This is a genomic window from Marinovum sp. (assembly GCF_048263515.1).
Classification (GTDB): Bacteria; Pseudomonadota; Alphaproteobacteria; order Rhodobacterales; family Rhodobacteraceae; genus Marinovum.
Map to the genome: position 1 here is coordinate 1 of NZ_JBLXEC010000025.1, position 54,546 is coordinate 54,546.

Sequence of the window (54,546 nt, forward strand, 5' to 3'; positions counted from 1 at the left end):
ACAAGCGCAGATACAAGCGGCGCAACCGCATCGAGATCATGTTCGGCAGGCTCAAGGACTGGAGGCGCGTCGCGACCCGTTATGACCGCTGCCCCAAGGTGTTCCTCTCTGCCATCGCGCTCGCGGCTCTCGTCATCTATTGGTTATGAATCCTGACCCTAAGGAAGGTTTGACTCAATACTCGGTGCTGCAAAGCAGGTGCGGGGCGTATCTTTAATTGACTCTAGGCAGCCCCCAACACTCTCACCCAGCTCCGCATCCCCTTGTGGAAGCTGGTCAGCGAATACTTCTCGTTCGGCGAATGGATCTGGTCGTCGTCAAGGCCAAAGCCGATCAGCATGGCCGGCATGTCGAGGTAGTCGCTGAAATACCCCGCGATCGGGATCGAGCCGCCGCAGCCGGCAAACACCGCCGGGTTGGGCCACTCGTCCGACAGCGCGCCGCGGGCGGCCTCGAAGAGCGGCGAGGAGGTGTCCATCGCCGCGGCCGGAGAGGCGCCATGCGCCTTGAATTCGACGCTGCAATCGGGCGGCAGCTGCGCCTCGACATAGGCGCGAAAGGCCTCGCGGATGGCATGCGGGTCCTGGCGGCCCACCAGTCGGAAGCTCACCTTGGCATGGGCCTGGCTCGGCAGCACGGTCTTGAAGCCGGCGCCGGTGTAGCCGCCCCAGATGCCGTTGACGTCGCAGGTCGGGCGCGCCCAGATCATCTCGAGCCCGGTGCGCCCGGTCTCGCCCGCGGGCTGTGACAGGCCGACGGCACCGAGGAAATCGCGCGCCATCTCGCCCGGATCGCCAAGCGCCGCCCATTGCTCGCGGATCGCATCCGGCAGCTCGGGCACGGCGTCGTAGAAGCCGGGCAGGGTGACCCGGCCCTGATCGTCATGCAGGCCCGCCAGAACGCGGCTCAGCACCCGGATCGGGTTCATCGCGATGCCGCCGAACATGCCGGAATGCAGATCACGCGAGGGGCCGGTGATGGTGATCTCTTCGCCCATCAGCCCGCGCAGCATGGTGGTGATGCAGGGGGTCTCGGGGTCGAACATGCCGGTGTCGCAGATCAGCGCGATGTCGGATTTCAGCTCGGCGGCGTTCTCCTTCATGAAGGGAATGAGCGAGGGCGAGCCGCTTTCCTCTTCGCCCTCGAAGAAGAAGGTGATGCGGCAGGGCAGTTGCCCATGCACCGCGATCCAGGCCCGGCAAGCCTCGACAAAGGTCATCAGCTGGCCCTTGTCGTCGCTGGTGCCGCGGCCGCGGATCACTTTTCCTTGAGGCGTGTCCTCGATCTGCGGATCAAACGGGTCGCGGTCCCACAGTTCGAGCGGATCGACCGGCTGCACGTCGTAGTGGCCGTAGAACAGCAGATGCGGGCTGCCCTCGCCGATATGACCCACCACCATGGGATGGCCCGGGGTGGCGCGCTTGCTGGCCTCGGCGCCCAGTGATTGCAGGTCCGCGACCAGCCAGTCGGCGGCCTCCTGGCAGTTCTCGGCATAAGCCGGATCGGTGGAAATCGACGGGATTCGAAGAAGGTCTTTCAAGCGGTCACATGCCGCATTGAGGTCATCGTCGATTCGGGTCAGAACGGGGGTGATATCCATGGGACCGGGCTCCTTGTCTCGGGTCAGACCCTAGCGGCGGGACCGGCCCTGTCCAGAGGCCTTTGACATGGATCAAGGATGCGTCCAAGGGTCGCCGTTAGTAGAGGTTGCCAGACGGGGTTTCCCGCTGTAAGTATTCATGAACGTGAATTTGACCGTCCCCGGGCGGCAGGTTCAGACGCAGGGCCCGAGGCCCCACGCAAACGGAGGTGCCCCGGTGAGCCACAAGACGGATTATACCGCGAAACTCGACACAGCGCTCGGCCGCCTGCACGAAGAGGGGCGCTATCGCACCTTCATCGACATCGAACGCAAGATGGGTCATTTCCCGCATGCCACGTGGCGCAAGCCCGATGGCAGCGAACAGCCGATCACCGTCTGGTGCGGCAACGACTACCTCGGCATGGGTCAGCACCCGGTGGTGCTCGAAGCCATGCACGAGGCGATCGAGGCCACCGGCGCCGGGTCCGGCGGCACCCGCAACATCTCGGGCACCACGGTCTATCACAAGCGGCTCGAGGCCGAGCTGGCCGATCTGCACGGCAAGGAATCGGCGCTGCTGTTCACCAGCGCCTACATTGCCAATGACGCCACGCTGAGCACGCTGCCCAAGCTGTTTCCGGGCCTCATCATCTATTCGGATGCGCTCAACCACGCCTCGATGATCGAAGGGGTGCGCCGCAACGGCGGCGCCAAGCGCATCTTCCGTCACAACGACGTGGCGCATCTGCGCGAGTTGCTCGAGGCCGACGATCCGGCGGCGCCCAAGCTGATCGCCTTTGAATCGGTTTATTCGATGGACGGCGATTTCGGCCCGATCGAAGAGATCTGCGACCTGGCCGACGAATTCGGCGCGCTGACCTATATCGACGAGGTCCATGCGGTGGGCATGTACGGCCCCCGCGGCGCCGGCGTGGCCGAGCGGGACCGGCTGATGCACCGGCTCGACATCATCAACGGCACGCTGGCCAAGGCCTATGGCGTGATGGGCGGCTATATCGCCGCAAGCCACAAGATGTGTGACGCCATCAGGTCCTATGCGCCGGGCTTCATCTTCACCACCTCGCTGCCGCCGGCAATTGCCGCCGGCGCCGCAGCCTCGGTCAAGCATCTCAAGACGGATCAGGCGCTGCGCGAACGTCACCAGACCCAGGCCGGCATCCTCAAGCTGCGGCTCAAGGGCATGGGCCTGCCGATCATCGATCACGGCAGCCATATCGTGCCGGTGATGGTGGGCGACCCGGTGCACACCAAGAAGCTGTCCGACATGCTTCTGGAGACCTACGGCATCTACGTTCAGCCGATCAATTTTCCGACAGTGCCGCGTGGCACCGAGCGTCTGCGCTTCACGCCGTCGCCGGTACACGGCCCGCGCGAGATGGATGCGCTGGTCAAGGCAATGGACGATCTCTGGTCGCATTGTGCGCTGAATCGTGCCGAACTCTCTGCCTGAACGGTTTTGACCCTGCCTTTGTTTGCGCTACATGCTAATCTCAGTGCAACCAATGGGGCGACACGAATCGTCCTGGTCCGTCGGGGTATGGTCAGGGCATCGAAACACGGGGCAGATCGGCATGATAGGGCGCAAACTCAAGCGCGGCGCAGCGTCAAGCGAAGATACCGTCGGCCCAAAGGGGTTTGACGACTTCGCCTTGCGACTTGGCGACGTCATGCGGGGCGAGCGTGCCACCATGGGCAAGTCGCTTCTCGATGTCCAGCGCGAGTTGCGGATCAAGGCCTCCTACATCGCCGCGATCGAGAACTGCGATCCCGAAGCCTTTGATACCCCCGGGTTCATTGCCGGTTACGTGCGCTCCTATGCGCGCTACCTCAACATGGACCCCGACAGTACCTTTCAGAAATTCTGTGTCGAAAGCGGCTTTACCACCGCACATGGCATGTCGGCCGAGGCGTCGAGCCAGTCGCGCAAGCCCGGCCAGAAGCTGCCGCTGAAAACCTCGGCCGAGCGGGACCTGTTCAAGGACCCGCATATGCCCTTTGCCCCACGAGGCGAGAATATCCTCGCGCAGATCGAGCCCGGTGCCATCGGCTCGATGATCGTTTTGCTGACGCTGATTGCCGGTATCGGCTATGGCGGCTGGAGCGTGCTGCAGGAAATCCAGCGGGTGCAGCTGACGCCGGTCGACCAGACGCCGATCGCCCTCGCCGAGCTCGATCCGCTCGAAGGGGCAGGGCGCGCGCCCGAGGTCGACAGTGCCGACCCCGATGACATCCGCGCCGCCGGCGTCTTTAACCCGCCGGTGACAGAGCCGCTGGACCGGCTCTACCGTCCGCAGGCGCTGGACGTGCCGGTGATGATCGCCCGCGATGCGCCGATCTCGACGCTCGATCCTTCGCGCGTCGGCAGCTTTGCCAATGCCAGCCGCGAACGTGCGCCGGTGATCGCCTCGGCCAGCGCCGCCGCCTCCGGCGACGTGACGCTCGACCGGGTGATGCAGCAGGTGGCCGAACAGGTCGCCACCCCGCTGCCGCAGGTGCTCGAAGCGCCGAAGCCCGGCGTTCAGCTGGTCGCCGTGCGCCCGGCCTGGGTGCGGGTGCGTGCCGCCGATGGCTCCGTGCTCTACGAAGCGGTGATGAACGCCGGCGACACCTATGACGTGCCGCAGGGCGAAGAACCCGCCACCCTGCGCGTCGGCGCCTCGGGCGCGGTCTACTTCGCGGTCAACGGTCAGACCTATGGCCCCGCCGGCCCGCGTGGCGCCGTCACCTCCAACGTGCAGCTCGCCGCCGCCAGCCTGACCGAACGCTACCAGCCCGCCGATCCGGCCAGCGACGGCGATCTCGAGAAGATGGTCGCCCAGCTCAACCTGCGCGTTGCCACGCCGACGCCCGCCGGCCCGGCGATCGGCGAATAACCCGCGACACATCAGCTCTGACGCATTGCATTGCCGGCCAGTCTGACTAGGTTGCGGGCAAGTCGTTCAGTTTCGGGATACCTCCATGAGCCTCAATCACGTCCGTCCGTGGCGCAATATCTATCGCCGCAAGAGCCGTCAGATCATGGTGGGCAATGTCGCCGTCGGAGGCGACGCGCCGATCTCGGTGCAGACCATGACAAACACGATCACCACCGACGTCAGGGCCACGCTGGACCAGATCATCCGCTCGGCCGAGGCGGGCGCGGATATCGTCCGCGTTTCGGTGCCGGACGAGGCCTCGGCCCGCGCGATGAAGGAGATCTGCCGCGAGAGCCCGGTGCCGATCGTCGCCGACATCCATTTCCACTACAAGCGCGGGATCGAGGCTGCCGAGGCCGGCGCCGCCTGCCTGCGGATCAACCCCGGCAACATCGGGTCAGAGGACAGGGTCAAGGAAGTGATCCGCGCCGCGCGCGACAACAACTGCTCGATCCGCATCGGCGTCAACGCCGGATCTTTGGAGAAACACCTGCTCGAGAAATACGGCGAGCCGACCCCCGACGCCATGGTCGAAAGCGGCCTCGATCACATCAAGGTGCTGCAGGACAACGACTTTCACGAGTTCAAGATCTCCTGCAAGGCCTCCGATGTCTTCATGGCCGCCGCCGCCTACCAGGCGCTGGCCGAGGCCACGGATGCCCCCATTCACCTCGGCATCACCGAGGCCGGCGGGCTGACCTCCGGCACGATCAAGAGCGCCATCGGCCTCGGCAACCTGCTCTGGATGGGCATCGGCGACACCATCCGCGTCAGCCTCTCGGCCGATCCGGTCGAAGAGGTCAAGGTCGGCTTCGAGATCCTCAAGTCACTCGGCCTGCGCCACCGCGGCGTCAACATCATCTCCTGCCCGAGCTGTGCCCGCCAGGGCTTCGACGTGATCAAGACGGTCGAGATCCTCGAACAGCGGCTCGAGCACATCAAGACGCCGATGAGCCTGTCGATCATCGGCTGCGTGGTCAACGGCCCCGGCGAGGCGCTGATGACCGATGTCGGCTTTACCGGCGGCGGCGCCGGCAGCGGCATGGTCTACCTCGCCGGCAAGGCCAGCCACAAGATGTCGAACGACCAGATGGTCGAGCACATCGTCGAAGAGGTGGAAAGGAAAGCCGCCGAGATCGAGGCCCGCGAGGCCGCCGAAGCCCAAGCCGCCGAATAACCCTCACCGAAAAAGGGCCGGTGCAATCGCCACCGGCCCCCATTTCCTCTTGCCAAAAATACCCTCGGGGGTGTCGCCAAAGGCGACGGGGGCAGGGCCCCCCTCAGCGCCTCAGCCGTCAAGCCGCTCCTGCTCGACGATCTGGCGCATTCCGTCCAGCGGCAGGTAACCCCGCACCATGCTCTCCTCGAGCACGAAGGTCGGCGTGCCGTTGATCTGCAGCCGCTGTGCCAGGGCGCGGGTGTCGGCGATGATCTGGCGGGTGCGCTCGCTCTCCATCTCGGCCAGCACCGCCTCGGCGTCGACCTCCAGCGTCTCTGCCAGCTTGCGCAGCGCCGCCTCGGTGACCGTGCCGTTCATCTTGATCAAAGTGTTGTGCGCCGCCTCATAGGCCGCGTCACCGGCCACCTGCTTGACCGCGATGGCAAACTTCGAGCTTTCGAGGCTGTCCGGCCCGAGGATCGGGAACTCCTTGACGACAAAGCGGATATTGCCGTCACTTTCGACCAGTTCCTGCACCTCTTCATGCGCCTTGCGGCAATAGCCGCAGCGATAGTCGATGAATTCCACCAGGGTCACGTCACCCTCGGGATTGCCGCCGACATGGCTGACACCGTCGTCGAAGATATCTGCCGCATTGGCGGTGATCAGATCGACGTCGCGGTCACCCTGCGCCGCCTGCTGGCGCCGCTCGAGCTCGTTGACCGCCTCGATGATCACCTCGGGATTGGCCATCAGATAGGCCCGGACCTCGTCACCAAAGGCGGCGCGCTCGGCCTCGGTCATCTCGGTCATGTCAAAGGCCAGCGCCGGCCCGGCGACCGCGAGGCCGGCAGCGAGGGCGGTGGCGGAAAGAAAACGGTTCATTGGGGATCCCCTGTCTGTTCTGGCGCGCTAGCGCAGATTCTTGGTGGCAGAAAGCACATCCTGGGCCCGCCGCCAAGGGCCGGACCCCCGCGGCAGAAGCCCCTCGGCGCGGGTGGCATGCAGCTTGGCATCGGAGAGCCGGCCCAGCAGCGCGTAGCGTTCGGCGGTGACCAGCGAGGCCATGCCGTTGTCGCCGGTCTTGGCATGGGCCACCGCGAGGTCACGCAGGATGCGCGGGTCGCGGAAGTCGCGGCCGCGGGCCTGTTCCAGCACCTTGAGCGCGGCCCCCGGATCACCGGCGGCCAGCTGCGCGCGGCCCAACCCGCCCAGGATCAGCGGCTCGTTCGGGGCCATGGCGGCGGCCTGACGGTAGACCTGCACCGCGGCGCCGAACTGCCGGCTCTCCAGCAGGATCTGCCCCTTGAGCTCGACGTAGAGTGCATCCTTGGGCCGCAGCGCCAGCGCGCTGTCGATGGCGGCCAGCGATTTCTTCAGGTTCGAGGTGCGGTGATAGGCCACCGCCTCGCGCATCAGCGCGATGTCTTTGGTGACACTGGAATTCGCCCGCCGTAGCGTCCAGCCCGGCGCGCGCAGAAAGGCCGAGAGCTTGCCCTGCGCCCGGTGAAACCAGTAGGTCGCGGCGGTGTCCTTGCGGGCCTGACCGGAATTGCCGGCGACAAAGCCCTGGGCCGCGCGCATGCGGTCGCGGGTCAGCGGGTGCGAGCGCATGTAGGGGTCCTGCCGCCCGGCGCTCAGTGCCTCCTGGCCGCGAAAGATGTCATGCACCTCCAGCGCCGCCTTGGGGTCGATGCCGGCACGCACCAGGCTGCGCAGGGCGCTGACATCGGCCGAGCTCTCCTCGGCGCGGGTATGGGCCAGGAACTGCCGCAGGGCGGCGCTCTGGGTGCCGGCGGCCAGACCCGTGGCCACCGAGGGCGAGCCCGAGGCCATGGCGGCCGCCGCCAGCACGAAACCGAGGCCGGCAGCGGTGCGCGCGGCGCGGGCATTGCCGGCGCGGCGGGCGAGGTGACCGTTGGAGATATGTGCCGCCTCGTGGGCGATGACATATTGCAGCGCCTCGGCGCTGCCCAGCTTCATGATCAGGCCGGAGTTCAGAAAGATATGCTGGGTGTCGGCGACAAAGGCATTGAGCGCATCATCCTCGATCACCAGCACCCGCACACTCGATGGCAGCCCGGCGGCGCGCAGCACCGGTGCGGCGATCTGGCCAAGGGCGTATTCCACATCGGCATCGCGGATCAGCCCGCCGGCCCTGGCAGGCATGGCCACCGCCGCCCAGAGCATGAGCGTCGCCGCAAGGTATCTCAGTATCCGCATTGACCTCCCCGCCTCGATCCCGGAAAACCGCCTCCGGGCAGAGCTTGGGAGAATTGCATGCGAGACTCAAGGCGCGGTGAGGTCGATCCCTTCATTGTGATGGACGTGATGGAGGCCGCACGACAGGCCGAGGCCCGGGGCCGCCACATCATCCACATGGAGGTCGGACAGCCCGGAACCCCAGCGCCGCAAGGCGCGCGCGAGGCGGTGGCGCAGGCGATGCAAAGCGATCCGATGGGCTATACCGTGGCGCTGGGCCTGCCGGCGTTGCGCCAGCGGATTGCGCGGCTTTATGCCGATTGGTACGGCGTGACGCTCGATCCGTCGCGGGTGATCGTGACGCCGGGCTCTTCCGGCGCCTTCCTGCTGGCCTTTACCGCGCTCTTCGATGCCGGTGACCGGGTGGCGATCGGCGCGCCGGGCTATCCGAGCTATCGGCAGATCCTCAAGGGGCTGTCGCTGGAGCCGGTCGATCTGCAGACCCGCCCCGAAAACCGGCTGCAGCCCGTGCCCGAGGATTTCGCCGAAATGGACATCCAGGGCCTGCTTGTGGCCTCGCCCGCCAACCCGAGCGGCACCATGCTCGACCGCGCGGCGATGGAGGCGCTGATCGCGGCGACCACGGCCAAGGGCGCGGCCTTTATCTCTGACGAGATTTACCACGGCATCGAATACGAGGCCAAGGCGGTCACCGCGCTGGAGATCACCGACGACTGCTATGTGATCAACTCGTTCTCGAAGTATTTCAGCATGACCGGCTGGCGCGTCGGCTGGATGGTGGTGCCGCAGGACCACGTGCGCAAGATCGAGCGGCTGGCGCAGAACATGTTCATCTGCGCGCCGCATGTGGCCCAGGTGGCGGCGCTGGCGGCGATGGATTGCGACGACGAGCTGCAGGCCAACCTCGCGGTCTATGCCGAGAACCGGCGGCTGATGCTGGACGGCCTGCCGAAAGCCGGCTTCGACCGCATCGCGCCGCCCGATGGTGCCTTCTACGTCTATGCCGACGTCAGCCACCTGACCGACGACAGCCTGGGCTTCTGCCGCGAGATCCTCGACGAGGCCGGCGTGGCGGTGACCCCGGGCCTCGACTTCGACCCGGTGCGGGGCGGCGGTACGCTGCGGTTCTCCTACGCGCGGTCGACCGCCGATATCCGCGAGGGGCTGTCGCGGCTCGAGGCCTTCATGGCGAACCGCGGCCTGGTGTCGGGCTGAGCCGGGTGGGGGCTCTGCCCCCGTCGCCTTGAGGCGACTCCCCCGAGGGTATTTTCGGCAAGAGGAAAGAGGGGCGGGCGCGGTGAGGCGGCCGGGGCGCGATAGAGGGATGCAGGGGACGGCGCGCCGTGGTAGATTATGGCTCGAACGCGGGCGCGAGACCCGTGCAGCAAGGGTCATCGGCATGAGCAGACATTTCCTTTCCGCCTGCGCCTTCGCGCTGGCGCTTTTTACCACGCAGGCCCCGGCGCAGGAATTCGGCGCCCTGGCGCGGATCGACGCCGAAGAGACCGGCATCGGCCGTGGCGGCGATCTGACGCTGGAGTTCGCGCTGAGCCAGGGCGTGCCTTGGCGCGCCTATACATTGGCCGATCCCGACCGGCTGATCCTCGATTTCCAGGAGGTCGACTGGACCGGGCTGGAGGCAAAGGCCTTTGCTTCGAAAAAGCTGCGCACCGTTCGGTTCGGCGCGCTGCAGCCCGGCTGGTCGCGCTTCGTGGCCGAGCTGGCGGTGCCGTTGACGGTGAAGACCGCGGCGCTCGAGGTCGATGACACCAGCGCCGCGGCCCTGCTGCGAGTGACGCTGGAAGAGACCGACCGCGCGCGCTTTGAAGCCGCCACCGGCGCCGCGCCGAGCGCGCAATGGGTGCTGCCGGAACCGGCGATGCGGGCCGAGGTCTCCGGCACGCCCGAGGTGCTGACCGTGGTGATCGACCCCGGCCATGGTGGCATCGACCCGGGCGCCCTGCGCGAGGATGCGCGCGAGGCCGACCTGGTGCTGCAGCTGGCGCGGGACGTCAAGGAAACCCTGCTGCGCGCCGGCGGCATCGACGTGGTTATGACCCGCGAAGAGGACCACTTCGTCTCGCTCGAGGCGCGAGTGGCCATTGCCCGGCGCGCCGGGGCGCATCTCTTCATCTCGCTGCATGCCGATGCGCTGGACGAGGGCGTGGCGCATGGCGCCTCGGTCTACACCCTGTCGGAAACCGCCACCGACGAGGCCACCGCGGCCCTGGCCGAGCGCCACGACCGCAACGACCTGCTGGCCGGCGTCGATCTGACCGGATCGGACGACGAGGTGGCGGAAATCCTGATGGACCTGGCCCGTCAGGACAACGGCCCGCGCTCGAACATGCTGGCCAAGGCCATGGTCCGCTCGATCGACGAGACGGTGGGCGAGATCCACAAGCGCCCCTTGCGCGAGGCCGGGTTCTCGGTGCTCAAGGCCGCCGACATCCCCAGCGTGCTGATCGAGGTCGGCTTCCTGTCGACCGATCGCGACCTCGCCAACCTGCAGGACCCGGAGTGGCGGGCGAAAATGGCGCGCGGCATCCGCGACGGCATCCTGGCCTGGTCGCTGGCCGATGCCACCATCGCGCCGCTCAGGCGCAAGTGAACAGGGCAGTTTGGGCTGATTTCCGCAAGGGGGAATTATAACGGGGTTTGTGTTTTGACCGCCCCTTGCTTCGGCCCTATATAGACCCTCTAAACCAGCAGGAGCGCACGGTGCTGAGGTTCATCCTATCCTTCTTTGGCGGAATTTTCACCGTGGTCACCATGGGGGTCGCGGTGACCGCGCTGTCGATCGGCGCGATCTTCTGGGTCTATGGCCGCGATCTGCCGAGCCACGAATCGCTGGCGCAGTACAAGCCGCCGACGATCAGCCGGATCTATTCCGGCGAGGGCCGGATGATCGACGAATTTGCCCAGGAACGCCGGCTGTTCACCCCGGCCGAGGAAATCCCCGATCTGGTCAAACAGGCCTTCATCTCGGCCGAGGACAAGAACTTCTACGAACATGCCGGCTATGACGCCCGAGGCATCATCGCCGCCGCCGTCCAGGCGGTGCAGTCGCGCGGCCAGAACGTGCGCGGCGCCTCTACCATCACCCAGCAGGTGATGAAGAACTTCCTGCTCTCCGGCGACCGCCGGATCGAGCGCAAGATCAAGGAAATCATCCTCGCCACCCGGCTCGAGGAAAGCCTGCCCAAGGAACGCATTCTCGAGCTCTACATGAACGAGATCTTCCTCGGTCAGAACTCCTATGGCGTCACCGCCGCGGCGCAGACCTATTTCAACAAGACCCTGGGCGACTTGGCCCCGCATGAGGCGGCCTTCCTCGCCTCGCTGCCCAAGGCGCCGTCGGATTTCCACCCGGTGCGCCGCAAGGAGCGGCTGCTGGAACGCCGCAACTTCGTGCTCGAAGAGATGATGGAGAACGGCTACATCACCGAGGCCGTCTACCGCGAAGAGGTGGCGCAGCCGCTGCGCTCGGTGCAAAACGGCGATTTCGAGAGCTTCAAGACCGCGCTGCCGCCGCGCGACTATTTCACCGACGAGATCCGCCGCCAGCTGTCAGAGGATTTCGGCGAGGGCGAGTTCTTTTCCGGCGGTCTGACCGTGCGCGCCACCGTCGATCCCGACATGCAGGTGATCGCCGCCCATGCGCTGCAGAAGCAGCTTGAACAGTTCGACCGCGGCCTCGGCCGCTGGCGCGGCACCGGCAAGAGCATCGACGCCGGCGAGATCGACAATTGGCAGGAGGCGCTGGCCAACGTCAAGGTCGCCCGCGACATCACGCTGGAAAGCCAGTGGTACCCGGCCGTCGTGCTGGCGGTCGAGGATCAGCAACTGCGCCTCGGCATCGAAGGTGTCGGCGCCGACGAGAACGCGCCTCACGTGGTGCCGCGCAAGGACATCGACTGGGTCCGCGGCAGCTTTGCCGACAACTTCAAGGTCGGCGATGTGGTGCATGTCCGCAAGATGACCGAAGGCGACGATGGCACCGGCGCCTTTATCCGCTGGACCCTGCGGCAGGTGCCGGAAGTGCAGGGCGGCTTCATGGCGATGGACGTCAACACCGGCCGGGTTCTGGCGATGCAGGGCGGGTTTTCCTACCAGCATTCGGTCTTCAACCGCGCCACCCAGGCCCAGCGCCAGCCCGGGTCGTCGTTCAAGCCCTTCGTCTATGCCTCGGCGCTCGACAGCGGCTATACCCCGGCGACCATCGTCGTCGACGCCCCGATCGAGATCGACACGCCGCAGGGCGTCTGGCGGCCCAAGAACGCCTCGAACCAGTTCTACGGCCCGACACCGCTGCGCACCGGCATCGAACGCTCGCGCAACCTGATGACCATTCGCCTCGCGCAAGAGGTCGGCATGGACGTGGTCGGCAGCTATGCCGAACGCTTCGGCGTCTACGACCGGCTCAGCCCGGTGCTGGCCAATGCGCTTGGCGCGCAGGAATCGACGCTGTTCAAGATGGTGGCGGCCTATGCGATGTTCGCCAACGGCGGCGAACGGGTCGAGCCGACCCTCGTTGACCGGGTCCAGGACCGCTACGGCAAGACCGTCTATCGCCATGACACCCGCGACTGCACCGATTGCGACGATCCCTCGATCGCCTCCAGCCGCGGCCCGCGCATCGTCTCGGACCGCGAGCGGGTGATGGACCCGGTGACGGCCTACCAGCTGACCTCGATGATGCAAGGCGTGGTCGAACGCGGCACCGCGTCGAGCTATGTCAACCTGCCGGTGCCCACCGCCGGCAAGACCGGCACCACCAACGACGCCAAGGATGTCTGGTTCATCGGCTTCACCTCGAACGTGGTGGCGGGCTGCTACATCGGCTACGACCAGCCCCGCAGCCTCGGGCGCGGCGCCTCTGGCGGCGGCTTCTGCGGCCCGGTGTTCCAGCGCTTCATGACCGAGGCGATCAAGAAATACGGCGGCGGCAAGTTCCGCGTGCCCGGCGAATGCCAGTTCATCAAGATCGACCGCTTCACCGGCGCGCGGCTCAGCGACGGCGCTTCCGGGGCGAACGTGGTCAACGAATGTTTCCGCGAGGGCGAGGAGCCGGTCTTCGGCATCACCTTCGACGGCGGCTTTGCCATGGGCTCGAACTTTGAGCAGATCGCACCCAGCGGTGGCGGCAGCAAGCAGGTCACCACCTCGACCGGCAAGAAGGCCGTGGTCGGCCCCAAGGCCAGCTTCGGCACCCTGTCCTCGGGCGGTCTCTACTGATCGATGCGGCGCCGGCCCCAGTCACCGGGGCCGGCGGCACGTCGCGGCGGCTTGTCCCTGACCCGGCGGCTTGCTATCAGGCATGACTGAAACGCCAGAAGCCGGGAAGAGACATGCGCGCGGAAATCCAGAACAAGATCGCCGAAATCGAGAAGTCGCTGGCGCTGTTGGCACAGCGGATGGATTACCAGACCGCGCCGCACCGGCTCGAGGAATTCAACGCGATGACCGAGAACCCGGACCTCTGGAACGATCCGGAAAAGGCGCAGAAGCTGATGCGCGACCGGCAGATCCTGATGGACAAGGTCGCCACCTACGAAAGCATCAAGCAGGAACTTTCCGACAATCTCGAATTGATCGAGATGGGCGAGATGGAGGGCGACAAGGAGGTCGTCGAGGAAGCCGAGGCCGCCATCCTGGCGCTGCGCGACAAGGCGGCCCAGAAAGAGCTCGAGGCGCTGCTCGACGGCGAGGCCGATGCCAATGACACCTTCCTCGAGATCAACGCCGGCGCCGGCGGCACCGAGAGCTGCGACTGGGCGGCGATGCTGGCGCGGATGTATGTCCGCTGGGCCGAGGCGCATGGCTACAAGGTCGAACTGCAGTCGGAAAGCGCCGGCGAAGAGGCCGGCATCAAATCCGCCGCCTACAAGATCTCCGGCCACAACGCCTACGGCTGGCTCAAATCCGAAAGCGGCGTGCACCGGCTGGTGCGGATCTCGCCCTACGATTCGGCGGCCAAGCGCCACACTTCCTTTTCCTCGGTCTGGGTCTACCCGGTGGTCGACGACAATATCGAGATCGAGGTCAACCCGGCCGACATCCGCATCGACACCTACCGCTCCTCCGGCGCCGGCGGCCAGCACGTCAACACCACCGATTCCGCCGTGCGGATCACCCACCATCCGACCGGCATCGTGGTGACCTCATCGGAAAAGTCGCAGCACCAGAACCGCGACATCGCCATGAAGGCGCTGAAATCGCGGCTCTACCAGCTCGAGCTCGACCGCCGCAACGCCGACATCAACGCCGCCCACGAGGCCAAGGGCGACGCCGGCTGGGGCAACCAGATCCGCTCCTACGTGCTGCAGCCCTACCAGATGGTGAAGGACCTGCGCACCGGCTACGAGACCTCGGATACCAAGGGTGTGCTCGACGGCGATCTCGACGGCTTCATGGCCGCCACCCTCGCCATGGACGTCTCCGGCAAGAGCCGCGCCGAAGCCCAGGGCGAAGACTGACCCCTGATCTTCCTCTTGCCGGAAATACCCTCGGGGGTGGCCGCAGGCCGGGGGCAGCGCCCCCATCCCCCGCGCGTCCCACGCCAAAGTCCTTGATCTCCTCCCCGCCAACCGCTTCCATGGGCGCGGGAGAGGGACATGACCGAGACATCACAGATTGGCGCGCCGCCGCTGGCGGCGGCAACCCCGCAGATGCTGCGCCAGGCGCTGCACAAGGGCTGGCGCGATTTCACCCGAGCCCCGGCGCTGAGCCTCGCCTTCGCCGGCGTCTACGTGCTGCTCGGCTGGCTCATGGCCGGGATCACCTGGGCCACGGGCCAGAGCTACTGGCTGGTCTTCGCCGCCGTGGGTTTCCCGCTGATCGGCCCCTTTGCCGCCATCGGCTTCTACGAGATCTCCCGCCGCCTGCAGGCCGGCGCGGCGCTGGAGGCCGGCGCCGTGATGAGCGTGATCTTCCGCCAGCGCAATCGTCAGCTGCCCTCGCTCTGCGCGGTGATCGTGATCCTGTTCCTGTTCTGGTTCTTCCTGGCGCACATGATTTTCGCGCTGTTTCTCGGCCGCGCGACGATGACCCATGTCTCGACCTCCTTCGAGGTCTACCGCAGCCTCGAGGGTCTCACCATGCTGGCCGTCGGCACCGGGGTGGGCGCGGGCTTTGCCCTGCTGATCTTCAACATCACGGTGATCTCGCTGCCGATGCTGCTCGACCGCGAGATCGACTTCGTCAGCGCGATGATCGCCAGCTTTCAGGCCGTCACGCGGGCGCCGCTGGTGCTGCTGGCCTGGGCCGGGCTGATCGCAGTGCTGACCTTCCTGGCGATGCTGCCGGGGTTCCTCGGGCTCTTTGTGGTCCTGCCGCTGCTGGGCCACGCCACCTGGCATCTCTATGACCAGATGAAGACCACGGCACCTGAGCTGCGAGGAGAGCCCGCAAGGGCTTGAGGAGCGGCGCCTCGGACCTCGTGGTCGCGCCTCGCGTCAGTTGCGGCCGTGGCCGGCGAAACGTCCCGCTTCCTCGGCGGCCTTGCGGATCGCCTTGGACTTGTTGACCGTTTCCATGAACTCGGCTTCCGGGTCGCTGTCGTAGACGACACCACCACCGGCCTGGATATAGAGCTTCTCGTCCTTCACCACCGCGGTGCGCAGGGCGATGCACATGTCCATGTCGCCGCCGGCGCTGAAATAGCCGACACCGCCGGCATAGACACCGCGTTTCTCGGGCTCCAGCTCGTCGATGATCTCCATCGCCCGCACCTTTGGCGCGCCCGACACCGTGCCGGCGGGCATTCCGGCCAGCAGCGCCGAGAGCGCATCCTGGTCTTCCGACAGCTCACCCACCACGTTCGAGACGATATGCATCACATGGGAATAGCGCTCGACGATGAACTCCTCGGTCGGCCGCACGGTGCCGATCTTCGACACCCGACCGGTGTCGTTGCGGCCGAGGTCGAGCAGCATCAGGTGTTCCGCCAGCTCCTTCTTGTCGGCCAGCAGGTCGGCCTCGAGCGCATTGTCCTCTTCCGGCGTCGCGCCGCGCGGGCGGGTGCCGGCGATCGGGCGGATGGTGACCTCGCGGCCAAACACCCGCACCAGGATCTCGGGGCTGGCGCCGATCACCTGGAAGCCGTCGAAGTTGAAGTAGAACATGAAGGGCGAGGGGTTCGTCCGCCGCAGCGAGCGATAGAGCGCAAAGGGCGGCAGCGGGAAGTCCTGGGTCCAGCGCTGCGAGGGCACCACCTGAAAGATGTCGCCGGCGCGGATGTATTCCTTGGCCTTTTCAACCGCGGCCAGGTAATCGGCCTTGGCGAAGTTCGACTGCGGCGGGCCGATCTCGGCCACGTCGCCCAGGTCGCGGCTTTCAGAGGGCAGGGCGCGTTCGAGATCGCGCACCGCGTCCATCACCCGTTCTGCCGCCTGGGCATAGGCCGCCTTGGCCGATTGCCCTTCGCGCACCCAGGCCGGCGAGACCACGGTGACCTCGCCCTTGACGCCGTCAAGCACCGCCACCACCGACGGCCGCATCATCACCGCGTCGGGCAGGCCCAGCGGATCGGGGTTCACGTCGGGCAGATGTTCGACCAGGCGGATCATGTCGTAACCCAGATAGCCGAAGAGCCCGGCCGCTGCCTGTGGCAGGTCGGCGGGCAGGTCGATGTGGCTTTCCTCGATCAACTCGCGCAGCGAGGCCAGCGGATCGGTCTCGACCGGCTGGAACGCATCGCGGTCGAACCGCGCCTCGCGGTTGATCCGGGCCTGTTTGTCGTGGCACTGCCAGATCACGTCTGGCTTCATGCCGATGATCGAATAGCGGCCGCGCACCTCGCCGCCGGTCACCGATTCCAGCATGAAGGCATCGCGCGCGGCGCCCGTCAGCTTGAGCATCAGCGACACCGGCGTGTCGAGATCGGCGGCAAGCCGGGTGTAGACCACCTGGTTCCGGCCCGCCGCATAGCCTTGGGCAAAACCGTCGAAATCGGGCGTCAGGGCCATCGTCTGCGTCCTTACTGGAAGTTGGCGTGAACGGCGTTGAGCGCCTGCTGGTCGATCGAGATGCCGACACGGGTCTGGATGTCGCGGGCCAGCGCCTCGAACATGTCATTGGCGAGGCTGCCGTCGACCTGCTGTTCCAGCGCCTGCAGGATCACCTGGTTCTCGGCGCTGTCGAAATCCGGCGCGGTGATGCTGTCGAGCCGGATGATCACCGCGCGGCCCTGGTGCGGCAGGGTCAGCGTGCCGGGTGCATCGAGGGCAAAGACCTCCTGCAGCGTGTTGGAAGGCAGGTTCGGCAACTGGCCCGAGCGGGTCTGGCCGGTCACCATGGTGGGCTCGAGCCCCAGGCCCTCGAAGGTCCGGCCTTCGCCGAGGTCACTGGCCAGCGCCTCGGCGCGGGCAAGCAGGCGCTTTTCGGTCTCGGCGCGGGTCCAGTCCTGGGCCACGCGATCGCGCACCTCGTCGAGCGGTTGCGGGCTCGGCGGGTTCACGGCGTTCAGGCGCAGGGCAAAGATACCGCCATCGCCAAGCGCGGCAACCTCGGGGAAATCCTCGGTGTCGGCCGCGGCGGCGGCCTCGCGGAAGCTGTCGTAGCCGGCGATGTCGGCGTCGCTCTGCGGGGTCCAGTTGATCTGGCCCAGTTCCATCTCGGTTTCCTTGGCCAGTTCTTCCAGCGTCGCGCCACCGGCGAGCAGATCGTCGATATCGGTGATCAGGCTGTCGATCACCCGGCGGGCACGGTCCTGGGCCAGCTGCTCGCGCAGGATCGGCTGGGCCTCCTCGAAAGAGGTTGCCTGGGCCGGCAGGATGCCGTTGACGCGAAAGATCGCCGGACCGAGATCGGAGCTGAAGGGGCCGACCACATCCTCGACCTCGGCGGCAAAGACCGCCTCGGCGGCGGCGCCCAGGTCGCGGCGGCTGACATCGCCCATGTCGACATCGGGCAGGGCGAGGCCGCGGTTGCTGACCTCGGTCTCGAAGTCGCTCTCGCCGCTTTCGATCCGGGCAATCGCCGCTTCGGCGGCCTCGGTGTCGGCCATCACCAGGCGTTCGACCAGACGGCGTTCCTCCTGGTTGAAGCGGTCGGATTGCTCGTCATAGGCCTTGCGCAGCGTCTCCTCGTCAACCTCGACCGTGTCGAGCAGCATGTCGGGCGTGAGCCAGGCATAGGTGATGTCGCGGGTCTCTGGCAGGGTGTAGGTGGCGATATTGTCCTGGTAGAAGGCGGTCAGCTCGTCCTCGGTGGGGGCCGGCACCGGCTCTTCCAGCGCGCTGTCGTCGAGCGCGGCCCAGGTAAAGGCGCGGGTCTCGCCGACAAAGCCCAGCAGGGTCTGGACGTAAGTGTCGGGCATCGGCGCGCCCGAGACCACGGCAGCCTGCAGCAGCGCGCGGGCGGTCTCCTCGCGCAGGTCCTGCTCGAACTCAGCCTCGTTGAGCCCGGCGTTCTCGAGGGCAAAGCGATAGGTGTCGCGGTCGAAGCGGCCGCTGGCGCCCTGAAAGGCGGAAATGTCCATCAGCTCGCGCGCCACGGTCTCGTCACCGACCGAAATGCCCAGTTCGTCGGCCTCGTGGGTGATGGCGGTGGTGGTGATCAGCTGGCCCAGCACCCGCTGCGGGATCTGCAGCGCCTGCGCCTGGGGAAAGCTCAGCGCCTGCCCGGTCTCGGCCTGGGCAGAGCGGATCTCGTTCTGCAGAGCGCGGGCATAGTCGTCGACGCTGATCGGCGTGTCGCCCACGGCGCCCACCGAGCGCACCGTGCCGGAGAGATTGGTCGCGCCGAAACCCGCGAGGCCCACGAAGAGCAGACCCATGAGAATCCAGACAAATGTCTTGGAGATGCTGTTGCCTTTGGCCATGACCGCCCCTGCGTTGTTCGCCTTTATTGCGAGACGTGTCTACGCGCAGGCCGGGGCAGGGGCAAGAGGGGCAGACCGGGCTCTTTGGTCCCTTGCGGGCCCGCATCGCAGGCGGGCGTCGCAAGGGGGGAAGAGAGGGTCAGTCCTTGCCGCGGTAGGGCTCGACGTATTGCAGCGCCATGTCCCAGGGGAAGAAGATCCAGGTGTCCTGGCTGACCTCGGTGATGAAGCTGTGGACCTGCGGCCGGCCCATCGGCTTGGCATAGACGGTGGCGATATGCGCCTTGGGCATGTGGCTGCGCACGGTCTCGATGGTCTTGCCGGTGTCGACCAGATCGTCGATCACCAGCACGCCGGTGCCGTCACCCACGACATCCATGTCGGGCGACTTGATCACCTTGGGCGCGGTCTGTTCCTGGTGGTTGTAGCTCTTGACCGAAATCGTGTCGACGATCCGGATGCCCAGCTCGCGCGCGACGATCATCGCCGGCGCCATGCCGCCGCGGGTGATCGCGACAACGGCGCGCCAGGCGCCATCGTCGGGGCCATGCCCGTCCAGCCGCCAGGCCAAGGCCCGTGCGTCGCGGTGCAGCTGGTCCCAGCTGACGTGAAAACCTTTTTCGTGTGGCAGACGATCGCTCATCTCCGGTCCTCCGTTTTTTTCGCGTCTAGCCGAACTGCGCTGCAAAAGGAAGCTGGCGGGTGGAAAATCTCGGGATGACGTAAGCGCCGAGCCGGGTCAGCGGCTGCCCGCGGGGTAGCGCCGAGCGCCATAAGCGGACGGGCGGAGAGTCTCGGGATGACGTGAGCACCGAGCCGGGCCAGCGGCTGCCCGCGGGGTGCCGCTGCAACCTTGGTTCGGCCGCGCTTTATCTCAGCCAAGTCAGGAGGACCTTCGAGCGACGCGCCTTACTCAGCCAAAGCGGCAGCCCGGTGGGGCGGGCAGCCGCTGGCCCGGCGGCCTGCGGCCTTGTTCCGGGCCGGGAAATACTCCGGCGGGGCAGGTGGCCTTTGGTCAGACGCAGTCGCTGGCCCGGCGGCCTTGCACCGGGGCCAGGAAATCAGGCCTTGCTCATGTCCGGCGCATCCACCGCCTTCATGCCGACCACGTGATAGCCGGCGTCGACATGCAGGTTCTCACCGGTCACGCCAGACCCAAGGTCCGACAGCAGATACAGCGCCGACCGTCCCACGTCGTCGATCGTCACATTGCGGCGCAGCGGCGAGTTGTACTCGTTCCACTTCATGATGTAGCGGAAATCGCCGATGCCCGACGCCGCCAGCGTCTTGATCGGCCCGGCCGAGATTGAGTTGACCCGGATGCCATCCTTGCCGAGATCCTCGGCGAGGTACCGCACGGAGGCCTCCAGCGCCGCCTTGGCCACGCCCATCACGTTGTAATGCGGCATCACCCGTTCGGCGCCGTAATAGGTCAGCGTCAGGGCCGAGGCGCCGGGCTCCATCATCTTCTCGGCGCGCTGCATCACCGCGGTGAAGCTGTAGACCGAGATGTCCATCGACATGGTGAAGTTCTGCCGGCTGGTCTCGACATAGCGCCCGCGCAGCTCGTTCTTGTCGGAAAACCCGATGGCATGGACCACGAAATCCAGCGTGCCCCAGCGCTCCTTGAGGCTGTCGAAGAGCGCGTCGATCGAGCCCTCGTCGCTGACATCGCAGGGCAGCACGATATCGCTGCCCAGTTGCGCGGCCAGCGGGCCAACCCGTTTCATGAGAGCTTCGCCCTGGTAGGAAAAGGCCAGCTCCGCGCCGGCATCGGCCAGTGCCTTGGCAATCCCCCAGGCGATCGACTTGTCGTTCGCCAGCCCCATGATCAGGCCGCGTTTGCCGGCCATCAGCGTATTTGACATCTCGCATTCTCCGCTCAAGTGTCTCGAATGCAACGCTTATGGCATAGGAAGCTGTGCTTCAAGAGCGCGAACTCTCGAATGCGCCCGCGACGGCGCATAGGATTATCGTTAGACTATCGTGAAAAGGAGCCGATGATGGCGGAACGCAACGGTATATTTGCGGGAGACTCTCCGTTCGAGATCGCCCGCCGCTGGCTGGCCGAGGCCGAGCAGACGGAGGTCAACGACCCCAATGCCATCGCGCTTGCGACGGTGGATGCAGACGGCATGCCCAACGCCCGGATGGTTCTGCTGAAGGATATCGAGGAGGGCAGCTTTGTCTTCTACACCAATTACAACAGCGCCAAGAGCCAGGAAATCACCGCCACCGGCACCGCAGCCTTTGTGATGCACTGGAAAAGCCTGCGCCGGCAGATCCGCGTGCGCGGCCATGTCACCCGCGAGGACGGGCCGCAGGCGGATGCCTATTACAAGTCGCGCTCGCTCAAGAGCCGTCTGGGGGCCTGGGCGTCAGACCAGTCGCAGCCGCTGTCGTCGCGCACCGCACTGATGGCCGAGGTCGCCAAGGTCACCGCCCAGAAGGGCAGCGACCCCGAGCGGCCGCCGTTCTGGGGCGGCTGGCGGATCACGCCGGTCGAGATCGAGTTCTGGGCGGACGGGGCCTTTCGGCTTCACGACCGCTTCGTCTGGCGACGTCAAGGTGGAGGAGATGCCTGGCAAATTACACGTCTTAACCCCTGAATTTTGCGTAACGTGAAATGCATTCCCTCAGTAAATCAGGGATATGGGCTTGCATTTTGCGTAACCTTGGTTGCAAGTGTTAACCGGGATGAGAAAGAACAGAGTGCGAATTGGAACAAGTAGAACACCAGCCCAGACGGGTTGAGGGCCGGGTGAAATGGTTCGACCCTTTGAAGGGCTTCGGATTTGTGGTCGCCGACATCGGAGGACCCGACATCCTGTTGCACTCCAACGTGCTGCGCAACTACGGCCAGAGCTCGGTCGCTGACGGCGCGCATGTTGTCGTGGACATACAGGAGACGCCGCGGGGCATTCAGGCCGTTGCGGTGGTCGAGATCCAGCCGCCCGAGGATGACGGCACGCCGCCGCTTGCCGACTTCGAGGTTGTCGATCCCGAAGTGATCGCCGCCGCCGAGCTCGAGCCCGCGCGGGTGAAATGGTTCGACAAGTCAAAAGGCTTTGGCTTTGCCAATGTCTTTGGTAGACCTGAGGACGTGTTCCTGCACGTCGAGGTGTTGCGCCGCTCGGGCCTCGCCGATGTGCAGTCTGGTGAGGCTCTGGGTCTGCGCGCCATCGAAGGCAAGCGCGGCCGGATGGCGGTTGAGGTATGTCCTTGGGAAAGCGCGTTGAAATCACACTAGGCGCGGCAGTTCTTGCCGTCCTGGCCCTGACGCAATCGGCGCTTGCCGCCTGTCAGCCCGGCAAGATCGAACTGGCCGGCGAAAAGGGCGTGGTGACCTTCGATGTCGCCGTGGCCGACGATTTTCAGGAACGGGCTCGTGGGCTGATGTTCGTCAAGGAAATGGCCGACAGCCAGGGAATGCTCTTCATCTACGGTGTCACCCGGCCGGTGAGCTTCTGGATGAAGAACACCTATATTCCGCTCGACATGATCTTCATCGACCGCCGCGGCGTGGTGAAGAAGGTGCACGAGAACGCGGTGCCGCATGACGTCAAGGCGATCTCCAGCGACGTGCCGATTCGAAGCGTGCTCGAGATCAACGGCGGGCTGGCCGCCAAGATGGGCATCGTGCCGGGCACCCCGGTGCGCCACGTTGATCTGCCGCAGACCGGTGTCGCCTGGCCCTGCTGAGCGGCGCTTACCCGAGTTAGGTCAGCGTTGCGGCGGGAAAGATGCGACGGCCCGGTGCCTTTGCGCTTTTCTTTGTCGGCGGGGCGGATTAAGAAGCCCTCGGTTTCGGGGCGTAGCGCAGCCTGGTAGCGCGACGGTTTTGGGTACCGTAGGTCGCAAGTTCGAATCTTGCCGTCCCGACCAACCTCTCATCACACACCAGATATTGTGGTCAGCCTTTGGGCAGACCCATCTTGCTGCGGGTCCCTCGTGGCTTGCCATGTGTCTTTTTCGCACTTTTCCACAGGGCAGGCGGTTTTCCCCGCCGGGGCGGTTCCACGGCCCTGTTAGCGTTAACGCTGCGGGGGATAAATCCACCGTGCCGCTGCGGCAACTGGCGGTAAACCTGCCGGGAAACATGGGAAAAAAGGTTAACGCTACCTGTGGGCAAAGATGTGCGTATTTCGAGGCTGAATCGGGGACAGTTTCGGAGGTGATTGCGTCAAGACCTTTCGGGGCAAATTAAATGAAAAATGAATATTGACGGTCTATGCGGGAATACGCCAGATTGTGGAGGTCGCCAGCGAGCACACAACATATTGTGGCCACGGCGGCAGGGGACAGACTGCAAACCTTCAGAGCCACGGGCCCTCTCGGCCCCGCCAGACCGCCCCTCGGGGCCGATGCGCCGCCGGGCGTGCAGAAACACCGGCGTGGACGAAGGATTGCACATGAATTTCACGCGGTATCGCCGCGACGGCGCTGGGCCGGGACCACAGGGTAAGAGGCAAGACACAGATGAAAATCGACAGACGGTTTACCAAGGCAGGCCAGGACGCCTACGCAGAGATCGACTTCGTCACCACCGCGTCGGAGATCCGCAATCCTGACGGCACCATCGTCTTCCGTCTCGACAATGTCGAAGTGCCCGCATCCTGGAGCCAGGTAGCCAGCGACGTCATCGCCCAGAAATACTTCCGCAAGGCCGGCGTGCCGACCGAGCTCAAGAAGGTCCGCGAAAAGGACGTGCCAGAGTTCCTGTGGCGCTCGGTTCCCGCCAATGACGACACCCCGCGCACCGGCGAAACTTCGTCCAAGCAGGTGTTCGACCGTCTGGCCGGCGCCTGGGCCTATTGGGGCTGGAAAGGTGGCTACTTCACCACCGAGGACGACGCCCGCGCCTATTACGACGAGATGCGCCACATGCTGGCGACCCAGCGCGCGGCCCCCAACAGCCCGCAATGGTTCAACACCGGCCTGCACTGGGCCTATGGCATCGATGGCCCGGGGCAGGGCCACTATTACGTCGATTACAAGACCGGCAAGCTGACCCGGTCGAAATCGGCTTACGAACATCCGCAGCCGCACGCGTGCTTTATCCAGTCGGTCGCGGATGACCTGGTCGGTGACGGAGGCATCATGGATTTGTGGGTGCGCGAAGCGCGCCTGTTCAAATATGGCTCCGGCACCGGCACGAACTTCTCGTCGCTGCGCGCCGAGGGGGAAAAGCTGTCCGGCGGTGGCAAGTCCTCGGGCCTGATGGGCTTTCTCAAGATCGGTGACCGCGCGGCCGGCGCCATCAAGTCGGGCGGCACCACGCGCCGTGCGGCCAAGATGGTGATCTGCGATGCCGACCACCCGGACATCGAGGAATTCATCAACTGGAAGGTCAAGGAAGAGCAGAAGGTCGCCTCGATCGTCGCCGGCTCGAAGATGCACGAAAAGATGCTCAACGGCATCTTCGCGGCGATCGCCGCCTGGGACGGTAAGGTGGAAGACGCCTACGACCCGACAAAAAACGACGCGCTGAAGGCCGCGATCCGCGCCGCCAAGAACGTCATGATCCCCGAGACCTATATCAAGCGCGTGCTCGACTATGCCCGCCAAGGCTATTCCTCGATCGAGTTCCCGACCTATGATACCGATTGGGATTCAGAGGCTTATGCCTCGGTCTCCGGGCAGAACTCGAACAATTCGATCCGCGTCACCAATGCCTTTCTCGAGGCAGTGAAGAATGGCGAGAAATGGGCGCTGCTGAACCGCACCGACGGTCAGGTGGCCAAGGAAATCGACGCCCGCGAGCTTTGGGAGCAGGTGGGTCACGCGGCCTGGGCCTGTGCCGATCCGGGCATCCAGTACCATGACACCGTCAACCAGTGGCATACCTGCCCGGAAGACGGCGAAATCCGCGGTTCGAACCCGTGCTCGGAATACATGTTCCTCGACGACACCGCCTGCAACCTGGCGTCGATGAACCTGCTGACCTTCTACACCGACGGCAAGTTCCAGGCCGAGGACTACGTGCACGCCACGCGCCTCTGGACCCTGACGCTGGAGATCTCGGTCACCATGGCGCAGTTCCCCTCCAAGGAAATTGCCCAGCTGTCCTACGACTTCCGTACCCTGGGCCTTGGCTACGCCAATATCGGCGGCCTGCTAATGAACATGGGCTACGGCTACGACTCGGAAGAGGGCCGGGCGCTCTGTGGCGCGCTGACCGCGATCATGACCGGTGTGGCCTATGCCACCTCGGCCGAGATTGCCGGCGAGCTGGGGGCCTTCTCGGGCTACGAGCGCAATGCCAAGCACATGCTGCGCGTCATCCGCAACCACCGCACCGCCGCCTATGGCCGGTCCGACGGCTACGAGGGGCTGGCGATCAACCCGGTGCCGCTGGATCAGGTGAACTGCCCCGAGGCTGGTCTGGTCGACATGGCCAAGACCGCCTGGGACGAGGCGCTGCGCCTTGGCGAACAGCACGGCTACCGCAACGCGCAGACCACGGTCATTGCGCCCACCGGCACCATCGGCCTGGTCATGGATTGCGACACCACCGGCATCGAGCCCGACTTTGCCCTGGTGAAGTTCAAGAAACTCGCGGGGGGTGGTTACTTCAAGATCATCAACCGTTCGGTTCCGGCGGCACTGGAGAAACTCGGATATTCCTCCTCCCAGATTGAAGAGATCATCTCTTATGCCGTCGGTCACGGAAGCCTCGGCAATGCGCCGGGCATCAACCACACCTCGCTGATCGGCCATGGTTTCGGCAGCAAGGAAATCGAAAAGATCGAGGCGGCGCTGGCGTCGGCCTTCGACATCCGCTTCGTGTTCAACCAGTGGACCCTCGGCGAAGAGTTCTGCAAGGACGTGCTGGGCATCCCGGCCGCCAAGCTGACCGATCCGACCTTCGATCTGCTGCGTCACCTGGGCTATTCCCGCGCCGAGATCGAGGCTGCCAACGACCACGTCTGCGGCACCATGACCCTGGAAGGGGCGCCGCATCTGAAGACCGAGCACTACGTGATCTTCGACTGCGCCAACCCCTGCGGCAAGAAGGGCAAGCGCTTCCTGTCGGTCAACAGCCACATCGACATGATGGCGGCGGCGCAGAGCTTCATCTCGGGCGCGATCTCCAAGACCATCAACATGGCCAATGACGCTACCATCGAGGATTGCCAGGCCGCCTATGAACGGTCGTGGAAGATGGGCATCAAGGCCAATGCGCTCTACCGCGACGGGTCCAAGCTGAGCCAGCCGCTGGCGGCCGCGCTGGTCGAGGACGACGAAGAGGCGGCCGAAGTGCTCGAAAGCGGCAACCAGACCGAAAAGGCACAGGTGCTGGCCGAGAAGATCGTCGAGAAGATCATCGTCAAGGAGATCATCAAGTCCGAGCGCTCCAAGATGCCGGAACGCCGCAAGGGCTATACCCAGAAGGCGATTGTCGGCGGTCACAAGGTCTATCTGCGCACCGGTGAATACCAGGATGGCACCCTGGGCGAGATCTTCATCGACATGCACAAGGAAGGTGCCGGGTTCCGGGCGATGATGAACAACTTCGCCATCGCGGTCTCGGTGGGCCTGCAATACGGCGTGCCGCTGGAGGAATTCGTCGACGCCTTCACCTTCACCAAGTTCGAGCCCGCGGGCATGGTGCAGGGCAACGACTCGATCAAGAATGCCACTTCCATCCTCGACTACATCTTCCGCGAGCTGGCGGTGTCCTACCTGGACCGCACCGACCTGGCCCATGTGAAGCCCGAAGGTCACAGCTTCGATGACCTGGGCCGCGGCGTCGAGGAGGGGCAACCCAACGTCACCGAGGTCAGCGAAAGCGCTGCCACCAAGTCGCTGGCGGTGCTGAAGCAGATCAGCTCCACCGGCTACCTGCGCAAACGCCTGCCCCAGGAGCTTGTCGTGCTCCGGGGCGGTCAGGCGGAGGATCCGGTCATGGCCCTCCAGACCCTGGTTCCGGAACTCCGCAATGACGGCGGCAGTGTCGCGGCCGCGGTGACGACGACAACGGCCGTGGCCAGCGGCGGGGTGACGATGGACGCCCGCGTCAAGGCCAAGATGCAGGGCTACGAAGGCGATCCCTGCGGCGATTGCGGCAACTACACGCTGGTGCGCAACGGCACCTGCATGAAGTGCAACACCTGCGGCGGCACCTCGGGCTGCAGCTAAGGAGCGAGAGATGTCTACGGAAGAGAACGGAACATCGAATAAGTCGGTCGGCATCCGATTGGAGAATTGCTTGAATGGCCGAATTGAGAATGTCCAAGGTGTTGGCGGCGATACGCTGATCTCAGCTGAAAATTCGACCGGCATTAGCGTAAGGAAGATCAACTACTCAGGTGGTAGGCAGGCGTTCGAGGGTCGCAACGTAAAAGACCTTGTTATCTCAGACGTGACTTTTACGGCGGGCGTTGGCTGTTCTGAGGTTGCCAGTAAAGTGCTTAGGACTTCAGAAGGCCAAGAGTTACTGACCAAGTTAAAGCAAGCAGCACAGGAGGGGGCAACCGATGACGACCTCCAGCGTCATGCACAGACCTCAAAGGTCGGTCAATGGCTTAAAAACCAAAAGTTCACTGACTGGGCGGGTCTAGTTCATCGTATTTTGGAAGGCTTTGGAGCAACCTAACTATGGGGCGGGTGCGCTCGCCCCTTGCACGACCAGGCCGCAGGCAAAAAGCATCGAGCGGTGTAATGATGAGCTTGGTTTGTGAAACTGGGGCGCTTCGGCGCCCCATTTTGTTTTTCAGATCAAGGGATTGTCGCCCGAAGCTCACACATCCGGGCGCGCCCCCGTAGGGTGGGTTTGCAACCCACCGCTCCCGCCGCCAAACCCGCCGCTCTCACCACCCCAGAAAAACATACCCACAGCCAAACGCACATTTACCCCATTTCTCAAGCCTCTGTTATCAAGAGATTTCCGCCCCATAACGCCGCCTGCACACATATCCATCCACAGAATTGTCCCGTCTTTCCACAGCCCCTGAAACCGGCCCGCTCCGCGCAACCGGCCTTAAGGTCTTTTCTTTTCCCGGCCCGCGTGAAATAGGGAAGCGTCAAATGCTGCTGCTCAAGAGGACCGCCGAATGGAGATTCGCGAGGCGCTGACATTTGACGATGTGCTGCTGGTACCGGCTGCGTCCAATGTCCTGCCCAACACTGCCGACACCACCACCCGGGTCACCCGCGCCATCGGGATGAACATCCCGCTGCTCAGCTCGGCGATGGACACCGTCACCGAAAGCCGCATGGCGATCACCATGGCCCAGGCCGGTGGCATCGGCGTGATCCACAAGAACCTCAGCGTCGAGGCGCAATCGCGCGAGGTGCGTCGGGTCAAACGCTTTGAGAGCGGCATCGTCTACAACCCCGTCACGCTCCGCGTCGACCAGACGCTGGCAGACGCCAAGGCCCTGGTCGAGCGCTACAATTTCACCGGTTTCCCGGTGGTGGACGAGCGCGGCCACGTGGTCGGCATCCTGACCAACCGCGACATGCGCTTTGCCCAGAGCGATGACACGCCGGTCAAACTGATGATGACCTCGGACAATCTCGCCATGCTGGCCGAGCCAGCCGATCTGGAGCAGGCCAAGAGCCTGATGAAGGAACGCCGCATCGAGAAGCTGCTGGTGCATGACGGCAAGGGCAAGCTCACCGGTCTGCTCACCCTGCGCGACACCGAACAGGCGGTGCTCAACCCCACCGCCTGCAAGGATGCGCTGGGGCGTCTGCGGGTGGCTGCGGCCACTTCGGTGGGTGATGCGGGCTTTGAGCGTACGGGCGAGCTGGTCGATGCCGGCGTCGACATCGTGGTGATCGACACTGCGCATGGCCATTCCGCCGGGGTGATCGACGCGGTGCGCCGCGCCAAGCAGCTCTCGAACGAGGTTCAGGTGATTGCAGGCAACGTTGCCACCGGCGAGGCGACCCGCGCGCTGATCGACGCTGGTGCGGATGCGGTCAAGGTCGGCATCGGCCCGGGCTCGATCTGCACCACCCGCATGGTCGCCGGTGTCGGCGTGCCGCAGCTCACCGCCGTGATGGATTGCGCCAAGGCCGCCGGTGACGTGCCGGTGATCGCCGACGGTGGCATCAAGTTCTCTGGCGATTTCGCCAAGGCCATCGCTGCCGGCGCCTCCTGCGCCATGGTCGGCTCGATGATCGCCGGCACGGATGAAAGCCCCGGCGAGGTGATCCTCTACCAGGGCCGCTCGTTCAAGGCCTATCGCGGCATGGGCAGCCTCGGCGCCATGGCGCGCGGCTCGGCCGACCGGTATTTCCAGAAGGACGCCGCCTCTGACAAGCTGGTGCCCGAGGGCATCGAGGGGCAGGTGGCCTACAAGGGCTCGGCCGGGGCGGTGATCCACCAGCTCGTCGGCGGTCTGCGGGCGGCCATGGGCTATACCGGCTGCGCTACCATCGAGGAGATGCGCAGCAACTGCAGCTTCGTCAAGATCACCGGGGCCGGCCTGCGCGAGAGCCATGTGCACGACGTGCAGATCACGCGCGAGAGCCCGAACTACCGGGTCGGCTGATGACACCGGCGGCGCGGATCCAGACAGGCGGTGAATTGCTCGATGCGATCCTTGCGGGGCAGGCGGCCGAACAGGCCCTGACCCGCTGGGCGCGCGGCAACCGCTATGCCGGCTCCAAGGACCGTGCCGCGATCCGCGATCTGGTCTTTGACGCGCTGCGGCGCAAACGGTCCTATGGCGCGCTTGGCGGCGCGGTCACCGGCCGCGGGTTGATGCTTGGCGCACTGCGCGCCGAGGGCACGCCGATTGATGACATCTTCACCGGCGAGCGCTTCATGCCCGCGCCCGTGACCGATGAGGAACGCGCCGCGTTCCGCGATCCCACCGAGGCCGAGGCGCGCGACCTGCCGGATTGGCTCTGGCCGCGGTTCGAGGCCTCTCTGGGCGCTGAGGCCGAGACCGAAGCGCTGCTGCTGCGCGACCGCGCCGAAGTGTTCCTGCGCGCCAACCTATTGAAAACCAACCGGGACGATGCCTTGGCCGCCTTGGCCAGTGACGGCATCACCGCCCAGCCGCATCCGCTTTCGCCCACCGCCCTGCGCGTGACCGAGGGCGCCCGTCGGGTGCATCTGTCGGACGCCTACAAGGACGGGCTGGTCGAACTGCAGGATGTAGCCTCTCAGGCCGTGGTCGACGCTCTCGATCTGCAACCGGGCCAGCGCGTGCTTGATTTCTGCGCTGGCGGCGGCGGCAAGGCGCTGGCCATGGCCGCGCAGACCGGCGGCCCGGTCAGCGCCCATGACATCGACCCCGCGCGGATGGCCGACATCCCCGCCCGCGCCACCCGCGCCGGTGCCGAGATCACCTTAGAGACCGCGCCCAAAGGCCCCTTCGACCTCGTGCTCTGCGACGCGCCCTGCACCGGATCGGGCAGCTGGCGTCGCGCGCCCGAGGCCAAATGGCGACTGACCGAGGACCGCCTGACCGAGCTCTGCGCGCTGCAGGACAGCGTGCTCGACGCCGCCGCCCCGCTGGTCGGTCCCGGCGGCACGCTGGCCTATGCCACCTGTTCGCTGCTGGCTGACGAAAATGCCACCCGGATCGCCGCGTTTCAGGCCCGCCAGCCCGGCTGGAAAGTGCAGCGCGAGCGGCAGTTTACCCTTCAGGACGGCGGTGACGGTTTCTACATCGCGATGTTGAAACGCGACTGACTCTGTGTTCCTCTCAACCGGCAGGTGAGTGGCCCGTCAGCGGTTAACTCACCATTAAGGATCGCCGGGTGTAATGGCCAAAACGCGATGAGCCTGGAGAGTCGGTTTGGCAGAGACGATGAGCGCAGATCCCACGCACGACGACCGCCCCCCGCCGGCGGACCGGCGGCCGCTGTACCTGGTTGCCCTGGCGGTGGCCCTGATCGCGGCCTCGGGGCTCTTGCCCGGCGGCATCGCGGCGCTCGGCGCCCTGGCGCTGGGGGTGGGGATCTTCTGTTCGGCGCTCCTGCTGCATGGCCGCCAGCTGCTGCAACGGCGCGGCCAGCTGCGCGTGCTGCAGCAGATGGCGCATTTCCTTGCAGGGGATCCGGCGGTCACGGTGGTGGCCGATGCCGAGGGCGAGATCCATCACGTCAATCCCGCCGCCCGCGCGCGGTTTCCCGATGCCGAGACGCTGACCAGCCAGGAAAGCGGCGAAGGCGGCAATGTTGCCGGGCTCTTGCGCGGGCTGATGGCCAACCCGGCCAGCGTGGTCTACCGCCTGCAGAAAAAGGCCGAATCGCAAGGGGTTGCCAGCGACACGGTCAGTACCCGCAGCGGCCAGGTCTCGCTCTCGGTGCACGGGATCGGCGGCGGGCTGCGGCTCTGGCGGATCGAGGAAAGTCGCGCCTCCGCCGGCGAACAGGCCGAAGCCGGGCTGCTGCCGCGGCTGACGGTGGGGCGGGGCGGCACGATCCTCTTCATGAACGCTGCCGCGCGCAAGCTGATCGGCAAGCGGGTCTCGGCGCTCGACCGGCTGAGCAGCGATCCGCTCGAAAACGGCAAGGTGATCTCGGTCGACACCGCCTCCGGGCCCGTCGCGCGGCTGGTCAGCGAGGTACCGCTGAACGGTGGCCGGCGCGAGCTCTTCTTCCTGCCGCCCCCGGCCGAGAGCGAGAGCAGCACCAGTTTCGACCATCTCAGCGTGCCGCTGATGAAGGTCTCGCAGAACGGCATCGTGACCCGCGCCAATCACGAAGCGCTCAAACTGCTGAACGTCGAGGATGTCTCGGGCAAGAAACTCGCCGACCTGATGGAGGGACTGGGCCGCCCGGTTACCGACTGGCTGCGTGATGCCGCCACCGGCAGAGGCCAGAAGCAATCGGAATTCCTGCGCATTTCGCGCCGCGACCGCGAGGTTTTTGTCCAGGTGGTGCTGAACCGCGTCTTCGAAGACGGCGAGCCGTCGATCATCGCGGTGCTGAACGACGCGACCGAATTGAAGACCCTGGAGGCGCAATTCGTCCAGAGCCAGAAGATGCAGGCCATCGGCCAGCTCGCCGGCGGTGTGGCACATGACTTCAACAACCTTCTGACAGCGATTTCAGGCCATTGCGACCTGCTTCTGCTGCGCCACGACCAGGGCGATCCGAACTACGGCGACCTCGTCCAGATCAACCAGAATGCCAACCGTGCCGCCGCCCTGGTGGGGCAACTTCTGGCCTTTTCGCGCAAGCAGACGCTTTGTCCCGAGGTGCTCGATCTGCGCGACACCCTGGCCGACCTGACCCACCTGTTGAACCGCCTTGTGGGCGAGCGGGTGGTGCTGGCGCTGGATCACGACCCCGTCCTGCGCACCATCCGCGCCGACAAGCGGCAGCTGGAACAGGTGCTGATGAACCTGGTGGTCAACGCCCGCGACGCCATGCCCGAAGGCGGCGAGATCCGCATCACCACCGAGGGCCTCACCCTCGATGCGCCGCTGAAGCGCGACCGCGCTTCGGTGCCGCTGGGCGATTACGTGCTGGTCAAGGTGCAGGACAAGGGCGTCGGTATCGCCCCGGACATGCTGCAGAAGGTCTTCGAGCCCTTCTACACCACCAAGCGCACCGGCGAAGGCACCGGTCTGGGCCTCTCGACGGTCTATGGCATCGTCAAGCAGACCGGCGGCTTCATCTTCGTCGATTCGGTGGTGGGCAAAGGGACCTGCTTTTCCCTGCTCTTCCCGGTCTACAGCGAAAAGCCGGCGGCCGATGCCATCAGCCTCGCCCTCGAAGAGGAAGGCGCCGGCGGTCCGGACCATGACGCGGTGATCCTGCTGGTCGAAGACGAGGCGCCGGTGCGGGCCTTTGCCAGCCGCGCCCTGCGGATGCGCGGCTTCAAGGTGCTCGAGGCCGCCTCGGCGGAGGAGGCGCTGGAACTGCTGCGCGACCCGGAAATCGAGGTGAATGTCTTCGTGACCGACGTGGTGATGCCCGGCCTCGACGGTCCCAGCTGGGTCCGTCAGGCACTGGTAGATCGGCCAGAGGTCAAAGTGGTCTTCGTCTCGGGCTATGCGCAGGAAAGCTTCCACGACGATCAGGCCGCGATTCCCAATTCCACCTTCCTGCCGAAGCCCTTCTCGCTGGTGGAACTGACCGACACCGTCCAGCGGCAGTTGCACTGACGTGTCCCGGCCCCCGTGCCGGGACCTCATGGCCGACCACGAGGCCCCGGATCGGGGTCCGGGGCGGGCGGCGCCAAGCCCCGAGGCAATCAGGAAATCGAGTCGTAAAGCTCGAATTCAGCGGCACATTTGCGGCGCAGCTTGGCTTCGACCCGGGGGGACAGCGCGACCTCGATCTGCGGCGAGACATTCTCGCGCGGCAGATCCAGTGTCACCGAGAGCCGGTCTTCCAGAAAAGCGATCAGCCGCGCCTGGTCTTCGTAGCGGAACAGATGGGTGACGCTGGTGCCATTGGGCCGGGGCTCGAGGAACTTGGCCTGGCTGCCGACATTGGCAAACCCCGGGCGCGCGCCCTTGCAATAGCCTTCGACAAATTCGTCGAAGCTCAGGTGTTCGGTGGAATTTGGTTTGCCCGACATGAAGGGCCGTTGGCGGTAGCGGTACCAACTGGACAGCCAGGAGATCGGCTCGCGCATCACCGCCAGGGTCTCCATGTCCGGAGCCCCCATCTTTTCGAACATCGGGCGAAAGAACCGGTTGTAGCGATAGACCGGCGCATGTTTCAGATCCGGCGGATTGAGGATCGCCATGTCGGCCTTTGGAGCCAGCGCCTTGTCATAGGCCGACGTCCCGGTTTTCGGAACCGCCAGAAACGCCAGTCTTTCTCTCCAGAATACAAGCACTTGCACGACCCTTTTGATGCGGAAACCACAGCCTTGGCGCAGCATAGGCAGGCGGTTCTCCGCCGTAAACCAATCTTTAAGCTTTCTGCGAAACAGTGGAAACGAAGAGAATTCTCTTGAAATGTTCTTGTTTTGGTCGCACATAGGAACAAGGCAAGAACATTTGGTGGCATTGCCGCTTCCGAGGCGGTGTGAAATAAGGGCCCGAACGCATGGCAACGGCAGATCTTCTCTCGATGAGCAAAAAGAACAACCCCGACAAGCAAAAGGCGCTCGACAGCGCCCTGGCCCAGATCGAACGTCAGTTCGGCAAGGGGTCGATCATGAAACTCGGCGGTGAGAACGCGCTGCCCGACATCGAGGCGACCTCGACCGGGTCGCTTGGTCTCGACATTGCGCTGGGGATCGGCGGGCTGCCCAAGGGGCGGATCATCGAGATCTACGGCCCGGAATCCTCGGGCAAGACCACGCTGACACTGCATTGCGTCGCGGAAGAGCAGAAGCTGGGCGGCGTCTGTGCCTTCGTCGATGCCGAACATGCGCTCGACCCGCAATATGCCAAGAAGCTGGGCGTGAACCTCGACGAGCTGCTGATCTCGCAGCCCGACACCGGCGAACAGGCGCTCGAGATCACCGATACGCTGGTGCGCTCCGGCGCGGTCAACCTCGTGGTCGTCGATTCGGTCGCGGCGCTGACCCCCAAGAGCGAGCTAGAGGGCGACATGGGCGACAGCTCGGTCGGCGTGCATGCCCGTCTGATGAGCCAGGCGATGCGCAAGCTCACCGGCTCGATCAGCCGGTCGAAATGCATGGTGATCTTCATCAACCAGATCCGCATGAAGATCGGCGTGATGTTCGGCTCGCCCGAAACCACCACTGGCGGCAATGCGCTGAAATTCTACAGCTCGGTGCGGCTCGATATCCGCCGCATCGGCGCGATCAAGGACCGTGACGAGGTGGTCGGCAACCAGACCCGCGTCAAGGTCGTCAAGAACAAGGTCGCGCCGCCGTTCAAGCAGGTGGAATTCGACATCATGTATGGCGAGGGCATCTCGAAGATGGGCGAACTGCTCGATCTGGGCGTCAAGGCCGGGGTGGTCGACAAGTCCGGCGCCTGGTTCTCCTATGGCGACGAGCGGATCGGGCAGGGGCGCGAGAACGCCAAGACCTTCCTGCGCGAGAACAAGCGCATGGCGCTGGAGATCGAAGACAAGATCCGCGCGGCCCACGGGCTCGACTTCGACATGCCGCCAGAGGACAAGGACGACGAGGATGTGATGGAGGCGTAAGGCCGGCATCCCTCGCCGGGGGCTGACATGGCTCCGGAACACCAAACGAAACGGGGCGCGGCACAGGCTGCGCCCCGTTTCTTTGTGACAAACGCCCCGGTCCGGCGGCCGATATCGCGTCGCCCGGCCTTTCCGCCCAACCTGTTATGGACAGCGCCCGGACGGGGCGATACACCTGCGCCGACCTTGAGAAGAAGATGACCCAATGGCCACGCTGAACGACATCCGCTCCACCTTCCTCGATTTCTTTGCCAAGAACGGCCACGAGGTTGTGCCCTCGAGCCCGCTTGTGCCGCGCAACGACCCGACGCTGATGTTCGTCAACTCGGGCATGGTGCAGTTCAAGAACCTGTTTACCGGCGTCGAGAAACGCGACTACGTGCGCGCGACCACCAGCCAGAAATGCGTTCGCGCCGGCGGCAAGCACAATGACCTCGACAACGTGGGCTATACCGCGCGGCACCATACCTTCTTTGAAATGCTGGGGAATTTCAGCTTTGGCGATTACTTCAAGACCGAGGCGATCCCCTATGCCTGGGATCTGATCACCAAGGATTTCGGCATCGATCCCAAGCGGCTGTTGACCACGGTCTATCACACCGACGACGAGGCCTTCGAGATCTGGAAGAAGGTGGGCGTGCCGGAGGATCGGATCATCCGTATCGCCACCTCCGACAACTTCTGGCAGATGGGGCCGACCGGGCCTTGCGGGCCCTGCACCGAGATCTTCTACGATCACGGCGAGCACATCTGGGGTGGCCCCCCGGGCAGCCCCGAGGAAGACGGCGACCGGTTCATCGAGATCTGGAACATCGTCTTCATGCAGAACGAGCAGTTCGAGGACGGCAGCATGCGCCCCCTCGACATGCAGTCGATCGACACCGGCATGGGGCTGGAACGGATCGGCGCGCTGCTGCAGGGCAAGCACGACAATTACGACACCGACCTGATGCGCAGCCTAATCGAGGCCAGCGCCGATGTCTCCTCGACCGATCCGGACGGGCCGGGCAACGTGCATCATCGGGTGATCGCCGATCACCTGCGCTCGACGTCGTTCCTGCTGGCCGATGGCGTGATGCCCTCGAACGAGGGTCGCGGCTACGTGCTGCGCCGCATCATGCGCCGCGCCATGCGGCACGCGCATCTGCTGGGCGCCAAGGACCCGATGATGTTCCGGCTGGTGCCGGCGCTGGTGCGACAGATGGGGGCGGCGTACCCCGAGCTGGGCCAGGCGCAGGCGCTGATCGAAGAGACGCTGCGGCTGGAAGAAACCCGCTTCAAGGCGACGCTCGACCGCGGGCTGAAGCTGCTGGATGACGAGCTCTCGGGCCTGCCAGAGGATGCGCGCCTGCCGGGCGAGACCGCCTTCAAGCTTTATGACACCTACGGCTTCCCGCTCGACCTGACGCAGGATGCGCTGCGCGAAAAGGGTCGCGAGGTCGATACCGCCGGTTTCGACGCCGCCATGGCCGAGCAGAAGGCCAAGGCGCGTGCGGCCTGGGCCGGCTCGGGCGAGACCAAGGATGCCGAGGTCTGGTTCGACATCGCCGACACGCATGCGGCGACCGATTTTCTGGGCTATGACACCGAAGAGGCCGAGGGCCAGGTGCTGGCGTTGGTCAAGGATGGCGCCCAGGTCGAGAGCCTGGGAGAAGGCGAGGAGGGCTGGCTGGTGGTCAACCAGACGCCGTTCTATGCCGAGAGCGGCGGCCAGGTCGGCGACAGCGGCGCCTATCGGAAATCCGGCGGCAAAGGCGTGATCGCCGACACCCGCAAGATGGCCGGCGGGCTCTTTGCCCATCGCGTCACGTCCGAGGAAGGCACGCTCGCCAAGGGCGACGCGCTCGAGCTGAAGGTCGACAATACCCGCCGCAGCGCCATCCGCGCCAACCACTCGGCGACGCACCTGCTGCACGAGGCCCTGCGCGAGGCGCTTGGCGATCACGTGGCACAGCGCGGCTCGCTCAATGCCGACGACCGCCTGCGCTTCGACTTCAGCCACGGCAAGGCGCTGAGCCTCGACGAGATCAGCCGCGTCGAGCGTGACGTCAACACCTACATCCGCCAGAACGCCCCGGTGGAAACCCGGATCATGACGCCGGATGATGCCCGCGCCATGGGCGCGCAGGCGCTCTTTGGCGAGAAATACGGCGACGAGGTGCGGGTGGTCTCCATGGGCCGCAAGGCGGGCTCCGGCAAGGGGTCCGACAAGGCGACCTATTCGATCGAGCTTTGCGGCGGCACCCATGTGCGCCAGACCGGCGACATCGGCGCCTTTGTCTGCCTCGGCGACAGCGCGTCCTCGGCCGGCGTACGCCGGATCGAGGCGCTGACCGGGCAGGCGGCGCTGGACTACCTGCGGGCGCAGGACCATCGGCTGGCCGAGACCGCGCTGGAGCTCAAGACCCAGGCGGCCGAGGTGCCCGACCGGGTGCGCGCGCTGCTGGAAGAACGCAAGGCGCTGCAGAACGAGCTGGCCAACCTGCGCCGCGAATTGGCGATGTCGGGCGGCTCCAAGGGCCCCGAGGCCGCGACCGAAGAGATCGGCGGCGTGCCTTTCGTGGCCCAGGTGCTGACCGGGGTGACCGGCAAGGACCTGCCGCCGCTGATCGATGCGCAGAAGGAAAAACTGGGTTCGGCGGCGATCCTGCTGATTGCCGACACCGGCGGCAAGGCCGCGGTGGCCGCCGGGGTGACCGGTGACCTGACCGACAAGGTCTCGGCCGTCGACCTGGTGCGCGCGGCGGTGGCCGAGCTGGGCGGAAAGGGCGGCGGTGGCCGGCCCGACATGGCCCAGGGCGGCGGCGCCAGCGCCGAGAACGCAAGCAAGGCAATCGACGCGGCAAAAGCCGTGCTGGGAGGATGAGATGAGCGCCTACTGGATCGCACATGTGAACGTCACCGACGAAGAGGCCTATGGCCGCTACGCCAAGCTGGCCGGTGCGCCCATCGCCGCCCATGGCGGCGAGTTCCTGGCCCGCGGCGGCGCCTACGAGACGCTCGAGGGCAAGGACCGGGCGCGCCACGTGGTGGCCCGCTTCCCCTCGCTGCAGGCGGCGCATGATTGCTACAATTCCGACGCCTATCAGGAGGCGCTCAGCCATGCGCGCGGCGCGTCCGAGCGTGACCTGATCATCGTCGAAGGCGTGTAGGGTGGGTTTCTAACCCACCGCCACAGCCAACATTCCAAAACCAGAATAAACCCGGGCCGAGCCCCGGGTTTTTTCAAGTCTGCCGCCCGGCACCGGTGGGTTGCAAACCCACCCTACGCAAAAGGCCGGGCGTCATGCCCGGCCTTCCTGTCATCAAATCAGACGGTCTCAGCCCGCTTTCGACTGCCGCTTGCGCTCATGCGGGTCGAGGTAGCGCTTGCGCAGCCGGATCGACGTGGGCGTCACTTCGACCAGCTCGTCGTCGTTGATATAGGCAATCGCCTCTTCCAGCGAGAGCGTGACCGGGGTGGTCAGCCGCACCGCTTCGTCGGTGCCCGAGGCCCGCACGTTGGTCAGCTTCTTGCCCTTCAGCGGGTTCACCTCGAGATCGTTCTCGCGGCTGTGCTCGCCGATGATCATCCCGGTATAGACCTTGGCCTGCGCCCCGATGAACATCTTGCCGCGATCCTCGAGGTTCCACAGCGCATAGGCCACCGCCTCGCCGTTCTCCATCGAGATCAGCACGCCGGCCCGGCGGCCCGGGATCGGACCCTTGTGCTCGACCCAACCGTGGAACACCCGGTTCAGCACGCCGGTGCCGCGGGTGTCGGTCAGGAATTCGCCGTGATAGCCGATCAGCCCGCGCGACGGCACATGCGCGATGATCCGCGTCTTGCCGGCGCCGGCGGGGCGCATTTCGACCAGCTCGCCTTTGCGCGCGCCAGTCAGCTTTTCGATCACCGCGCCGGAGTATTCGTCATCGACGTCGATGGTGGCCTCTTCGACCGGCTCCATCCGCTTGCCGTCGACTTCCTTCATGATCACCTGGGGACGCGAGATCGACAGCTCGAAGCCCTCGCGACGCATGTTCTCGATCAGAACGCCCATCTGCAGTTCGCCACGGCCCGACACCTCGAAGGCCTCGCCACCGGGCGTGTCGGCGATCTTGATCGCGACGTTGCTCTCGGCTTCCTTCATCAGGCGCTCGCGGATGACCCGGCTCTGCACCTTCTTGCCGTCACGGCCCGCCAGCGGCGAATCGTTGATGCCGAAGGTCACGGTGATGGTCGGCGGATCGATCGGCTGGGCATCCAGCGGCTCGTCGACGGCCAGGGCGCAAATGGTGTCGGCCACGGTCGCCTTGGACATGCCGGCGATCGAGACGATGTCGCCCGCCATGGCTTCCTCGATGTCCTGCTGGCCGAGGCCGCGGAAGGCCTGGATCTTGGTGACCCGGAACTGCTCGATCTTCTGGCCGATGCGCGACAGCGCCTGCACGGTTGCGCCGACCTTGAGCCGCCCGCTCTCGACCCGTCCGGTCAGGATGCGGCCGACAAAGGGATCGGCGCCCAGGGTGGTGGCCAGCATGCGGAAATCGTCGTTCTGGTGCTTGATCTGGCGCGGGGCTGGCACGTGGTTGACGATCAGGTCGAAGAGCGCCGACAGGTCCTTGCGCGGCCCGTCGAGCTCGTGATCGGCCCAGCCGTTGCGGCCAGAGGCATACATATGCGGGAAATCAAGCTGATCGTCGTTGGCATCGAGCGAGGCAAACAGGTCGAAACATTCGTCCAGCGCCCGGTCCGGCTCGGCATCAGGCTTGTCGACCTTGTTGAGCACGACGATCGGCCGAAGCCCCAGCGCCAGCGCCTTGGAGGTCACGAATTTGGTCTGCGGCATCGGGCCCTCGGCCGCGTCGACCAGCAGGACAACGCCGTCGACCATCGACAGGATGCGCTCGACCTCGCCGCCGAAATCGGCGTGGCCGGGGGTGTCGACGATGTTGATGCGGTGGCTCTTCCACTCGACCGAGGTCGGCTTGGCGAAGATGGTGATGCCGCGCTCGCGCTCGAGGTCGTTGCTGTCCATGGCGCGTTCTTCAACCGCCTGGTTGGCCCGGAAGGCGCCGGATTGTTTCAGAAGCTCGTCAACGAGTGTCGTCTTGCCATGGTCAACGTGCGCGATAATCGCGATATTGCGAAGGTCCATCGGGGATACCTTTATGTCGGAGTTGCGCGCCAACTATCGCCGCGCGCCCGGGAACGCCAGACCTAATGTGTCGCAGCCCCGGAAAACAGCTGGATCACGGCAATCCCGCCGATGATCATCGCCATTCCCACGAGCGCCGGCAGGTCCAGCTTCTGATGGAACACCAGATAGCCGATCAGCGCGATGAAGACGATCCCCAATCCCGACCAGAGCGCATAGGCCACGCCCACGGGAATGGTCCTCAGCGTCAGCGCCAGCAGGTAGAAGGCCAGCGCATAGGCCACCACCACCAGCACCGAGGGCCAGAACCGCGAAAACTGCTGGCTGGCCTGCAGCGCCGAGGTGCCGACGGTTTCCGCCGCCACAGCCAGGATAAGTGCCAGATAAGCGGGCATGAACAGACCTCCCTCGAAAACCAGAGACACACCCCTGCTTCTTCTGTTTGAAAATACCGCGGGGTCCGGGGCAGAGCCCCGGTCCGACGTCTCACAAAAGCGCTAGGCCGGCAAGCGGATCGGCAAGCGGTCGCGTATTGCCCGATCCACGTCCCCGGACAGTCGCGCCGAGGCCCGCTCCGCCAGGATCATCTCCTTGCGCGCCGTCGCCCGTTTCAGCAGGTCCGGCCGCCCCAGCTCCTCCCATTCCTTGGGCGAGGAGCGATCGCCCAGCGTCGGGTAGACGTAATCGGTCTGCATCAGCCCCAGCGTCTGGTCGGTGCCGAGGTAATGCCCGGGCCCCGAAAGACAGACCTCGCGGATCACCTCGACCGAGACACTGTCCTCGGTCACCTCGATGCCGCGCACGCAGCGCAGCGCCTGGCCGATCAGGTCGTCGCCGAGGATCAGGCTCTCGTGGCAGAAGCCCAGCAGAGAGGCATGCATGCCCGCCGCCTCGTAGACCATGTTGAGCCCCGAGAGCCCGGCCATGACGTTGGAGCACATCTGCTCCCAGCCGGCCTGCATGTCGGGCAGCTTGGCATCGGCGATCCCCGCCGCGGCGCCGCCGGGCAGGTCGTAGAACCCGTGCATCTGCGCGCAGCCCGCGGTCAGCAGCGCCTGTTCCCCCGATCCGCCGGACATCGCGCCGGTGCGCAGGTCCGACACGAAAGGCCAGGTGCCGAAGATCGCCGGATGGCCCGGCACGATGGCGTTGACATAGACCAGCCCCGCCAGGCATTCCGCCGTCGCCTGCACGATTGCCCCGGCGATCGAGGCGGGCGCGGTGGCCCCGGCCTGACCGGCCGAGAGCAGCAGCACCGGCATGCCGCCGCGGATGCATTCCTCCATCACCAGGCAGCTTTCGGTGGCGAATTTCATCGGCGGCACCACGAAGCAGTTCGAGTTCGACACGAAAGGCCGCGCCCGCCAGGCCTCTTCGCCGCCCGCCACCAGGTGCAGCATCTCCAGCGCGCGGGGCACGAAGCTGCCCTCGGTAAAGGAGGTGCCGATATGCTTGCGGGTGCCGGAGACGCAGGCGTAGATCGTGTTGATGTCCATCTCGAAGGGGTCTGGGATGTCGCGCGGCACCATCGGCCGCTGGACAAAGTGGATATTGTCGAGCCGGTCGGCGATCCGCGCCGCATCATGCAGGTCCTGCAGCGTGCTCTCGCGATAGCTGCGCCCGTCGACATCGACCATGTGCACCGCCGCGCCGGCGGTGCCGTAGTGCACCCGCGTGCCGCCCAGCTGCAGGTCATGCGCTGGGTCGCGGCCGCAGAGCGTGATCTCGCGGTTGGCGCGGGCCAGCGTGTCCTCGATCAGCGCCGGCGGAAAGCGCAGCCGGCCGTCGTCACCCAGCACGGCGCCCGCGGCGGTCAGCGCGGCAATCCCCGAGGGCGGCGCATCGGCGAGGCCCACGGTTTCCAGCAGTTCCAGCGCGGCGGCATGGATGCGCGCCATCTGCGGCTCGGTCAGCGGGGCGAGGCGCCCGCCGGACATGCCGGCGCGGATCGGGCGAAGGTGCTCGGCCAGCTTGGCAGAGCGGGCGGCACGGCGCGCGGCGCGGCCCCCCATGCGGGCGGATTTCGGGTGGTCGTGGGTGTTCATGTCTGGCTCCGGACGGAAGGAAAGGGTGGGGCTCAGCGCCACCCCGGCCTGCCGCGCGCCGCGCGGCCCCGGCCTGCGCCGATGGTCCTGCAGGTGATGATATGAAGGCAGACCCTGCGTGACATCCGCGTGCTCCCGGCCAATAATCCGAGCTTTGCCCGAGTCGCAGCCGGGGTCTGGCCCGTTTGCGACATGGCGTCGTTTTCGGATCCTGCGCCCTGCAAGAGACTGTCCCGGCGTCGGGAATCGTTGACCGGGCGCCATTTCGCAATAGGTCGACAGGGGCAGGGCGCAAGGACCGCGCGGCGCCATCCCGCCGCCCCGCCAAAGTGCGCAGGAACCGCAGGGTGAGCTGATGTCGATCGAGATCCTACCGGGAAGCTATTGCGGCGCCGCGCCGCTGCCGGCGCAGGCGTTGTCGGCGTGGAACCTCGACCCCGGTCTGCTGGCCACACTGGCACTCGCCGTCTTTCTCTTCCGCCGCAGCCCGCTGGGCCTCACCGGGGTCGCGGTTCTGGCGCTGGCCTTCGTCTCGCCGCTCTGCGCCATCTCGGTGGCGCTGTTTTCGGCGCGGGTGGTGCATCACGTGCTGCTGGTGGCCGTCGCGGCCCCCTTGCTGGCTGCCGCCCTGCCGCGCCTGCGAAGGGGCCAACCGGGGCTCGCCTTCCTCGTCTCCACTGCCGTGCTCTGGGGCTGGCACCAGCCCGCCGCCTATGACGCGGCGCTGGCCGACAAGGTGCTCTACTGGCTGATGCAGGTCACGCTGCTGACCTCGGCGCTCTGGTTCTGGCGGGCGGTGCTGGACCGACAGACCGGCATCGAGGCGGTGCTCTGGTCGCTTGCCGGCCTGATGCAGATGGGCGCGCTTGGCGCCTTGCTGACCTTCGCGCCCGAGCCGCTCTATGCCGCCCATGCGCTGGCGCCCTTCGACTGGGGCCTGACGCCGCTGGCTGACCAGCAGCTTGGCGGGCTGATCATGTGGGTGCCGGCGATGCTGCCCTACCTCGCGATGATCGCGCTCTCGGCGCGGCGCGGCTGGCAGGCCTCGGGGCAGGGCGCAGCATGAGCCTCCTGATCGGGTTGATCCCGCATCTCAAGGCGCTGCATCTGGCCATGCTGATCCTCTGGTGTGGCGGGCTCTTTGCGCTGCCGGTGATGCTGGCTTGGCATGACCCGGCGATCACCCAGAGCGATTACACCCGCATGCGTCGCGCCACCCATTTCACCTATACGCTCTGCGTCACCCCGGCGGCGGTGGTCGCCATCGCCTCGGGCACGCTCTTGATCTTTCTGCGCGAGGTCTTTGTCACCTGGATGTTCGCCAAGCTGGTGGCGGTGGCCTGTCTCGTGCTGCTGCATGTCTGGGTGGGCTATGCCGTGGTCGCCGTGGCCGAGCGGCGCGGCGTGCAACAGGCCGCGCATCGCCCCGGCTGGCCGCTGGCCTTCCTGGTCTCGGTGATCCTGGTGATCCTGACGCTGGTGCTGGCCAAGCCCGAACTGGGCGAGGTGCCGATGCCCGACTGGCTGACCACGCCACGCGGTCAGCCGCTGCCTTTCGACGTGCCCAGACGATAATCGAACACGAGTTTCCCGCCATGCCAGCCCGTCACCATGACCACCAGCACGTTGAAGCCCGACAGCAGGATGCCGTAGGGCAGGATCGCGCTCTCGTAGCCCTGCAGCCGGTAGCCCCAGTTCGCCCCCAGAAGCGACAAGAGCATCACGGCAATGACGAAATGCGTCCAGGCCGGGGCGCGGGCGCGGATGCCGGGAACGAGCAAAAGCTCGGCTGTGCCGGTGGCACCGGCGGCGAGGCCGAAGAGGAACGCCGTGCCCGCCGCCCAAACCGCGGCCCGCGCCCAGAAGAGCTCGCCGGACCACCAGTAGAGCGCATCCGCGCCAAGCGTGCAGAAGGTCAGCGCCACCGGAAAGGCCACGGTCATGGCGTGGATCGGGTGGCCCCAGATGCCGACGTTGGTCTCGGTATCGTCGTAACCCGGCGATTGTTCGATCGGATCGAGCAAAGGCTCGGGTTTTTCACGGGCCGCTTTGTCGGTCATCTGGGTGTCCTCTTGCGCTGCGGGTCTTTGGGGGTAACGCTCGTAGCGCTGTCTGGTTGCGAAGAAACCTTGTCGGCGGTGCATCCGGCGGGGCCGGCGGCGGCGATCATTGCCTCTTTGTGGTGGGTCCTGCTGGGCGGCGCAACGCTGATCTGCCTGTTCGTGGCCGGGCTGCTGCTCTGGGCCTGGCGTCGTCCGGCGGGCGCGGCGGACGCGCGCGGCTATGTGCTGGGCCTCGGGCTGGCCTTTCCGATCACCGTGCTGGCGGCGCTTCTGGCTTATGGTCTGGTGGTGGGCGAACGGCTGTTGCCGCGCGCGGTGCCAGAGGTCGTCTCGGTGCGCGCTGAGGCGCGGCAATGGGCCTGGCGTTTCGGCTATGACGACGCGCCGGGGCGCGAGACCGAGGGCGTGCTGCATATTCCGGCCGGCCGCCCCGTGGACGTGGCGATCACTACCGCGGACGTGGTGCATTCCTTCTGGGTGCCACGTCTGGCGGGCAAGCTCGACGCGGTACCGGGCCACGTCAATACCTTGCGCATCGAGGCCTGGGAGCCGGGCCGCTACGACGGCGTCAGCGCCGAGTTCAGCGGCGACGGCTACCGCGATCACCGCTTCGTCGTGGTGGCGCATGATGCCGAGGGCTGGCAGGCCTTCCTGCAAGGAGAGACACCATGAACGCGCTTCGCCGTCACCGCGCGCTGTCGCGGATCTGGGCCTCTGATCCCGGCTGGCGGGGCTGGTTCACCACCGTGAGCCATACCGACCTCGGCCGGATGTTTCTGGGCGTGGCGACCTTCTTCTTCGTGGTGGGCGGAATCCTCGCCATGCTGATCCGGGCGCAGCTGGCGACGCCGCGCTCGGCCTTTCTGGGACCGGACCATTACAACCAGATCTTCACCATGCACGGGACGATCATGATGTTCCTCTTCGCGATCCCGTTTTTCGAGGGGCTCGCGGTCTACCTCCTGCCGAAACTGCTGGGCACTCGCGATCTGGCCTTTCCGCGCCTCACCGCCTACGGCTTCTGGTGTTACGTCTTCGGCGGGGCGATGATGATCTTTGCGCTGCTGGCGGGCATTGCGCCCGACAGCGGCTGGTTCATGTATCCGCCGCTGTCCTCGACCCTGGGCGCACCGGGGATCAATCCGGATTTCTGGCTGATCGGCATCACCTTTGTCGAGATCTCGGCGATCTCGGCCGCGGTCGAGATCACCGTGACCGTGCTGCGCTATCGCGCGCCGGGGATGAAGCTGTCGCAGATGCCGATCTTTGCCTGGTATGCGCTGGTGACGGCGGTGATGATCCTGACCGGGTTCCCGCCGCTGATCCTCGGCTCGATCCTGCTCGAGCTGGAACGCGCCTTCGGCATGCCGTTCTTTCAGGTCTCGGCCGGGGGCGACGCGCTGCTCTGGCAGCACCTGTTCTGGCTCTTCGGTCACCCCGAGGTCTACATCATCTTTCTGCCAGCCGCCGGCGCGATCTCGACCATCCTGCCGGTGATGGCGCAGACCCGGCTGATGGGCTACGGCTGGATCGTCGCGGCGGCGGTGTCGCTGGCGGTGCTGAGCTTCGGGCTCTGGGTGCACCACATGTTCACCACCGGCATTCCGCACATGAGGCTGGCGTTCTTTTCCGCCGCCTCGACGCTGGTGGCGGTGCCGACGGCGGTGCAAATCTTTGCCTGGATCGGCACGCTGGCCACCGGGCGGCCGCGCCTGCATCTGCCGATGCTCTGGCTGCTGGGCTTTTTCGCCACTTTCGTGATCGGCGGGCTGACAGGGGTCATGGTCGCCATCGTGCCCTTCGACTGGCAGGTGCATGACACCTATTTCATCGTCGCCCACCTGCATTACGTGCTGGTCGGCGGCTTTGTCTTTCCGATGCTGGCGGCGCTCTATTACTGGATGCCGCATTTCACCGGGCGGCGGACCTATTTCAAGCTTGGCACCCTGGCCTTCTGGCTGGTCTTTGCCGGCTTCCACGGCACCTTTCTGCTGCTGCACTGGGCCGGGCTTCTGGGCATGCGGCGGCGGATCGACACCTTCGAGGCCGGGCAGGGCTGGGAGATGATCAACCTCCTGGCCTCGGTCAGCGGCTTTGTCATGGCCATCGGTTTTGCACTGGTGCTGATCGACGTGGTGATCAACGCCGCCGTGGCGATCCGCGGCTCGCGCGATCCCTGGGGCGCCAGCACGCTCGACTGGGCGATGCCGACGCCGCCGGCGGCCTACAATTTCGCCAGCCTCCCGCAGGTGACCTCGCGCCATCCGCTGACCGACACGCCGGATCTGCCGGCGCAACTGGCGCGCGGCGAGGGCTACCTCGGCGATCCCGCCCGCAACCGCCGCGAGACGCTGACCGTCGATATCGCGACAGCCAAGCCACGCTACATCGTGGTCTTTCCCGGCAATACCGCCCTGCCGATCAGGATGGCGGCGATCACCGGTCTGTTCTTTCTCGGCCTGCTGATCAAGGCCTACTGGCTGGTGCCGATCGCGGCGCTCGGCGTCACAGCCTGCGCGCTCTACTGGGTCTGGAGCCTCGGCCGCGCGCGCCCCGAAGGCGCGCTGCCGGTGGGCCGAGGCCTGTCGCTCTCTACCGCCGCCGAGGCGTCGGACCCGCCGGGCTGGTGGGGCTCGCTCTTCCTGCTCCTGGCGGATGGCACCTTCTTCGGCTCGCTGCTCTTCGGCTATGCCTTCCTTTGGACCGTGGCGCCGAACTGGCCGCCGCCGGCCTATGCCACGCCGGGCCTCTGGCCGCTGGCTCTGGTGTTGATGGGCGCGGGGCTGGCACTGATCGGCCCGCGGATCGCGCTGGGGCTGGCGGGGCTGGGGCAGGGGCTGATGACGACGGCCGGCGTGCTGGTGCTGCTGGGCGTGCCGGACCCGTCAGTCCACGCCTATGACGCCACGGTCTGGGTGCTAATCTGCTATGCGCTGGTCCATCACCTGGTCTGCCTGCTGATGGCAGGCCTCGTGGCCGCGCGCCGCCGGGCCGGACATTCCGCCGCCACGACCTACGGCGCCACCCGCGTGCTGCGGCTCTGGAGCAGCTACACCGTCGCCGTCACACTGGTCATCGCGGCGGTGGTGGGGCTGCCGGGGGTGCTGTCATGACCACGATCCTGCGCCTTGCCCTGCCGCTGACGCTCTGGCTGGCGAGTTTCTCGGCGATCTATGCCCTGCACGGTCTGCTCTGCTCCAGCCGCTGGGCCGTGGCCGGTGTGGACCTTCCGGGCCGCGGGGTGCTGATCGCCGCGCTGGTCATCGCGCTCCTGCTGCAGGTCGCGCTGATCGCCTTCCTGCGCGCCTCGGTCTGGCCCGAGACCGACCCCTCGATCCGGCGCATCAGCCTGGTTCTGGGCGCCGCGGCGCTGGTCAGCACGCTCTGGACGCTGATGCCGGTGGTGCTGGTCTCGCATTGCCTGTGAGGGGAACCCTGAGCGCCCCGAAACAAAAAACAGTTTGGGAAAACCGCGGTTAGCGTGTGACCCTTTTGAACGGCCACTCGAAAAGGGGATGTCAAATGAAGTACACAGACATTGCATTGACCTTTGTTCTTGGTACCGCGCCCGTTGCGCCATTGTTCGCCCAGTCACTCGAGCTCTGGGGATCGTCAGATTACTGGGACGTGATGATCGACCCCTCCCTGGGGGACGGATGTCTGATCCAGTCGGAATTCACCGACGGCTCCGTCGTGCGCATCGGCTTCGACCGGATCGAAGGCGGGGGCTATGTCACGGCCTTCAACATGTCATGGGGCGATATCGTCGATGGCGAATGGTACCCGATGTTCTTCGAGCTCGACGGTCAGGGCTACGATGCCGATGCAAAGGGCATGTATCTGAACGACGTGCCCGGCGCGGATATCCCGTTCGACAACCCGGATTTCCTGTTCGACATCGCTCGGATGTACACGATGACGCTCTTCAACGAGAACGGCGAGGTCATGTCGATCGATCTGACCGGCAGCTACAAGGCCTTGGAAGCGGCCATGGAATGCCAGGATGAGATGGGCTGACCGCAGCCGCCTGAGGGCCTTTCGCTGCAGAAAATAGTCGGCACACCTGAGCCGCAGGAAAGGGCGTCAAAGGGCGTCATGGAGTGACACCCTCGGCGCATTTTCGAAACGCGCACTACGCCCGCTGATTTCCTTTAGCTCTGGAATATCAGGGGGATAGTGGCGGAGAGACAGTCCGTTCTTTTGGGCCGAACTTTCAAAATAATATTTGAAAATCAATTCTTTACGGAAATCGCGTGTCGCGCGATGTGCAGCAAAGTGTGCAGCAAAAATCGACCTCAGCCCAAATCTATGAGGTTCGAATCCTTTGCACAATCCCGAAAAGGAAAGGGGCCAGTCGCGGCTATGCAACTGACCCCCTGGACCCTGAGACGTGGCGTTAGCCACTTCGCTGGTCCCGCCACCACAACGGAACCAATGGTTCGCTTGCGAAAGGAAACCACATGAAGGCAGATAACCTTACAAAATCGCCAAATCAAGACAGAATCATGCGCGAAACGGCTGATCTGCGCGAGATTCATGCAGCGCTTGTGCGATTGAGGCCCAAAAGCAAGGCACCCATCGAAGCTGCGTGGACCAAGCAACCGGCGCTGACCGGGGATGCTTTCTTGGCAACGTGGAAGACAGGGGAGAATGTCGGCATTCGCCTTGGTGAACCCTCGTTGACCCCCTACGGCTACTTGGATGGACTCGACTGTGACGTGAGAAAGCCGGAAGCTAAGTGCGAGGCATGGGCGGTCCTTTTGCGGCACTGCCCGAACGCGATGGAATTGCCGAGCGTGATTTCCGGCAGTGGTGGTGACTCTCGCCACATTTATTTCTTCACGCCCCAAACCCTCGACTCCTGGACCATTGCCAAGGGGGACGGATGGGAAGTCGCCGTGAAGGGCACTGGGACTCAGCTTGTGGCGCCGGGCAGCATTCACGACAAGACCGGCAAGCCTTATAGATGGGAACGCAGGTTTGACCCTGGCCTTTGGGATTTGATCGGTGCGCCCGTGGTGGACGTGACGCTGTTGCAGCGACCGGAACGCATGGCACCGGTTGCACCCGCTGGCCCCGTGCCCCTCGACCGGCTGGAAGCGGCGTTGCGCGGTATCGACCCCAAGGATCTTCATCGCGACGAATGGCGCAACGTGGGCATGGCGCTTTGCTATGAGACCGGCGGCAGTGAAGCCGGGTTCCGGGCCTTTGATGCGTTCTCACAACGCGACCCCGAACGCTACAAGGGTGAACGCGACACCCGCTCCCAGTGGCGGTCTTTCGGCAAGGGCAACCGAGGCGAACGGATCAAGGGCGCGACGATCCTTTTCATGGAACGGGACGCCTACGCCCGCGCGATTGCTGCCAGCCTGGACGAAGAATTCGAAGACCTCCCCGAACTCTTCTAAGATCTTTTAGGCGAAGATGAACCGACCCTGAATGACCGCTACGCAATGGTGCGTGTCGGGAAGGACGTGCAGATTGTTGACCGGCAAGCCGATGGCCTGTCGCTCATTTCCGTTCGCGCGTTCCGAGACCTTCACGCCTTTCAAGGGCGCGGCGATAAATGGATCAAGTCGGAAAAGCGAACTACATTCGAAGGGGGTTTGACCTTCGATCCATCCGGCCGCGTTCACAAGGACAAGCTGAACCTCTGGAAAGGCTTCGCGATTGAGCCGAATGAGACCGGCAACTGCGACCTGATCGTGCGCCATATCCGCGACGTTTGGGCGTCCGGTGACACGGCGCACTTCGATTACATTGTGTCGTGGCTTGCGGACATCGTGCAGAACCCGGCAAACAAACCGCGCGTGGCGCTGGTTTTGAAAGGCAGCAAGGGCGCGGGCAAGGACTCGCTTGTGGACCTGATGCGCCGGATCGTCGGATCTCGCCACTACGCCTTGGCGAATTCGCCGGACGTGCTGACCTCGAATTTCAATGGCCTCTATGACACGGCGCTGTTGATCCATGCCGAGGAAGCGAAGCTGGGGCGGCGACAAGAAAGCCAAGGGCATTCTGCAATCGCTCATTACGAATGACACGATCCGCATTGAACGCAAGAACGTGGATGCAGTGCAAATCCCGTCCTTTCACCGGGTCATTTTCAGCACAAACGAAGACTGGGCCGTGCCAGCGACCGCGGATGAACGGCGCTATGCCGTGTTCAACGTGTCGGATCACAGGATCGGGGACCACGACTACTTCGATGCGCTGCACCGGCAGATAAAGGGTGACGGGGCAGCGGCCTTTATGGCCTTCCTTATGGCATGGGAAACGCCGGACGGTATCAGGATCGGGAAGCCGCCGCAGACGCGCGGACTCCTTGACCAGAAACTTGCCGGACTTCGCAACGTGGAAGCGTGGTGGTTTGAGAAACTGTGCGCCGGTTTCACCGGCTGCGACGACTACGGGGATGATGGCGAGTGGCGCAGCGGCTCAGTGGAAGTCATCAAGACCGACCTTCACGGCGACTATTGCAACTGGATGCAGAGGCAACGGCACCACGGAGAAAGCAAAGGGCGGGAAGCCTTCGCTAAGGCGCTGAATGCAATGTGTCCCATGATGCGAAGCACGCGACCCAGAAGGGCGGGGGCCGAAGGGGCAAGCCGACAACGCGCATACTGCATCCCGCAACTGGAGGAATGCCGCAGGGCCTTCGCTGGATACATGAAATCGGATGAGGCGCATTTCAGTTGGAGTGAAGACAATGGCTGAGTTTGGCGGTCCAGGTTCGGTTTGCGCTGGTCCATGTGGTGGTCCACGTTCAGAAGCCCGTAACCCATTGAAAAGACGAGGGTGGTCCAGGTGGTCCGGGTGGAAAACTCACAGTTTAGGTCTTGGGACGTATGGAAGGGTTGCCGACCGCTGTGTCCCAAACCAGCGAAAAGTTTCAGAGAGATTCAACGTGGACCACCTGGACCACCTGGACCACCCGTTGAAATCATTGAGCTTTTCGGACTCGCCAACGTGGACCGCACGTGGACCACCCTCGCTTCGCCCCTCAACCGCATCATGCGCCCCAACCCATCATGGCTTCTAAGGGTCCTTCCCAAGGGGGACCGGCCGCGGGGGGCGCTGACCGCGAAAGAACGCGCTTTGCAGAAATTTTTGAAATGGGACAACCATCATGACCGCGGATCTTGACGACTTCGAAGACCTGCTGGGGGACGTAGGGCTTGATGGCACCGCAGCGGGAGACAGCGGGCCGCTGGTAAATGACTCGGACCTTCTGGCACCCGAGGCACCCGAAACCGGCAAAGCCGCTTCTCAGGCTATACCCGGGCTTGCCACGGAATCCGAGATGGCGCGGTTGCTGGGCATCGCGGCGAACCGGGTTCGCACTCTCGCACGCGACGGGATGCTGCATCGCCCTGTCCGGGGCCGCTATGACGTGCGGGCCTCGCTCAAGACCTACATTGGCGATCTGCGCGACAAGGCGTCCCGGCTTGGCTATGCGGGCGGCAGCAATTGGGAAAGTCCGACCTCGAAGCGGAAAAGCTGCGGCTTGCCCGACAACAGGCTGACAAGATCGAAATCCAGAACGCCGCAGCTCGTGGCGAGCTTGTCAAATCCTCCGAAGTGGAACGCGCTTGGGCTGCGGTGCTGCGCGACGTGCGGGCGGCGATGCTGGCGGTTCCAAGCCGCTGCGGCGCGCCCCTTCCGCATCTGACCGCCCATGACGTTGCCGAGATCGACCGGGAAATCCGAAACGCACTGGAAGGACTCGCGGATGGGCATTGAACTGATCCGGCGGAATGCGCTGCAAGCCCTGCGCCCGCCCGCGAACATCCCGCTGGCCGAGTGGATCGAGTCGAATATCCACTTGCCGCAGACAGCATCCGCGACGCCGGGTCGAATGCGGCTGTGGGCCTATCAGCGTGGCATCTGCGAAGCCATTGACGATCCCGAGACCGAGCGGGTCACGGTGCTGAAATCGGCGCGGGTCGGATATACGCAACTGCTGTCCGGCATCATCGCGTCATACTGCGCGAACCAGCCGTGCCCCATCCTCGCCGTGCAGCCGACCGCGGACGATGCGCGAGACTATGCGGTGGACCTGGAAGCCCTGTTCGAAGCCTCACCGGTTCTGCGGGGCATCCTGTCGGACGAAGCCGACGAAACCGGACGCAGCACCATGCTCAACCGGAAGTTTCCGGGCGGGTCGCTCAAGTTTCTTGCGGCGAAGTCGCCGCGCAACCTGCGACGGCATGCGGCGAAGATCCTGTTGCTTGATGAAATCGACGGTTACGAAGTGAGCCAAGAAGGCGATCCCATCGCGCTTGCCGAGATGCGCACGCTCACATTCAGAGACCGGAAGATAATTGCGGGCAGCACGCCCGTCTTCGACTTCGGCCCTGCAACCCGCCTTTATTCGAAATCCGACCAGCGAGTTTTTGAAGTGCCGTGCCCCGGCTGCGGCGAATTCTCGGAAGTGACGTGGGCCGATATTCGATGGACCGAAGGCGACCCGGACTCGTCGCACTGGGTGTGTCCGTCGCATGGCTGCGTTGTCGAAGAACGGCAGAAACCGGCAATGGTGGCAGCGGGGCGCTGGCGTGCAACCGCGCCGCATGTGAAGGGCCATGCTGGGTTCAAGATCAACGCACTGGTCTCGCCTCACCGCAACGCTCGGTGGGGAAAGCTGGTGGCGGAATTCCTGGAAGCGAAGAAATCGCCGGAAACCTTGCAGACCTTCACAAACCTTGTGCTAGGCGAACCCTGGAAGACCGAAGGCGAAGACCTCGATGAACACGAACTGTTCCAGCGGCGCGAACCGTTCACCCTGCCAACCATGCCAGAAGACGTGTTGTTCCTGACCTGCGGCGTGGACTGCCAGGACGACCGCTTGGAACTGGTCCTGATGGGCCACGGGCGCAGTGATCTGTTCATCCTCGATCACCGGGTGATCTGGGGCGCTATCGACGGGGACGCGGTGTGGCAGGATCTCGATTCCCTGTTGCGCGAACGCTGGACGCATCCCAAGGGCGGAACCATCGGCATTGACGCCTGCGCAATCGACTCCGGCGACGGTGGGCATACCGACATCGTGCATGGCTTCACCCGCCCGCGTTTCGGGCGGCGTGTGGTCAGCATCAAGGGCGTTCCCGGTTTCTCGCGCCCGTTCCTGCAACGATCCGGGTCAAAGGGGGCGCCGCTTTGGCTGGTCGGCAGCGATGCCGTGAAATCGCAACTATTCAATCGGCTGTCGCGCGGGGAAGGCGTCCGGTTTGCCAAGACACTGGAAGCCGTGTTCTTCGAACAGCTGACCAGCGAACGCCGCGTGGTGCGCTACACGCACGGCAAGCCCGTGGCGCGCTTCGAACGGATCAAGGGCAAGCGGGCGGAAACACTGGACGCGACGGTCTATGCGTGGGCGGCGCGGCAGTTGGTGGGACAGAATGTGGAACGCCGCGTCGAAGAACTGGAAACGAAAACGGCGCCACAAAGGACGCCGCGAGTCGTGAAATCGAGATGGTTGGGCGGTTGACCCGCATCGCGGCAATGTCTCCGTTCACGAAGACGTTGCCAAGCAGGCGGAACTCATTTCATTAATTTCTTACGGTCGGTCCATGTAGCTTAAGGTCAGACGCGATAAACGCCTTTTGGCGGTTTGAAAGATTTTCCTTTCAAATAAGCCTGAACTTCTCGAAATTGCGATGCATAATAGATCAACGCTTCTTCGTTCAGCCGTCCAAGGTATGGTCCATTGACGCTTTGAATAGTTCTCTCCTGCCCCGGCACAAAAGCAAGATCAAAGATTTCGTAGCAGACATAAATGTCCTTCACGCCGTCTAAGCTCGTCCCGGCTTTGTGATCACTACGAATAAGCTCGCCAAACTGCCCCTTCGGTGGGGGGCTGTGAGAAACCATCAAAACAAGACATACTTGAAGGCCAGCGCGGTCCTTGACACCACGTGACTTAAGCACCGACGCGCGCTGTGCGCCTTCGTAACTCTGAAGAACGATACCTGGATGAGGGTGGGTAGCTTCACAGGTGGGGAAGCGAAAACCGACAACGTCACCTGCTTGTACAGGCGTGGGAAGTGCCAAGAATCAATCATTCCGAATCGTTCAGGCAGCCTCTACAGCAAGAAGATCGAACAGATCGTCGTCAAGCACACCATCATGCTTGCCAATGAGCGAGATGCTTTCGACAGCGTTCAAACCCACGAAGCCATTGTCATCGCAGTCGTTTTTGGCACGCACAGGCTCGGCCGCGCGCAAAGCGAACGCCGATACATGTGTTGTCATAAAGCCCATGGCTTTCATCACTTGTGCTCCTTTGAACGCATCTGAGTATCGATCATCGGTACGAAAAGTCAACATCTTCCTAAGCCGAAGAGTTCCACCAGTAGTCATTTTGCGTTCCGGTCTTCTGCCTGTCAATCGGCATGCAATTTTGACCCCCTATCGGCGTCCAAAAATGACCCCCTGTTTGGCGCACTTGTAGCTGGCCCGATGCGGTGTAGCCATCATACAGCGCAGCCGTATCGGGCCAGCGGGGCTTGGATTATTCCCTGTT

Annotated in this window: 45 protein-coding genes and 1 tRNA gene; 31 read left to right on the top strand and 15 right to left on the bottom strand. The window is 64.9% G+C overall.

Going from position 1 to position 54,546, the window contains the following annotated elements; translation table 11 throughout:
* The coding region (locus tag ACN0SE_RS17810; RefSeq protein WP_417525922.1) for a transposase at positions 1 to 149 on the top strand (149 nt) is incomplete at its 5' end.
* Between the two features lie 74 nt (positions 150 to 223).
* Here the strand turns inward: ACN0SE_RS17810 and ACN0SE_RS17815 are convergent.
* Positions 224 to 1,600 (bottom strand): M20/M25/M40 family metallo-hydrolase, encoded by a 1,377-nt coding sequence (locus tag ACN0SE_RS17815; RefSeq protein ID WP_417525881.1) that lies wholly within the window; start codon positions 1,598 to 1,600, stop codon positions 224 to 226.
* Positions 1,601 to 1,817: 217 nt separating this feature from the next.
* On the opposite strand from ACN0SE_RS17815, the gene hemA reads away from it, so the two are divergent.
* From hemA to ispG, 3 genes are all read left to right on the top strand, one after another.
* A complete protein-coding gene (hemA, locus tag ACN0SE_RS17820; protein WP_417525882.1) occupies positions 1,818 to 3,053 on the top strand; it encodes a 5-aminolevulinate synthase in 1,236 nt (411 codons plus the stop codon).
* A 199-nt stretch (positions 3,054 to 3,252) separates the two neighbouring features.
* Positions 3,253 to 4,476, top strand: coding sequence for a helix-turn-helix domain-containing protein (locus ACN0SE_RS17825; protein WP_417525883.1), 1,224 nt, complete (start codon positions 3,253 to 3,255; stop codon positions 4,474 to 4,476).
* Positions 4,477 to 4,561: 85 nt separating this feature from the next.
* Positions 4,562 to 5,695 (top strand): flavodoxin-dependent (E)-4-hydroxy-3-methylbut-2-enyl-diphosphate synthase, encoded by a 1,134-nt coding sequence (gene ispG, locus ACN0SE_RS17830; protein ID WP_417525884.1) that lies wholly within the window; start codon positions 4,562 to 4,564, stop codon positions 5,693 to 5,695.
* A 111-nt stretch (positions 5,696 to 5,806) separates the two neighbouring features.
* Here ispG and ACN0SE_RS17835 read toward each other — a convergent pair whose 3' ends face one another.
* Both ACN0SE_RS17835 and ACN0SE_RS17840 read right to left on the bottom strand, forming a co-directional pair.
* On the bottom strand, positions 5,807 to 6,562 hold the full coding sequence (locus ACN0SE_RS17835; protein ID WP_417525885.1) for a DsbA family protein: 756 nt from the start codon (positions 6,560 to 6,562) through the stop codon (positions 5,807 to 5,809).
* Between the two features lie 27 nt (positions 6,563 to 6,589).
* Positions 6,590 to 7,900 (bottom strand): M48 family metalloprotease, encoded by a 1,311-nt coding sequence (locus tag ACN0SE_RS17840; RefSeq protein ID WP_417525886.1) that lies wholly within the window; start codon positions 7,898 to 7,900, stop codon positions 6,590 to 6,592.
* Between the two features lie 57 nt (positions 7,901 to 7,957).
* Here ACN0SE_RS17840 and ACN0SE_RS17845 point away from each other — a divergent pair, with 57 nt between their 5' ends.
* The 5 genes from ACN0SE_RS17845 to ACN0SE_RS17865 all read left to right on the top strand — a co-directional run bounded on the left by ACN0SE_RS17845 (position 7,958) and on the right by ACN0SE_RS17865 (position 15,321).
* The gene (locus ACN0SE_RS17845; RefSeq protein ID WP_417525887.1) at positions 7,958 to 9,115 is read left to right on the top strand and encodes a pyridoxal phosphate-dependent aminotransferase; all 1,158 of its coding nucleotides are present in this window, start codon (positions 7,958 to 7,960) and stop codon (positions 9,113 to 9,115) included.
* Between the two features lie 184 nt (positions 9,116 to 9,299).
* Positions 9,300 to 10,511 (top strand): N-acetylmuramoyl-L-alanine amidase, encoded by a 1,212-nt coding sequence (locus ACN0SE_RS17850; RefSeq protein WP_417525888.1) that lies wholly within the window; start codon positions 9,300 to 9,302, stop codon positions 10,509 to 10,511.
* A gap of 110 nt (positions 10,512 to 10,621) precedes the next feature.
* On the top strand, positions 10,622 to 13,138 hold the full coding sequence (locus tag ACN0SE_RS17855; protein WP_417525889.1) for a penicillin-binding protein 1A: 2,517 nt from the start codon (positions 10,622 to 10,624) through the stop codon (positions 13,136 to 13,138).
* 113 nt (positions 13,139 to 13,251) lie between these two features.
* Positions 13,252 to 14,379 carry a peptide chain release factor 2 gene (prfB, locus tag ACN0SE_RS17860; protein WP_417525890.1) on the top strand — a complete coding sequence of 376 codons (1,128 nt, stop codon included), beginning with the start codon at positions 13,252 to 13,254 and terminating at the stop codon, positions 14,377 to 14,379.
* Between the two features lie 138 nt (positions 14,380 to 14,517).
* Entirely contained in the window at positions 14,518 to 15,321 is an 804-nt protein-coding gene (locus ACN0SE_RS17865; RefSeq protein WP_417525891.1) for a DUF2189 domain-containing protein, read from the top strand.
* Positions 15,322 to 15,357: 36 nt separating this feature from the next.
* Here ACN0SE_RS17865 and trpE read toward each other — a convergent pair whose 3' ends face one another.
* The 4 genes from trpE to fabI all read right to left on the bottom strand — a co-directional run bounded on the left by trpE (position 15,358) and on the right by fabI (position 20,593).
* Positions 15,358 to 16,869, bottom strand: coding sequence for an anthranilate synthase component I (gene trpE, locus ACN0SE_RS17870; RefSeq protein ID WP_417525892.1), 1,512 nt, complete (start codon positions 16,867 to 16,869; stop codon positions 15,358 to 15,360).
* A gap of 11 nt (positions 16,870 to 16,880) precedes the next feature.
* Positions 16,881 to 18,725, bottom strand: a complete 1,845-nt coding sequence (locus ACN0SE_RS17875; RefSeq protein ID WP_417525893.1) for a SurA N-terminal domain-containing protein — start codon at positions 18,723 to 18,725, stop codon at positions 16,881 to 16,883.
* Between the two features lie 139 nt (positions 18,726 to 18,864).
* Positions 18,865 to 19,368 carry a xanthine phosphoribosyltransferase gene (gene gpt, locus ACN0SE_RS17880; RefSeq protein ID WP_417525894.1) on the bottom strand — a complete coding sequence of 168 codons (504 nt, stop codon included), beginning with the start codon at positions 19,366 to 19,368 and terminating at the stop codon, positions 18,865 to 18,867.
* A gap of 418 nt (positions 19,369 to 19,786) precedes the next feature.
* Positions 19,787 to 20,593 (bottom strand): enoyl-ACP reductase FabI, encoded by an 807-nt coding sequence (gene fabI, locus ACN0SE_RS17885; protein WP_417525895.1) that lies wholly within the window; start codon positions 20,591 to 20,593, stop codon positions 19,787 to 19,789.
* A gap of 135 nt (positions 20,594 to 20,728) precedes the next feature.
* Between fabI and pdxH the strand changes: the two genes are divergently transcribed.
* The 9 genes from pdxH (at position 20,729) to ACN0SE_RS17930 (ending at position 32,806) form a co-directional block, all read left to right on the top strand.
* Positions 20,729 to 21,334: a pyridoxamine 5'-phosphate oxidase gene (gene pdxH / locus ACN0SE_RS17890; protein WP_417525896.1), complete on the top strand. Its 606-nt coding sequence runs from the start codon at positions 20,729 to 20,731 to the stop codon at positions 21,332 to 21,334.
* A gap of 110 nt (positions 21,335 to 21,444) precedes the next feature.
* The gene (locus ACN0SE_RS17895; protein ID WP_417525897.1) at positions 21,445 to 21,975 is read left to right on the top strand and encodes a cold-shock protein; all 531 of its coding nucleotides are present in this window, start codon (positions 21,445 to 21,447) and stop codon (positions 21,973 to 21,975) included.
* The gene (locus ACN0SE_RS17900) at positions 21,948 to 22,427 is read left to right on the top strand and encodes a DUF192 domain-containing protein (protein WP_417525898.1); all 480 of its coding nucleotides are present in this window, start codon (positions 21,948 to 21,950) and stop codon (positions 22,425 to 22,427) included. Before ACN0SE_RS17895 ends, ACN0SE_RS17900 begins: the two co-directional genes overlap by 28 nt.
* A gap of 106 nt (positions 22,428 to 22,533) precedes the next feature.
* Positions 22,534 to 22,610 (top strand) — tRNA-Pro (locus ACN0SE_RS17905).
* Positions 22,611 to 23,204: 594 nt separating this feature from the next.
* The gene (locus ACN0SE_RS17910; RefSeq protein ID WP_417525899.1) at positions 23,205 to 26,867 is read left to right on the top strand and encodes a vitamin B12-dependent ribonucleotide reductase; all 3,663 of its coding nucleotides are present in this window, start codon (positions 23,205 to 23,207) and stop codon (positions 26,865 to 26,867) included.
* Positions 26,868 to 26,877: 10 nt separating this feature from the next.
* Positions 26,878 to 27,324 (top strand): hypothetical protein, encoded by a 447-nt coding sequence (locus ACN0SE_RS17915; protein WP_417525900.1) that lies wholly within the window; start codon positions 26,878 to 26,880, stop codon positions 27,322 to 27,324.
* Positions 27,325 to 27,781: 457 nt separating this feature from the next.
* Positions 27,782 to 29,230, top strand: coding sequence for an IMP dehydrogenase (gene guaB, locus ACN0SE_RS17920; RefSeq protein ID WP_417525901.1), 1,449 nt, complete (start codon positions 27,782 to 27,784; stop codon positions 29,228 to 29,230).
* Entirely contained in the window at positions 29,230 to 30,381 is a 1,152-nt protein-coding gene (locus tag ACN0SE_RS17925; protein ID WP_417525902.1) for an RsmB/NOP family class I SAM-dependent RNA methyltransferase, read from the top strand. The genes guaB and ACN0SE_RS17925 overlap by 1 nt, the downstream gene beginning before the upstream one ends.
* A gap of 118 nt (positions 30,382 to 30,499) precedes the next feature.
* Entirely contained in the window at positions 30,500 to 32,806 is a 2,307-nt protein-coding gene (locus ACN0SE_RS17930) for an ATP-binding protein (RefSeq protein ID WP_417525903.1), read from the top strand.
* 89 nt (positions 32,807 to 32,895) lie between these two features.
* On the opposite strand, the gene ACN0SE_RS17935 is transcribed toward ACN0SE_RS17930, so the two are convergent.
* A complete protein-coding gene (locus ACN0SE_RS17935) occupies positions 32,896 to 33,489 on the bottom strand; it encodes a gamma-glutamyl kinase (protein ID WP_417525923.1) in 594 nt (197 codons plus the stop codon).
* 212 nt (positions 33,490 to 33,701) lie between these two features.
* On the opposite strand from ACN0SE_RS17935, the gene recA reads away from it, so the two are divergent.
* The 3 genes from recA (at position 33,702) to ACN0SE_RS17950 (ending at position 37,930) form a co-directional block, all read left to right on the top strand.
* Positions 33,702 to 34,778 (top strand): recombinase RecA, encoded by a 1,077-nt coding sequence (gene recA, locus ACN0SE_RS17940; RefSeq protein ID WP_417525904.1) that lies wholly within the window; start codon positions 33,702 to 33,704, stop codon positions 34,776 to 34,778.
* 205 nt (positions 34,779 to 34,983) lie between these two features.
* Positions 34,984 to 37,644, top strand: coding sequence for an alanine--tRNA ligase (gene alaS / locus ACN0SE_RS17945; RefSeq protein WP_417525905.1), 2,661 nt, complete (start codon positions 34,984 to 34,986; stop codon positions 37,642 to 37,644).
* A 1-nt stretch (position 37,645) separates the two neighbouring features.
* Positions 37,646 to 37,930, top strand: a complete 285-nt coding sequence (locus ACN0SE_RS17950) for a DUF1330 domain-containing protein (protein ID WP_417525906.1) — start codon at positions 37,646 to 37,648, stop codon at positions 37,928 to 37,930.
* A gap of 168 nt (positions 37,931 to 38,098) precedes the next feature.
* Here the strand turns inward: ACN0SE_RS17950 and typA are convergent, their stop codons facing one another.
* The 3 genes from typA to ACN0SE_RS17965 form a co-directional block, all read right to left on the bottom strand.
* Positions 38,099 to 39,916 (bottom strand): translational GTPase TypA, encoded by a 1,818-nt coding sequence (gene typA / locus ACN0SE_RS17955; RefSeq protein ID WP_417525907.1) that lies wholly within the window; start codon positions 39,914 to 39,916, stop codon positions 38,099 to 38,101.
* A 62-nt stretch (positions 39,917 to 39,978) separates the two neighbouring features.
* Positions 39,979 to 40,311 (bottom strand): DMT family transporter, encoded by a 333-nt coding sequence (locus ACN0SE_RS17960; protein ID WP_417525908.1) that lies wholly within the window; start codon positions 40,309 to 40,311, stop codon positions 39,979 to 39,981.
* Positions 40,312 to 40,413: 102 nt separating this feature from the next.
* Positions 40,414 to 41,961 carry a trimethylamine methyltransferase family protein gene (locus ACN0SE_RS17965; RefSeq protein WP_417525909.1) on the bottom strand — a complete coding sequence of 516 codons (1,548 nt, stop codon included), beginning with the start codon at positions 41,959 to 41,961 and terminating at the stop codon, positions 40,414 to 40,416.
* 355 nt (positions 41,962 to 42,316) lie between these two features.
* Here ACN0SE_RS17965 and ACN0SE_RS17970 point away from each other — a divergent pair, with 355 nt between their 5' ends.
* Complete coding sequence (locus ACN0SE_RS17970) at positions 42,317 to 43,027, top strand: cytochrome c oxidase assembly protein (protein WP_417525910.1); 711 nt, start codon at positions 42,317 to 42,319, stop codon at positions 43,025 to 43,027.
* Positions 43,024 to 43,536, top strand: a complete 513-nt coding sequence (locus ACN0SE_RS17975) for a CopD family protein (RefSeq protein ID WP_417525911.1) — start codon at positions 43,024 to 43,026, stop codon at positions 43,534 to 43,536. The genes ACN0SE_RS17970 and ACN0SE_RS17975 overlap by 4 nt, the downstream gene beginning before the upstream one ends.
* Here the strand turns inward: ACN0SE_RS17975 and ACN0SE_RS17980 are convergent.
* Complete coding sequence (locus ACN0SE_RS17980; protein ID WP_417525912.1) at positions 43,503 to 44,021, bottom strand: DUF2231 domain-containing protein; 519 nt, start codon at positions 44,019 to 44,021, stop codon at positions 43,503 to 43,505. The two genes, ACN0SE_RS17975 and ACN0SE_RS17980, sit on opposite strands and share 34 nt — an antisense overlap.
* Before the next feature lie 78 nt (positions 44,022 to 44,099).
* Between ACN0SE_RS17980 and ACN0SE_RS17985 the strand changes: the two genes are divergently transcribed.
* From ACN0SE_RS17985 to ACN0SE_RS18015, 7 genes are all read left to right on the top strand, one after another.
* Entirely contained in the window at positions 44,100 to 44,696 is a 597-nt protein-coding gene (locus ACN0SE_RS17985) for a cytochrome c oxidase subunit II (RefSeq protein ID WP_417525924.1), read from the top strand.
* Positions 44,693 to 47,137 (top strand): cytochrome c oxidase subunit I, encoded by a 2,445-nt coding sequence (gene ctaD, locus ACN0SE_RS17990; RefSeq protein ID WP_417525913.1) that lies wholly within the window; start codon positions 44,693 to 44,695, stop codon positions 47,135 to 47,137. The genes ACN0SE_RS17985 and ctaD overlap by 4 nt, the downstream gene beginning before the upstream one ends.
* Positions 47,134 to 47,451 (top strand): hypothetical protein, encoded by a 318-nt coding sequence (locus ACN0SE_RS17995; RefSeq protein ID WP_417525914.1) that lies wholly within the window; start codon positions 47,134 to 47,136, stop codon positions 47,449 to 47,451. The genes ctaD and ACN0SE_RS17995 overlap by 4 nt, the downstream gene beginning before the upstream one ends.
* Before the next feature lie 95 nt (positions 47,452 to 47,546).
* Positions 47,547 to 48,041, top strand: a complete 495-nt coding sequence (locus ACN0SE_RS18000) for a hypothetical protein (RefSeq protein ID WP_417525915.1) — start codon at positions 47,547 to 47,549, stop codon at positions 48,039 to 48,041.
* A 443-nt stretch (positions 48,042 to 48,484) separates the two neighbouring features.
* Positions 48,485 to 49,432, top strand: coding sequence for a bifunctional DNA primase/polymerase (locus tag ACN0SE_RS18005; protein ID WP_417525916.1), 948 nt, complete (start codon positions 48,485 to 48,487; stop codon positions 49,430 to 49,432).
* Between the two features lie 66 nt (positions 49,433 to 49,498).
* Complete coding sequence (locus tag ACN0SE_RS18010) at positions 49,499 to 50,062, top strand: primase-helicase family protein (protein WP_417525917.1); 564 nt, start codon at positions 49,499 to 49,501, stop codon at positions 50,060 to 50,062.
* On the top strand, positions 49,992 to 50,738 hold the full coding sequence (locus tag ACN0SE_RS18015; protein WP_417525918.1) for a primase-helicase family protein: 747 nt from the start codon (positions 49,992 to 49,994) through the stop codon (positions 50,736 to 50,738). Before ACN0SE_RS18010 ends, ACN0SE_RS18015 begins: the two co-directional genes overlap by 71 nt.
* 735 nt (positions 50,739 to 51,473) lie before the next feature.
* On the opposite strand, the gene ACN0SE_RS18020 is transcribed toward ACN0SE_RS18015, so the two are convergent.
* Positions 51,474 to 51,761 carry a hypothetical protein gene (locus ACN0SE_RS18020; RefSeq protein WP_417525919.1) on the bottom strand — a complete coding sequence of 96 codons (288 nt, stop codon included), beginning with the start codon at positions 51,759 to 51,761 and terminating at the stop codon, positions 51,474 to 51,476.
* On the opposite strand from ACN0SE_RS18020, the gene ACN0SE_RS18025 reads away from it, so the two are divergent.
* Complete coding sequence (locus tag ACN0SE_RS18025; RefSeq protein ID WP_417525920.1) at positions 51,754 to 53,511, top strand: phage terminase large subunit family protein; 1,758 nt, start codon at positions 51,754 to 51,756, stop codon at positions 53,509 to 53,511. The genes ACN0SE_RS18020 and ACN0SE_RS18025 overlap by 8 nt on opposite strands.
* Before the next feature lie 95 nt (positions 53,512 to 53,606).
* Here the strand turns inward: ACN0SE_RS18025 and ACN0SE_RS18030 are convergent, their stop codons facing one another.
* Positions 53,607 to 54,074 carry a hypothetical protein gene (locus ACN0SE_RS18030; RefSeq protein ID WP_417525921.1) on the bottom strand — a complete coding sequence of 156 codons (468 nt, stop codon included), beginning with the start codon at positions 54,072 to 54,074 and terminating at the stop codon, positions 53,607 to 53,609.
* Between the two features lie 21 nt (positions 54,075 to 54,095).
* Positions 54,096 to 54,293, bottom strand: a complete 198-nt coding sequence (locus tag ACN0SE_RS18035; protein ID WP_172428814.1) for a hypothetical protein — start codon at positions 54,291 to 54,293, stop codon at positions 54,096 to 54,098.
* Between the last annotated feature and the right edge of the window lie 253 nt (positions 54,294 to 54,546).

Bases quoted from the DNA above. Each gene is read 5' to 3' on its own strand.
- ACN0SE_RS17815 (WP_417525881.1), bottom strand. From the start codon at position 1,600: ATGGATATCACCCCCGTTCTGACCCGAATCGACGATGACCTCAATGCG.
- ispG (WP_417525884.1), top strand. From the start codon at position 4,562: ATGAGCCTCAATCACGTCCGTCCGTGGCGCAATATCTATCGCCGCAAG.
- ACN0SE_RS17835 (WP_417525885.1), bottom strand. From the start codon at position 6,562: ATGAACCGTTTTCTTTCCGCCACCGCCCTCGCTGCCGGCCTCGCGGTC.
- ACN0SE_RS17840 (WP_417525886.1), bottom strand. From the start codon at position 7,900: ATGCGGATACTGAGATACCTTGCGGCGACGCTCATGCTCTGGGCGGCG.
- ACN0SE_RS17845 (WP_417525887.1), top strand. From the start codon at position 7,958: ATGCGAGACTCAAGGCGCGGTGAGGTCGATCCCTTCATTGTGATGGAC.
- ACN0SE_RS17850 (WP_417525888.1), top strand. From the start codon at position 9,300: ATGAGCAGACATTTCCTTTCCGCCTGCGCCTTCGCGCTGGCGCTTTTT.
- prfB (WP_417525890.1), top strand. From the start codon at position 13,252: ATGCGCGCGGAAATCCAGAACAAGATCGCCGAAATCGAGAAGTCGCTG.
- ACN0SE_RS17865 (WP_417525891.1), top strand. From the start codon at position 14,518: ATGACCGAGACATCACAGATTGGCGCGCCGCCGCTGGCGGCGGCAACC.
- trpE (WP_417525892.1), bottom strand. From the start codon at position 16,869: ATGGCCCTGACGCCCGATTTCGACGGTTTTGCCCAAGGCTATGCGGCG.
- ACN0SE_RS17875 (WP_417525893.1), bottom strand. From the start codon at position 18,725: ATGGCCAAAGGCAACAGCATCTCCAAGACATTTGTCTGGATTCTCATG.
- gpt (WP_417525894.1), bottom strand. From the start codon at position 19,368: ATGAGCGATCGTCTGCCACACGAAAAAGGTTTTCACGTCAGCTGGGAC.
- fabI (WP_417525895.1), bottom strand. From the start codon at position 20,593: ATGTCAAATACGCTGATGGCCGGCAAACGCGGCCTGATCATGGGGCTG.
- pdxH (WP_417525896.1), top strand. From the start codon at position 20,729: ATGGCGGAACGCAACGGTATATTTGCGGGAGACTCTCCGTTCGAGATC.
- ACN0SE_RS17910 (WP_417525899.1), top strand. From the start codon at position 23,205: ATGAAAATCGACAGACGGTTTACCAAGGCAGGCCAGGACGCCTACGCA.
- ACN0SE_RS17915 (WP_417525900.1), top strand. From the start codon at position 26,878: ATGTCTACGGAAGAGAACGGAACATCGAATAAGTCGGTCGGCATCCGA.
- guaB (WP_417525901.1), top strand. From the start codon at position 27,782: ATGGAGATTCGCGAGGCGCTGACATTTGACGATGTGCTGCTGGTACCG.
- ACN0SE_RS17925 (WP_417525902.1), top strand. From the start codon at position 29,230: ATGACACCGGCGGCGCGGATCCAGACAGGCGGTGAATTGCTCGATGCG.
- ACN0SE_RS17930 (WP_417525903.1), top strand. From the start codon at position 30,500: ATGAGCGCAGATCCCACGCACGACGACCGCCCCCCGCCGGCGGACCGG.
- recA (WP_417525904.1), top strand. From the start codon at position 33,702: ATGGCAACGGCAGATCTTCTCTCGATGAGCAAAAAGAACAACCCCGAC.
- alaS (WP_417525905.1), top strand. From the start codon at position 34,984: ATGGCCACGCTGAACGACATCCGCTCCACCTTCCTCGATTTCTTTGCC.
- ACN0SE_RS17950 (WP_417525906.1), top strand. From the start codon at position 37,646: ATGAGCGCCTACTGGATCGCACATGTGAACGTCACCGACGAAGAGGCC.
- typA (WP_417525907.1), bottom strand. From the start codon at position 39,916: ATGGACCTTCGCAATATCGCGATTATCGCGCACGTTGACCATGGCAAG.
- ACN0SE_RS17960 (WP_417525908.1), bottom strand. From the start codon at position 40,311: ATGCCCGCTTATCTGGCACTTATCCTGGCTGTGGCGGCGGAAACCGTC.
- ACN0SE_RS17965 (WP_417525909.1), bottom strand. From the start codon at position 41,961: ATGAACACCCACGACCACCCGAAATCCGCCCGCATGGGGGGCCGCGCC.
- ACN0SE_RS17970 (WP_417525910.1), top strand. From the start codon at position 42,317: ATGTCGATCGAGATCCTACCGGGAAGCTATTGCGGCGCCGCGCCGCTG.
- ACN0SE_RS17975 (WP_417525911.1), top strand. From the start codon at position 43,024: ATGAGCCTCCTGATCGGGTTGATCCCGCATCTCAAGGCGCTGCATCTG.
- ACN0SE_RS17980 (WP_417525912.1), bottom strand. From the start codon at position 44,021: ATGACCGACAAAGCGGCCCGTGAAAAACCCGAGCCTTTGCTCGATCCG.
- ctaD (WP_417525913.1), top strand. From the start codon at position 44,693: ATGAACGCGCTTCGCCGTCACCGCGCGCTGTCGCGGATCTGGGCCTCT.
- ACN0SE_RS17995 (WP_417525914.1), top strand. From the start codon at position 47,134: ATGACCACGATCCTGCGCCTTGCCCTGCCGCTGACGCTCTGGCTGGCG.
- ACN0SE_RS18000 (WP_417525915.1), top strand. From the start codon at position 47,547: ATGAAGTACACAGACATTGCATTGACCTTTGTTCTTGGTACCGCGCCC.
- ACN0SE_RS18005 (WP_417525916.1), top strand. From the start codon at position 48,485: ATGAAGGCAGATAACCTTACAAAATCGCCAAATCAAGACAGAATCATG.
- ACN0SE_RS18015 (WP_417525918.1), top strand. From the start codon at position 49,992: ATGCCGAGGAAGCGAAGCTGGGGCGGCGACAAGAAAGCCAAGGGCATT.
- ACN0SE_RS18025 (WP_417525920.1), top strand. From the start codon at position 51,754: ATGGGCATTGAACTGATCCGGCGGAATGCGCTGCAAGCCCTGCGCCCG.
- ACN0SE_RS18020 (WP_417525919.1), bottom strand. From the start codon at position 51,761: ATGCCCATCCGCGAGTCCTTCCAGTGCGTTTCGGATTTCCCGGTCGAT.
- ACN0SE_RS18035 (WP_172428814.1), bottom strand. From the start codon at position 54,293: ATGAAAGCCATGGGCTTTATGACAACACATGTATCGGCGTTCGCTTTG.